Genomic DNA, 57,671 nt, shown 5'->3' on the forward strand with positions numbered 1-57,671 from the left:
CGATGTATTGAAAGTAACTGCTGCTAACGGTAAGTCGGTAGAGCTGCCGCTATTGATACAGCCAGGCCAGGCAAAAGGCACTATCGCTATTGCAATTGGCTATGGCCGTAAGCAGACCGGCAAAGTAGGCGATGGGGTAGGGGCGAACGTGTTGCCATTAGCCACAATGGCTGGCAACAGCATCGTATATGCCACCACTGCTAAGCTAGACAAAACCGGCGCTAACGAGACAATTGCTCAGACCCAAACGCACCACACCATCATGGACCGCAAGGCCGTGGTGCAGGAAGCGACGCTGGCGAAGTACATTGAGAATCCGAAAGAGGTAACCGAGTACGAGAAAATTGCTACCCCTGATGGGCTAGAAGCTCCCGCGCGTGTATCGTTGTGGCAAGACTACGAGTATAAGAACCACCACTGGGGTATGGCCATCGACCTCAACTCATGCATCGGCTGCGGCTCGTGCGTGATTGGGTGCCAGGCTGAAAACAACGTAGCGGTAGTAGGTAAGCAGGAGGTAATCAACCGTCGTGAGATGCATTGGATGCGCATCGACCGTTACTACAGCTCCGACCACCACCGCGATGAGTTCGAGACGGAAGGTAAGTTGGCTACGTACGCTGCGATGGAAAATCCGGCCGAAAATCCAAAAGTGATTTTCCAGCCGCTGATGTGCCAGCACTGCAACCACGCTCCCTGCGAAACGGTATGCCCCGTACTAGCTACTACCCATAGCTCGGAAGGTCTCAACCAAATGACCTATAACCGTTGCGTAGGCACGCGTTATTGCGCCAATAACTGCCCATATAAAGTGCGTCGTTTCAACTGGTTCTCGTACTACACCAACGAGAAGTTTGAAAACGTGAACGGCCATATGTTCACTGATCTTGGCCGCATGGTCCTCAACCCCGACGTAACGGTTCGGGCCCGCGGTGTAATGGAGAAATGCTCGCTCTGCGTGCAACGTATTCAGCTTGGTAAGCTGGAAGCGAAGAAGCAGAAGCGTCGTCCGAAGGATGGTGAAATTGTGTCGGCTTGCGCTCAGTCTTGCCCCACTGAAGCCATCGTATTCGGTGATATGCGTGACCCGGAGTCGCGGATTTCGAAGCTACTACGTCGTGAAGACGGTGAGCGGGCTTTCCACGTCCTCGACCAAATCAACGTGCAGCCGAATATCACGTACCTGACTAAAATCCGGAACGTGGAGAACGGAAATGAATTTGTGATCTAGCCATTGAGAATAGGAGTGGGCCGTTCGATACTACGTGTTACGATCAGCCTGCTTCCTGCCACTTCCTTTAAATAAACCACTATGCAGCACGTATCGCCTGTACGGGAGCCGCTCGTAACCGGGGGGAAAACGTACCACGACATCACGCAGGACGTGTGCCGGCAGGTAGAAGCCAAGCCGAATATTCGGTGGATGGCGGCCCTGGCCGTTGCCCTATTCTTCCTTGGCGTATTTCTCTATTCTGTATACCGTACCCTATGGTATGGTATCGGGGAATGGGGCCTCAATAAAACCGTTGGCTGGGCCTGGGATATCACCAACTTCGTGTGGTGGGTAGGGATTGGCCACGCCGGCACTCTGATTTCTGCCGTACTGTTGCTGTTCCGCCAAAAATGGCGTTCGTCCATCAACCGTGCAGCCGAAGCCATGACGATTTTCGCCGTAATCTGCGCGGCTATGTTCCCAGTATTGCACATGGGCCGCCCATGGCAGGCTTATTGGGTATTTCCGCTACAGAATACGTTTGGTTCGTTATGGGCAAACTTTAACTCACCGCTGCTGTGGGACGTATTCGCCATCTCAACTTACTTCTCGGTTTCGTTGGTTTTCTGGTACATCGGTCTGATTCCTGACTTTGCTACCATCCGCGACCGAGCTAAGGGTCCGATTGCTAAAGTAGCATACTCCATGCTGAGCATGAACTGGAAAGGTTCAGCTAAAGCTTGGTCACGTTATGAAACAGTCTCGCTGATTCTGGCAGGTGTATCGACTCCGCTGGTACTATCGGTACACACCATTGTATCGATGGACTTTGCAACCTCCGTAGTACCGGGCTGGCATACTACGATCTTCCCGCCCTACTTCGTAGCTGGAGCTATTTTTTCGGGCTTCGCTATGGTACTGACGTTGATGCTCATTACGCGGGTAGTGTTTAAGTTGGAAGACTACATCACGCTCGAGCACATCGCGCTGATGAATAAGATCATGATGATTACGGGCTCTATTGTAGGGGTAGCGTATATCACCGAGTTCTTCATTGCTTGGTACTCACAGGTAGAGTTCGAACAGTACGCATTTATCAACCGTGCAACGGGTCCTTACTGGTGGGCCTACGCGTCGATGATGACTTGCAACGTAATTACGCCCCAGTTGGTGTGGTTCCGCAAAGTGCGATACAGCATTCCGATGACGTTCGTACTGTCGATTATTGTAAACATCGGCATGTGGTTCGAGCGTTTTGTAATTATCGTGACCTCCCTGCACCGCGACTACCTACCTTCGAGCTGGGCTATGTTCTCTCCCTCGATTATCGACATCGGTATCTATGTAGGTACAATGGGTCTATTCTTCACCCTATTCCTGCTGTTCGCCAAATTCTTCCCGGTTATCAACATGGCAGAGGTGAAAACAATCCTGAAATATGGTGTAGACAACGGTCCTACCTATACGGGCCACGACCCACATCACGCTCCTACGCATCACCACACTACCCCTGGCGTACCGGCTTCCGCTCCCATAACTTATACCAAACATGACTAAGCGTTTCGCCCTCGGCGTTTTCGATGACGAAGACGTACTCCTGCACGCCATTGAGAACGTGCGCGCAGCGGGAGTGAAGATTTACGATGTATTCACGCCTTTCCCTATCCACGGCATTGATGACGCCCTGGGTATTGAGCGAAGCCGTCTACCTATTGCCGCCTTCTTCTACGGCTTATGCGGTTTGTCTTTCGCCCTGTGGATGCAGATCTACATGCTAGGTTTCGACTGGCCCATGATTATCGGTGGCAAGCCGCACATTTCGTTGCCAGCATTCATCCCGGTTTCATTCGAATTGACGGTATTGTTTACTTGCCATGGTATGGCCATTACCTTCTTTATCATTACAAGCATGTATCCCAAGCCAAAAGTGCAGGTGATGGATGTGCGTTCGACGGATGATAAATTTGTGATGGCTATCGAACTGAAGGACGATACAAGCAATCTAGGCCAGTTGACTCAACTGTTGCGTGATAATGGCGCTTCAGAAGTCAACGAAAAAGAAATGACTAAGAACTAATGGCGCATTCGCTGAAAATAGGTCTGCAAGCGTCGTTGATGGCATTTGGAGCAATCTGTACGACTGCTTGCCACGACGCCAATGACACCGGCATCGAATATGCGCCGGAGATGTACGAATCTATTCCGTATGAGCCTCTGCGGCAAATCACGGCTAACACAATCAACCCAATGGGTATCAACCAGCGTACACCGCCGGTAGGTACTGTTCCACTGGGTAAGCTCGACTACTACGATCATATTCCAAAAGATAGTGTTGAGCAGGCTTCGCGTCGTTTGACGAACCCGCTGGCTTACACGCAGGAAAATTTAGTAGAAGGACAAACCCTTTATGCTCGCAACTGCCAGCATTGCCATGGTGAACAAGGCGATGGGCAAGGTCCAGTTGGCCAGAAGTTCAAAGGTGTGCCGAACTACTCTGCCGGAGCTTATAAGACAATGAACGATGGTCATATTTACCACGTCATTGAATGGGGCAAGGGTCGCATGATGCCACATGGTTCGCAGGTTAATCCAGAAGAACGGTGGAAAATTGCTATGTACGTTCGGGCGCTGCAACTAGGTGAAGGACCTGATGGCCTAGCCAAAATGGTGAAGGCAGGACCAAAGAGTTCCGCTGCAGATTCAACCGAAACTTCTGATTCATCTAATCAGTCTGCGGTAGGAGAAGCACAAGCTGGAACTGGTTCGGCTACTCCCGGACAGGGTAATACAAAAGCAACTAACGGAACGGCGAACTAAGGAACTATGGCAACACTGACGCACCACGAAAGCGCCACGGCTGAACACCTGGTACTTTCGTCTGAAACCCGTAAAAAGTTTATTTGGCTAATTCTGGCCGGCGTTGTTTTATTTGTCATTGGCGTAGCTATGGCCCTTTTGGGGGTAGGCGCTGAGCACGCTGCTGGACACGAGGCTGCTGGTCATGCTGGGGCTCACCATGGTAGCCCACTGTGGATTAAGCGCATCATCGTGAGCGTGTGGCACAGCAACATTTTCTTTCTTGGCTTATCGGTTGTAGGTACTGTTTGGGTCGCAATCAATACGGTTGCCTACGCTGGTTGGTCAGCTGCAATTCGGCGTGTGCCAGAAGCAACTAGCGCTTGGATTCTACCCGGCGGTGTCATTCTGGTTATTGTGTTCCTGTTGAACCTATGGCACAGTGACATCTTCCACTGGACAACACCAGGGATTATGACGCCCGGAAGTGAGAATTACGACGCTATCATCGCTGGTAAGAGTGGTTTCCTTAGCGTACCTTTTTACCTGATTCGCACTGTATCTTACCTCGTAATTTGGTGGGTATTCACGGAGCGCCTACGTAAACTGTCACTAGAAGAAGACTTGAATGGTGGTACGTATTACTTCCATCAAAGCATCAAAACAGCTGCACTGTTTCTCGTACTGTTCGCCGTTACAGAATCGATGTCGGCCTGGGATTGGGTAATGTCAATAGACACGCACTGGTACAGCACGATGTTCGGCTGGTATGTCTTCGCTAGCTGGTGGGTATCGGGCATTGCTGCCATTACGCTTTGCACCATCTTCCTGAAGCAAGCGGGTTACTTACGATTTGTTAATTCCAGCCACTTGCACGATCTAGGCAAGTTTATGTTTGGTTTCAGCATCTTCTGGACCTACGTGTGGTTCTCACAGTTCATGCTGATTTGGTATGCTAACATTCCTGAAGAGTCAGTATACTTCAACCAACGTCTTGGCGGTTTTGATAATGCCTATACTGGGCTGTTCTTCTTCAACCTAGTTATCAACTTTGCATTCCCTTTCTTGGTGTTGATGACCCGCGATGCCAAGCGCCAAATGATCATGCTGAAGATTGTAAGCATTGCCATTCTGGTAGGCCACTGGTTTGACTTTTATTTAATGATCATGCCTGCAACTATGCGGGGAAATAATGGGTTTATCATTGAAATAGGCACTGCGTTGGTATTCTTAGGTAGCTTTTTGTTGCTACTCACGAAGCGCTTATCACAGGCTTCTTTGGTTCCCGTCAATCATCCTTTCCTCGACGAGAGCATCCATCACACGACTTAAATTTTAGACGCTGGAAATTGAAAGCTGACAGGTAGAAGTTTGTTCTTTCTTCGCTTTTCGATTTCCAGCTGCTAGCTTCTAACTTCTTCACAAATGATTGCTCTTGGTATTCTGCTGGTTCTGGTGTTGCTGCTGGTCGTGTTTGGCCTGCTGTTTCGCCTCCAGATTCTGACGTCCATTTTCTCAGGTAGCTCTAACCGTGAAATCGGTACCAGCAACCGTGTAAATGCGGTTTTATTCCTGGTTTTTCTAGTTGTTGGCGGTGCGGCTTTCGCATGGTCGTTCGCAGACAGCTTTGATGCCATGAATCCTCCTATCGCTTCCGTACACGGCCATGCGTTGGAGAAGATGTTCTGGACCACCATGGTTATTCTGGGTATCGCTTTTGTATTGACCCAGGTACTTTTGTTTGGGTACTCCTATAAATACCAGCATCGTGAGGGTCGTCGTGCGTTTTTCTTTGCGCACAACAATAAAATCGAAATCATCTGGACGTTGATTCCTGCTGTTGTCATGGCAGCTTTGGTTTTCGCTGGTTGGAAGGAATGGACGCGTATTACTGGTCCTGCTCCTAAGGATTCGGTAGTTATCGAAGTAATGGGCAAGCAGTTTGGCTGGTTGGCTCGCTACCCCGGTCGTGACCAGAAGCTTGGAGTAGTGAATTATCGTCTGATTGATGCTTCTAATGATTTTGGTCTTGACTTGAGCGACCAGAGTTCTTTGGATGACATCACCTTCTCCTCGGGTGCTTTGCATATTCCTAAAGGCCACCCTATTATGTTCAAGATTCGTTCGCGCGATGTCCTGCATGCTGTGTACATGCCTCACTTCCGGGTGCAGATGTACGCCGTACCTGGTATGCCTACTAAGTTTTGGTTCACGCCTACCCTGACGACTGAGGAAATGCGTGCTAAGACTGGTAACCCTAAATTCACTTATGAATTGGCTTGCAACCAAATATGCGGTCGGGGCCACTTTGCCATGCGAATGGAAGTGATTGTGGAGGAACCAGAAGATTACATTGCTTGGTTGTCGCAACAGAAATCCTTCTCGTCGCAGAATCCTGAAATTCTGGCTAACTTGAAGAAAAAAGCACAGGGTCAGAAAACGATTGGAGCAACTGCTCCAGTAGGTCCGGCTGCTACAGCCGCTGTACAATCGGCTACTCCAGCTTCGTTGTAATTACATTTTAACGCACGCTTCTCTATGGCTGCTAATATTCCTACTAACGCACAGGCGCAGGGTGGTATTGGTGTATCGGTTCCGCATACCGAGCACGAAGATCATCTGCACCATGATGAGCACCACGAGCAAAGCTTTATTTCGAAGTACGTCTTTAGTACGGACCATAAAGTAATTGCCAAGCAGTTCCTCATCACAGGTATTTTCTGGGCCATTCTAGGCGGCACATTGTCTAGCTTGTTCCGTTTGCAACTCGGCTGGCCTGAGGCAACTCTGGAATGGCTGACACCAGTATTAGGTAAATGGGTAGAGGCTGGTAAGCTGAACCCCGAGTTTTACCTCGCTTTAGTGACGATGCACGGTACCATCATGGTATTCTTCGTGCTGACAGCAGGTTTGAGCGGTACTTTCTCAAACTTCCTGATTCCGTTGCAGATTGGCGCTCGTGACATGGCTTCGGGCTTTATGAACATGCTGTCCTACTGGTTCTTCTTTATTTCCAGTGTGATTATGTTCTCGTCGCTGTTTATTGAGACGGGTCCAGCTGCTGCTGGATGGACAATCTATCCTCCGCTGAGCGCTCTGCCGCAGGCTATTCCTGGTTCAGGTGCTGGTATGACTCTTTGGTTGGTGTCGATGGCTCTGTTCATTGTCTCGCAGCTGCTTGGTGGTGTTAACTATATCACGACTATCATCAACCTGCGTACCCGCGGTATGTCGATGTCGAAGCTGCCACTCACTATTTGGTCGTTTTTCTTGACGGCCGTACTGGGTCTGTTGGCTTTCCCCGTACTTTTCTCGGCAGCATTGCTCCTGATCTTTGACCGTTCGTTCGGTACAAGCTTCTTCTTGTCAGACATTTATATTGCTGGTCAGGCTCTACCGAACACAGGCGGTAGCCCCATTCTGTTCCAGCACTTGTTCTGGTTCTTGGGTCACCCTGAGGTATACATCGTGATTATGCCGGCCATGGGTATGGTATCGGAAATCATGGCCACCAACGCTCGTAAGCCCATCTTCGGCTACCGTGCTATGATTGGTTCGCTTCTCGGTATCTCATTACTTTCCTTCGTTGTATGGGCTCACCACATGTTCGTGACAGGTATGAACCCTTTCTTGGGTTCAGTCTTCATGTTCTTGACGCTCATTATTGCGGTGCCTTCAGCTGTGAAAACGTTTAACTGGCTGGCTACCCTGTGGCGTGGTAATATCCGATTCACTACGGCCATGCTATTCTCGATTGGCTTTGTATCCTTGTTCGTTTCGGGTGGTCTGACGGGTATCATACTAGGTAACGCTGCGCTGGATATTCAGATGCACAATACCTACTTCGTAGTAGCTCACTTCCACTTGGTAATGGGTAGCTCGGCATTCTTCGGCTTGTTTGCTGGTGTGTATCACTGGTTCCCGAAAATGTTCGGCCGCATGATGGACGAGAAGCTTGGCTATATCCACTTCTGGTTGACTTTCCTCGGTGTGTATTTGGTTTTCTTACCCATGCACTATGTAGGTATTGCCGGTTTCCCCCGCCGTTATTACTCGTGGACTGGCTTCGATACATTCAGCCAGTTCGCTGACCTGAACAAGTTCATCTCGGTGGCTGCCATCCTGGCTTTCTTCGCGCAATTTGTTTTCATCTTCAACTTCTTCTACAGCATCTTCCGCGGCCGTCGGGCTACGGAGAATCCTTGGCAGTCGAACACGTTGGAGTGGACTACGCCAGTTGTTCCTGGTCACGGTAACTGGCCTGGTGCCATCCCTGCTGTGTACCGTTGGCCTTACGACTACAGTAAGCCTGGTGCTGAGACGGATTTCATTCCGCAGAACGTACCCTTCTCGCAAACGCAGTCGTCGAATATGCCTTACGAGCGAGAAATGGCTGACTAGATTTTGCCTGAGTGTTTTTTCAAACGGGCCGCTGTATTTACGGCGGCCCGTTGCTATTTATTCGGATGAAGAACATGCCCAAATAAATTTGGCATTTAATCAATTTTTTGGAGCAACACGCTAGTGAACTTTGTTTCACTAAGAAGAAGATTTATCAGCTATGCGCGCACCTGCTTTCGTCCGCCGGTTTCGGTTTTTCGGTGTACTCACTGTTGTATCAGTTTACTTATTGATTTTAGTAGGAGGTATTGTGCGTAGCACAGGCTCTGGTATGGGTTGCCCAGACTGGCCGAAATGCTTTGGAACGTGGGTGCCGCCTATCAATATCAGTCAGCTTCCGGCTGATTACAAGGAAGTATATACAGCGCAACGCGTGGCTAAAAACAAGCGATTGGCGACAACGCTTGAGCGTTTCGGTTTTAGGCAGGTAGCAAGCAATATTTTTGCTCACCCAACGCAGTACATAGAAACTGATTTCAATCCGGTAAAAACCTGGATCGAATATGTAAACCGCCTGGTAGGGGCCTTGATTGGTGTATTTGTCTTCCTGACGGCTGTATTAGCGTGGCCCTACTGGCGCCGCGACCGAACAGTGTTCTGGCTGGCCTTTTCAGCCTTCATCCTAACAGGAGTACAAGGTTGGTTAGGTTCATTGGTTGTTTCTACCAATTTGCTGCCCATCATGATAACCATTCATATGGGATTGGCGCTACTTATTGTAGCCATACTGATTTACGCGGTAGAGCGCTCACAACGGGAGACGGTAGAGGTCGAAAGAAGTAGTGAAGCACCCATAGCTGCTGGAATGTCGGGCTGGCTATGGCTACTTGTGTTGCTGACGTTCGCACAGATAGTGTTAGGTACCCAGGTACGTGAACAGGTTGATTTAGTAGCTACTGCAAACGGCTACCTACAGCGACAAACTTGGATTGACCAGCTAGGAAGCGTTTTCCCGGTACACCGTACGTTTTCAGCGGTGCTGTTACTGCTGAATGCTTATGTGGTGTATCAGTTGTATAGGCAGCCTAATAGGCGCTTGCAGCGCTTAGCAACTGTAGTAATAGGTGTAATCGTAGTAGAGATTCTAGCTGGGATTACGTTAGCTTATTTTAGTCTGCCAGCAGCGGTTCAGCCAGTGCACCTTTTGCTAGGGACTTTGTTGTTTGGGGCGCAGTTCGTCTTATTGTTGGCCTATCGGCACACTCGGAAAACAGTAGGGCAGGCGGCGTTTCCGCGGGTTGTTGCGTAACTTTGCGCCCCGCATTTGGCCGAGTCTAAGGGCCAATTATCAGTTTAATCTCTCGGATGTCTAAAGCCAGAGCGTTTTTTCAGCTACTCAAGTTTCGTCTGGCTCTCACGGTAGCCTTTTCCAGTGCCATTGGCTACCTATTAGGGGCTCGTGAGCTTGATTTGAGTAGGGCACTGCTGGTACTGGTGGGTGGCTTATTGGTAACGGGCTCAGCTAATACCATCAATCAAATTTTTGAGAAGGATCTTGATAAGCTAATGAAGCGCACCGCTAAGCGCCCTATTCCTACAGGGGTAGTGAGCGTGACGGAAGGTTGGACATTTGTTTTTGTAACGGGTATCCTAGGTCTCGGAATCCTAGCATACTTCTTCAATCCACTAACAGCAGCGTTGTCATTGCTTTCGCTGATTTTGTACGGGTTCATCTATACGCCGCTTAAAACAATTTCACCCGTGTGCGTGGCCGTTGGCGCTATTCCGGGTGGGATGCCGCCTATGATTGGTTGGGTGGCTGCTACCGGCGTGTTAGGGGTAGAGGCTTGGATTCTGTTCGGCATTCAGTTTATGTGGCAGTTCCCGCACTTCTGGGCTATTGCCTGGGTGCTGGACGATGATTACAAGAAAGCTGGTTTCAAAATGCTGCCTACCCCAGGTGGTAAAGACCTGCGCACAGCCATCCAGATCATGACCTACACGCTGGTGCTGATTCCGCTGAGCCTGTTACCAACTGTTTTCCATATGACGGGCACTACATATGGAATAATTGCTGTGGTATGTGGAGTTTTATTCCTGGGGCAAACGTTCTATCTCATGCGTACCTGTTCCAAGAAAGCGGCGATGAGCATCATGTTTGGCTCGTTTCTCTACCTGCCTATTGTTCAGATTGCGTTGGTATTCGATAAACTGTAACCTACCCGAGTATGCATACCTCTGAAGTTTTAACCGCCAAAGAACCCGGTACCGGCCAACACCCGTACCGCTTGCAACTGATTCTGCTGATGATCAGCAGTTCGATGATTTTTGCTGCTTACACCAGCGCCTATATTGTGCGGCGCGATGAAGGCAACTGGCTGGAGTTTGCCCTACCCATAGCGCTAGCCATCAACAGTGCTATCATTCTACTAAGCTCTGGTACCATGCAGTGGGCCTATCTGGCTGCCCGACGCAACAGTATTAAACAAGTACGCATTGCGTTGATTCTAACCTTTATCTTAGGGTTAGCCTTTCTGGTGGGGCAGTGGAATGTATGGGGTGATTTAGTAGCCAGCCGAATTTTCTTCGGTGGTACCGACGCCAATCCTTCGGGTTCGTTCGTATACGTGCTCATGGGCGTGCACGCCTTCCACCTCGTTACAGGCCTGATTTTTCTGTGGATTGTGCTCCGCAAAAGCTTGCGCTATGAAGTACATTCCAAGCAAATGCTCTCGATAGGCAATGCGACTATCTACTGGCACTTCCTCGGTGGGCTTTGGTTGTACCTGTATTTGTTCCTACTTTTGAACCACTAGTATTGTCTTACCCCGCATAGTATGTCCACTTCTTCCTCAACGCTGGCCCCCACGACGAATTCGGTCGAACTCGAACAGCCACGTTCCGGCACTTGGGATGGCGGTAACGAACCCTTTAAGGCGAGCTACGGCAAGCTGATGATGTGGTTCTTTCTGCTGTCGGATGCCTTCACGTTTGCTGCGTTCCTGACCACCTACGGTATGATCCGTCACCGCAATCCGGTGTATGTAGGTGATGTAAAAGATTTTGAGTTCTCAACTGCCTACTGGCCTATTCCTGAGAAGGTCTTTAATGCTTTCCCTGGTTTTCACGGCGTAGATCTACCGCTAGCCTTCGTGGCGTTGATGACGATGATTCTCATCTTCAGTTCCGTGACAATGGTATTAGCCGTAGAGGCTGGTCACCGCATGGATAAGAATGATGTGCAGAAATGGCTTTTGTGGACTATTCTATTTGGAGCTACTTTCCTGAGCTCTCAGGCGTGGGAGTGGAGTCACTTTATTGGCGGTCATGAAGAAGGTACGCTAATGAGCGACGGAACCATGTTCCACGGCGCCAATTTGGCCATGAACCAATATGGCCCGGTGCTATTTGGCGACTTGTTCTTCTTTATCACTGGTTTCCATGGCACGCACGTATTCTCAGGTGTTTGCCTACTGGTATGGGCTTTCATTGCTACCACTAATGGTACCTTCGAGAAGCGTGGCCATTATGAGATGGTAGAGAAAATTGGTCTCTACTGGCACTTTGTAGACTTAGTATGGGTGTTTGTATTCACCTTCTTCTACCTTGTTTAATCGTAAAATTTAAATGGCTGGTCGCTCCACAATGCGTTGGAACGACCAGCCATTTACCCATTCAGTAATTCAACCATTTAGTTATAATGGCACATCACGTCGAAGTTCAACACAACGAGATACGGGAAATTCCGAAGCCCAACACCGGTTGGATCTGGAAGACTTTCTGGGTATTAGTGGGCATCACGGCCGTTGAGTTTGTTATTGCCTTTACGATGCCATCCAGCACCTTGCGGAACAGCATCTATATTGTGCTAACCATTTTCAAGGCGTTCTTCATTGTAGCAGAATTTATGCACTTGAAGCACGAGACGAAAGGCTTGATCTGGAGTATTCTTATTCCAGTTGCGCTACTCATTTGGTTACTGGTAGCATTGGTAACCGAAGGCTCTTACGCTGGCGAGTTGCTTCAGCATACATTTAGCAGCTAATACATGCGGCCCCGGCAAACCCTGTTGTTGGGCCTTATGCTGCTTGTGCCCGTCCTGGCTTTTCTATTTCTGAAAAGCTTTGGCACCAATCATTACGCGCTGCCAACTTTCTTTCCCGAACGTGTTGACTCAACACAAGTAGGCGGAAAGTGGCAGCGCGATACTGTTTATCACCACCTGAGCAGCTTCGGATTAGTCTCTCAATCTGGGCACCCGGAGGCTGTAACAGAAATAGCAGGTAGTGGGCTCTACGTAGCAGGATTCTTATGTGCTAATTGTCCCGGTGCCTCGCCCGAGCCCATTGCGCAACTGGCCCGTGTGCAGGAACTATACCGTCAAGATCCGCAAGTGAAGCTGGTTACGTATCTAACCGCTGGCATTACGCCCGAAAAAGCGGCTGAACAGTACGGTGCTATTGCCGGCAAATGGTGGTTTCTGGCGGGCGATAGCACAGTATTGCGTCGTGTAGCTGATGATTATCATTTACCGGCGGTTAAAAACAGCACGATTCAGACCCCAAACCTGTTTTTAATAGACCGCGAGCAGCAAATACGAGGCATTTACGACGGCACCAAGCATAAAGAGATTGATCGGCTATTGACCGAGATAGGCGTTCTATTGTACATCTATGAGCACGACGACGCAGGCCGCTAATCCTGGCGGTACTACCAAATACAAAATTTTAGCCGGTGTACTGGGCGCAGTGATACCATTGGCCGTTGCTGTACTGTACTTCTTTCCAGGAATTCTGAAGGTAGAAGGCCTCGACGTGAAGATGTTGCCTGCTGTGAATGCTGGGCTAAATTCACTAACGGCTGTTTTTCTAATACTCGGGTATTATTTTATCCGGAGAAAGAATGTAGCGCGTCATCGTGCTATGATGGGCATGGCCTTTCTGCTTGGGTCGCTGTTCTTGGTATCGTATGTGGCCTATCACTCGCAGGGCATCGTCACAAAGTTTGGCGGGGTAGGGACCATTCGGGGGGTGTATTATTTTTTGCTGCTGACGCATATCGTGCTGGCAGCCGTGACGGTAGCATTGGTGCTGTTTACGCTGTATTACGCACTGACGCAGCAATTTGCTAAGCATCGCCGGATAGCTCGCTGGACGTTTCCTATCTGGCTATATGTGTCCGTTACAGGGGTTATCGTGTACTTCATGATTGCGCCCTACTATACGTAGCAACCTCAACGTAAAACCTTTGTCCAAGTTGAAACTTAACGCCTGTTTGGGTGTTCAAATCATATGAAAAAGGCCCTCACATCCAGTGTATTTCTGTTGCTGCTGAGCACGTTGCTAAGCTTATTACCTCTAGCCACGCAGGCCCAGTGTGTACTATGTAAGTCGCAGGTAGAGTCGTCGCGTACGGAGAAAGACGGTTACGACGTAACAGGTCTGAATAAAGGTATCGTATACCTCATGACGGTTCCTTATCTTTTGATGGGCACCGTAGGGTACTTTTGGTACCGCAACGTGCAAAAGAAGAAAGCTACACAGCAGTAGCAGTAGTATAGTCTAGATTGCATTCTTCGTGCAACTGTTGTACTAAGCAGTGAATGCCGCCAAATGGCGGCATTTTTGTTAGCTTCCAGGTAGGTTTGCGCTGTAGTGTTTGGTGTTTGTTAGCCTTCTGCCTTGTTTAAATCAACTCGTTTTTCCCCGTTGTTTTTGCTGCTGGCGGCCGTTCTGTGCTTTGCCGGGGCCTACGTCAGCAACCAATATGCGCAACGCTCTGGCTCCTTGTTTCGGGCCGATGCACTGCGGCTACAGAACCTATTAACGGAGGCCGAACTGACAGCACGCTACGAGGCAGAATCAGTAGTAGACAACCTGCGCAAGTATAAGCCGACTTTTGGAGAGTTGGTAAGCCGTACTACCTACCCTTGCTTTGTATATGAAGGCGAAGAACTGGTAAGCTGGTCGGATCATACCATTGAGCCAGACCAGGCGTTGGTAGATGAGGAGTTTCGGGAGAAAATGGTGGAAATGCGCTTTGGGCATTACTTGGTGCTGCGCCAGGTGCTGGGGCCATATACCGTTATCACCTATGTGCCGCTGGAGCAGCACTATGGCATCAGTAACCGCTACCTGCGCAATGGGGCTGGGCAGGCGCTGTTCCGTGGCATGAATATCCAGCTGGTGCCTACTAGTACCAACCAGCGCTTACCTCGCCTGTATACCGATGCGGGAGAATACCTGTTCTCAGTCGAAAGTCTTCAGCCCAACCCAATTACGGGTAAATATCTACCGTGCTTTTTACTGTTGCTGGGCCTCAGCTGCTACTTGCTGTGCTGGTGGCAAATGGCGCGGCGCCGCTTTCGAGCAGGCAAGGCTCTTAGCGGCGCCATCGTGGTAATTCTGTCGCTGGTAGTGCTGCGGGCAGCTTTGCTCTTTGCAGGCCTACCTTTTTCGCTGATTGAATTACCCTTATTCGACCCACGCGTCTACGCAGCTTCCTGGCTCTCTCCCTCGCTGGGCGATTTGCTAATCAATGCGCTCTTGTTGTTGGTAGGGTCTTACTACGCATTATTGCTGTTCCGGCGCTACCGGATAGTGCGGCGGGTGCGGCAAGTGCGCAATCAATTGGTGCGGCTGCTGCTGGGGGTGGTAGCCGTACTGGGCTATTTTGGGCTGATGGTATTGCTATACCAGTTCTTCTCCAACAGCTTCAACAACTCCCAACTGGTGCTCGATATCACCCAGAGCATTCAGGTAAGCGGCTTTAAGGTGTTGCTGTGCCTGGCGCTGGTGTTGCACGGCGGAGCATATATGGTAGGCTTCTTCTTGCTGTCGCAGCTATTTACGGCGGCGGTACGGCCTACCTCCAAGGTATCGGATGTGGTGCTGCTGAGCTTCTTTATGTTGCTATTTCTACCAACCGGCCTTATTCTTAATCAGCCCTACCTTACGCTATTGGGGCTAGCGTTGCTGTTTTTCGCGGTGCTGCGCCTGACGGGGTTGAAGCAATTGGTGAACGTGGTTCCCTATCAGATCTACCTGTTCATTTTCCTGATGTTGGCCGTAATATCGGCTGTGGGGGCACTGGCTTTGTATGAGTTTGCCGATCAGCAACTTATTTTGAGTAAACAGAAAGTAGCTGGAAATTTGTTGATCGACAACGATTTGCAAGGAGAATACCTGTTGGCGGAGCGCACGCGTCAAATGGCCGCCGACTCGCGTATTCAGAAAGTATTGGCTAATCCGTTTGCCAACCAGGAAGTAGTCCGGCAGAAAATAGACAAGTATTACCTGCGCGACTATTTCGACAAATACGAGGTGGTGGTGACCCTATTTGGCCCCTCGGGCACTACAGCCGACAGTAGCGTGGCCTTACCCGACCTGCGCCACCGCTTGCTTGCCAACGCCACGCTCACCGACCAAAAAGGTATTTACCTGATTCGGGGTAGCAACTCCTTCAGCACACGGCGCTATGTGGCCCTGGTGCCTGTGCCGGCTGATAGCAGCCGAGAAAGTACTATTGTATTGGAGCTGTCGCTTAAGAAGCTGACGGCCTATAGCGTAGTGCCCGAGCTATTGATCGACCAAAAGTTTTTTCAGCCAGGGCTAGGACCGGAGCTAAGCTACGCTGGCTATGAAAACAACCAACTAGTATACAGTGAGGGAGATTTCGATTATGTAAATCAGTTGACTAACAGTGTGTTGAATGATAGTAGGCTCTATACAACGGGCTTAGCTATCAACGGCTTTCACCACCTGGGCGTGCGGGGGCCGCAGCAACGGTTGGTGATTGTGACCACACCTACGTATTCGTTTGGTAATTGGCTGGCCAACTTCTCTTTCCTGTTTCTGCTGCACACGTTCTTCTGGCTGGTGTGCATTGGCGTCTACACCTTGGCGCAGGGACAGTCGTTGGAAGTATTTCGGACCAATTTCAGCACCAAGATTCAGCTGTTTCTGAACTTCGGTATTCTGGTGCCGCTGCTAATTGTGAGCGTGGCAACGGCCAGTCAGGTGACCAGCTCGTACAAACGCGACCTGCTGCGCGCCTATGAGCGACGCGGCAAGGCGGTGCAGGAAAGCCTACTCCGCAACCGCTCCGCCCTCACCGATTCTGCCAACCACAGCGCCATCATCGACCTGGCCGACAACGTAGCCAGCATCACCGATACCGACCTGAACCTGTACGACGCCCACGGCATGTTGCAGGTGAGCAGCCAGCCGCTCATTTTTGAAGCGGGTTTGCTGAGTCCGTTGATGAACCCGCAGGCTATGGCGGCACTAGCTGAGCATGGGCAGCCGCGTAAGCTGCTGACGGAGCACGCCGGTACACTATCGTTCAATGCGCTTTACCTACCCCTACGCGCGGGCACGGTGCGCGCTGGTAAACCGGCGCCGGTGATTGGCTACGTGGGCATCCCATTCTTCGACTCCGAGAAAGACTTGGACGGCAAGCTAATTGAGCTGATATCTACCAGCCTGAACATCTTCACGGTGATGTTTATTCTGTTCCTAATTCTGACGTTTGTGGCGTCGCGCATCCTCACGGCCCCACTTAAGCTCATCACGGCCAAGCTGAAACAGACTACCCTCACGGACCGCAACGAACTGCTGGAGTATAATTCGGCCGATGAGATTGGGCTGCTGGTGCGCGAATACAACGGCATGCTGATGAAGTTGGAAGCCAGTAAGTTGGAGTTGGCCGCGCAGGAAAAAGAAGCCGCCTGGCGCGAAATGGCCCGACAAGTGGCCCACGAAATCAAGAATCCGCTCACGCCCATGAAGCTTTCGTTGCAATACTTGCAGAAAGCCATTGCTGAGCACCGGCCCAACGTGCAGGAGCTGATTGGGAAGATTTCGCAGACGCTCATCACCCAGATTGACGTGCTCTCCGACATTGCTACCTCGTTCAGCACCTTCACCAACCTACCCGCCATGCGCCCCGAGCGCCTGGACATCATCCCGATTTTGCGGCGTTGCGTGAGTTTGCACCAAAGCAATGCCATTGGCGGCCACCTCTACCTATTGCTGCCGGATGATGCGGATAGCGGCAACTACGAAGTGTTTGCCGACGAAAACCTGTTGGTCCGTACATTCAATAACTTGCTGATTAACGCCCTACAGGCGGTACCCTTGGGTCAGCACCCCGATGTGGGCCTGTGGCTGGAATACCAGCCTGATGGCCAGCACCTATTGATATGTGTGCAAGACAACGGCGCCGGCATCCCGCTAGAGGTGCAGGACAAGATTTTCAAGCCGAATTTCACCACCAAAGAACAGGGCTCGGGCATTGGCCTGGCCGTAGCACGCCGCGGCATCGAAAGCGCGGGCGGGCGCATCTGGTTCGAAACGGAAGAGGAGGTGGGCACCACGTTCTTCGTAGAACTCCCCCTGGCGCCGAGTGGTGAGATGGTGAGATAGTGAAATGGTGAGTTTGCTGTTCTGGCCGCGCAATCGGAGCCGCTTGCGCAGGTGGCGCTGTTAGAACAGCAAACTCACCATTTCACCATCTCACCATTTCACCGCTCGGCACGAATCGTGGGTAGTTGTGCGTTAGGTAGCAAATAGATACGGGCGAAACTGAATGGCATGAGGAAAAGCTTTACGCGTCAATTTATGCGCTGGGGCTGCTTGTTGTTGCTATTCTTGGCGGCGCGGGGGCCGTTGCTGGCCCAGGAGGCCGGGCCGCCCAGCACCCGCCGGTGCCGCTGGGTGCAGTTGTCGCCTACCCGCGATACGGCCACGTTTCAGCTGCCCGACTCGCTGACGGTGGTGCCTACCTCCGTGACGGTGCCGGGGCATACGGTGGCCTACGATGTTCGCACTGACACCTACCAGTTTCTGCGCCAGCGTACGCGCTACCCTTCGCCCGAGCCAGGAGAGCCCGATCTGGTATTTCCTCGCCAGGAAGCCGATTCGGTGCTGGTGTGCTACCGGGTGCTGCCGCTGGCGCTGGCGGCGCCGCGCTTTCGGCGCCCGCGCAGCCTGCTGGATAGCGTGGCGTTTCGGGAGAAGCCGGTGAGTTACGAGGATTTTGCGGTGAAGGAGCAGATTCTGAGTACGCCAGGCATCAACAAAACAGGGAATCTGTCGCGGGGCGTGTCGTTTGGCAACACGCAGAACGTGTTTGTGAACTCGGCCCTGAACTTGCAACTGGAAGGCAAGCTCACGGATAAAATCAACCTGACAGCGGCCATTTCTGACCAGAATGTGCCGTTTCAGCCGGAGGGGAATACGCAGCAGTTGCAGGAGTTCGACCGGATTTACGTGACGCTCACGCACCCCAACTGGAGCCTGACGGCCGGCGACGTGGTGCTGCGCAACAAGCCCGATTACTTTCTGCGCTATTACAAGAATATTCAGGGGGCGGCCATTGAGGCCAACTTCAAGCAAGGGCCGCGGGCACGCAGTAGCACGGTGGTGGCGGCGGGCGTGGCTAAGGGCAAGTTTGCCTCTATCGACGTGCTACCCATCGACAACGTGCAGGGACCTTACCGGATGCGCGGCCCGAACGGCGAACAGTTCATCATTCTGCTCGCCAATTCTGAGCGCGTGTACCTGGATGGCCGCCTGCTGACGCGGGGCTTCGACTTCGACTACATTGTAGACTACAACCAGGCGGAAATCACCTTCACGCCCAACCACCTTATTACCAGCAACTCGCGCATCAAGGTAGAGTTTGAGTATTCCGATTTCAACTATTCCCGCTCGCTCACTACCCTCAGCCACTACCAGCAACTGGGCAAGTTGCAAGTGCGGGCCAACTACTACCGCGAGGCCGACAACCCCGACAACTCGCCCAACCTGACGCTGAGCGAGGCAGACCGCGCCCGCCTGCGCAGCATCGGCGACAACGTGAGCCTGGCCACTACCTCCGGTGTCGATTCGGCAGGGTATAACCGCAATCAGGTCCAATACAACCGCAACGTCATCACGGACGATAACGGCAACCGGCGCGTAGTGTACCAGTTTGCTACCGGCGCCGATACGTTGCGGGGCGTCTACAACGTACGCTTCACCAACCTGGGGCCTAACCGGGGCGATTATATCGTGAGTACCGTCAACGCCGGTGCCAACGGGCAGGTGTACCGCTATGTGGCGCCCCTGAATGGCGTACCGCAGGGCAGCTACGCGCCGGTGCGCCTGCTGCCTACCCCGCTGCTCAAGCAAATGGCCACGGCCGGAGCTACGTATCAGGTCGATTCGACGGCCAGCGTGTTTGTGGATGTGGCTTCGTCGCAGCTGGATGTGAACCGCTTTTCGCCGGAGGCGGCGCAGGGGCAGGCCATGCGGGTGGGCTACGCGGTGCAAAACCGCCGCATCAACCTGCCGGGCCTGCGCGACTACCGCTTGCAGAGTGACCTCACGTTTGAGTACACCAGCCACCGCTTTTCGCCGATTGACCGGTACCGCGACATCGAATTTGACCGCAACTGGAGCAACAACATCAACGGCTCGGTAGCCGCCCAGACCAACACTACCAGTCAGACGCCCCGCGAGGATAATATTCTGAATTTTTCGGTGGGCGCAGTGAAGGATATCAACAACAGCATCAGCTACCGCCTGAGCCGCCGCTACCGGGCCACGGAGGTAGACGGCACCCAGCATTGGCTGGAGGCGGCCCACCAGCTAGGCGACGTGCAGCTGCGCGGCAACCTGTTTTTGCTGAATGCGCAGGTAGGTAGGCGAGAGTCGCAGTGGGCGCGGGGCGAGGCCACGGCGCGCTACGTGGCCGGCCCGGTGGTGCCCGGCTACGCCTACCGCTTCGACAAAAACCGCGTGGCCCTACCCAACGGCGATTCGCTTTTTACGGCCAACTACTATGATGAGCACCAGGTGTTTGTGCAGAGCCGCGACTCGGCCCGCACCCGCTTCCGCCTCGACTACACCTACCGCCGCGACCAGACGCCCCTCAACAACGAGCTGCAAACCCGCGGCCGCGCCCAAACCTGGCAGGGCTCCTTGGCCAGCCGCATCGGCCGCAACCAGGATATTGCGCTGGTGGCCACCTACCGCGACCTGATAGCCCGCGACAGCGCCCGCCAGCGCACGGTATTGGGTAAGGTAGACTGGAACGCGACGTTCCTCGACAATGTATTTCGCTCGGAGCTGAATTACAGCGTGGCCACCGGCCGCGAGCTGCGGCGGGATTACTCCTTCCTACCCGTCACCAACGGCCAGGGCACGCACTACTACGGCGGCGACGCCAACGGCAACGGCCGCCAGGACAAGGACGAGTTCTTTGAGGCGCCTACCTCAGATGCCCAGTACCGCACCTATATCAAAGTGTATCTGCCCACCGATCAGTACATTACGGCCTACACCAACCGCCTAAGCTACCGCCTGAGCACCACCGCGCCCCGCGGCTGGCGCGAGGCGGGCAAGCTGCTGAGCTTCGTGGCGCGGTTCTCGGCCATCACTACCGTCACGCTCGACAGCCGCACCACCGACAACAGCCTGCGCGCCCGCCTGAATCCGTTTTCCTACCAGGTAGAGGACAACCAGCTGCTGGGCATGAACAAGCTGCTGCGCAATACGCTGTACTTCAACCGCTCCAACCCAATATTCGGTGCGGAGCTGACGGCCCAGCAAACCCAGCAAAAGGTATTGCTCACGCAGGGCTTCGATATTCGGAACCTGGCTTCGCAAAGCTTGCTACTGCGCCGCACGCTGGCCCAACAGTTTACGGGGCGTTTCACGGTATCGAGGAGCGTACGCGGCAACGAGTCGAGCTACCTGGACACGCGCAACTACCGGCTGCGACTCTACGAGGTAGCCCCCGAAATCAGCTACCAGCCCAGCAGCACCTTGCGCTTCACGGGCACTTACTTGCGCACCGTGAAGCAGAACACCTTCAAGGATGGCACCGACGCCGACGCTCGCGGCGCCTTCGACCAGCTGGGCCTCGAAACCCGCGTGAGCCAGGTAAGCAAGCGCACCATCACGGCCGCCACGCGCTACGTGCGGGTAGGGTTCGACGGCGACGTGGCCTCCGTAGTGGGTCTGGAAATCCTGCAAGCCCTGCGCCCCGGCAACAACATCACCTGGAACCTGAACCTGGAACAGCGGCTCAGCAATGGCCTCAATATCACTGTGGCCTACGACGGCCGCAAGCCCAACGGCCTGCAAGCCGTGCACACAGGTAGGATGCAGGTATCAGTGTTGTTTTGATTTATTCTTTTCTGTCATCCTGAGCGCAGCGAAGGACCTTATCACGCGTGAACGACCATCGTAACAACGACTCGTTCACGCGTGATAAGGTCCTTCGCTGCGCTCAGGATGATAGGGGCTCAGGATGACGGATAAGAGCAAGCCTACGGCAACCCATTCAGCAACCGCTGCAAAGCCGGCAGCACGGCCAGCTCCGTTTGCCCAGCCGGTGCTTTAGCGGCTTCCAATTGCTGCTGAGCATTGGTTTTCCAGGCAGCGGTAGGCGTCTGCCCTTGCTCCAGCAATTGCAGCCGCTCCAACGCCAGCGTCGAAAGAGCACTCAGGCGGGCCGAAAGTGGGCCGTACTCGCGCAGGCTGGCGGAGGTGTTGAACAGCGGCTGCAACTTCACGTCGTTGGCCTGCCACTGAATAAGGGGTGCCCGCACTGCCGCCAGCGCCGGCAAGGCTTCGGCGGGTAGGGGAGAGGTAGGCGCAGTGCCTAGTTGCGCCAATAAAGCATCCACCGCCTCGCCAAACTCCCGCGCCGCATCCGACTCAGCCGGGGCGGCGTCCACCAGGCGGTTCAGGAGCGTTTGCGTGGTGTATTTCATGCCCTGAAAGTGACGCTTGTACTCCTTCACGGGCTCCAGTACGCTGGCAAACGTGCGCAGCGGCGCCACCGGCTGCCCGGCGGCCAACTGGCGCAACAGCAGTTCCGGCGCGCTGCGGTGCTGCACGCCCAGCCGCTCCAGCTGCGCCGAAACGATAGCGAGGCGGCGGTACATATCCGGCACGTTGGTAACGGTAGCCGGCGACCAAAACCGCTCCGCTATGGCCGCGGTGCGGGGCCAGATGCGGCTATCCACGATGACGCTATCCGCAAATTCGGCCCACATGGTGGCCTCGCCGCCTAGTACCAGTTTTTTCTGGGCGTCGGTGAGGGGGGCGTCGGCGGGGAGCGGGTCTACGGCGTAGTGGTTGGCGGCCGAGTAGTTCAGGTCGATGTAGTAGCCGTTGGAGAGGATGGCCGGGTGGTTGGCTTTCACGGCGTCGTATAAGCCTTTTTTGCCCCGCCAGCTCTGAATCACGGCCGACTCAGGTAGGCCCGGCCTCAGGATTTCGTCCCAGCCGATCATCTTCTTATTGTACTTGGTGAGCATGGCCAGGATGCGGCGGTTGAAGTAGGTTTGCAGGGCGTGCTTATCGGGCTGCCCATTGCTTTTCACCAATTTCTGCTCTTTTATAAACTGCACAATGCGCGGATTGCGCAGCCACTGCCGCCCGTCGTTTTCGTCGCCACCGATATGAAAATACGGGTCGGAGAATAGCTGCGTCATCTCACCCAATAGCGTGTCTATCAGCGTGTAGGTGGTTTCTCGGGTAGGATCCATGGCGATGTTGAGCACGCCCCAGCGCGGGGCCACGCCGTAGGTGGAGTCGTTGGAGGCCAGCTCGGGGTAGGCGGCCAGCCAGGCGGTGGCGTGGCCGGGCATGTCGAACTCCGGCACCACTCGGATGCCCCGCGCCGCCGCGTAGCGCTGCACCTCCCGCACCTGGGCCTGGGTGTAGAACTGCCCCTCGCCGCCTACCTGCGCCAAGCGCGGCAGCCGCTGACTTTCCACCCGAAAGCCCTGATCATCTGACAGATGCCAGTGCAGCACGTTCAGCTTCACGGCGGCCATGGCATCCAGGTTGCGCTTGATGACGGGCACGGGCATGAAGTGCCGGGCCGCGTCAATCAGCAGCCCCCGCCACCCAAACCGCGGCTGGTCCTGAATATCAACTTCGGGAAAATATAGTGCGTTTTTCTCCTTGGCCACGAGCTGCTCCACGGTAGCCAACCCGCGCAGGACACCCAGGCTAGTAGGGGCGGTGAGCGAAATGCCCATAGGCGTTACGCGCAGGGCATAGCGTTCTTCGTCGCCGTTGTCCATGCGCCCCGGTTTGCCGTAGCGGATGCTGAGGGTAGGGGCTGCTTTGCTAGGCGTGGTTTTGGCGGCTGGTCGCGCCGGGCCGAGCCGCCGGAGCAGGCGCCCTTGCAGGCGCCGTGCTGCCGCTGCCACGACGGTATCCGGTTGGGTATCAGCGGTGATGATATAGGTGAAAGTGCTGCGCAGTGGCAGCCGTGCCGCGCCCCAGTTAGCCGTGGTGGGTACCGGCATTAAGTGATGCGTGGGAGAGGTAGGAGCCTGCTGGGCCTGAACAGCTACCGCAAACAATAGTGATGCGAAGAGCAGCCCACAACGAAGAGAAGAAAGCATAGGCAATTGGAATGGGAGAGCCGCAAGGTACTTCTACCCACGCAAACAGCCTTCGGGTGCGGCTACCAGCATTGCTCGCAGAGGTTTGCAAAGCGCGGATTTTGGCGCTCTGAGAACCTCTTAAATCAACCCCCGCGCCTTAAACTCCAGGTAGCGGTTCAGTGTGTTTACCGTGAGTTGCTCGGGAGCTGTGAGCAGCGCATGCATGCCATGGCGCTGCAATTCCAGTACGATTTGCCGTTTTTCCTGGGCAAATTTCTCGGCAATGGTCTGGTTGTATACTTCCTCTGTTGTTTGAGCGGGCGTATTCAGAAATTGGTGCAGCTCCGTATTCTCGAAAAACACAACCAGCAGCAGGTGGTCTTTGGCCAGGCGGCGCAGGTAGGGCAGCTGGCGCTGCATCCCGCTCAGCGTCTCAAAATTGGTAAACAGAATGAGCAAGCTGCGCTGCCGAATATTGGTTTTGACGGCCGTGTAAAGTGTTTCGAAGCTGGTTTCGAGGTATTTGGTGCGCTGGCGGTACAGCACTTCCAACAGCTTGCGTAGGTGGCCGCTGCGGCGCTCGGCCGGTACCAGAGCGCTCAGCTTGTTGGCAAACGTCAGGAGCCCGGCCTTGTCGTGCTTGAGCAGGGCAATGTTGCTGACGACGAGGGTAGCGTTGATGGCGTAGTCGAGTAGGCTGAGGCCGTGGAAAGGCATCCGCATCACCCGGCCTTTGTCAATCAGGCAATACACCTGCTGGGCACGCTCATCTTGAAAGTGGTTGACTACCAACGTATCGCCACCCGTGCCGGCGCGGCGCGCAGTGGCTTTCCAGTTGATGTTGCGCGGGTCGTCGCCGGCCACATAGGGCCGGATTTGCTCAAACTCCATGCTCTGGCCTACCCGCCGGATACGCTTCACGCCCACCTCCGTGAGGCGGTTGCTGATGGCCAGCAGCTCGTACTGGCGCATCTGCAAAAACGACGGGTACACGGGCACCAGCTGGCCCTGGTCGTAGCGGAAGCGCCGCCGCACCAGGCCCAGCGGCGAGGCCACCAGCACATTCACAGCTCCAAAGGAGTATTCGCCGCGCTTGGTAGGCCGCAGCTGGTAGCGAATCACCTGCGTTTCACCCGCCTTCAGCGCTGCCCGAAACAGCACGTCGCGCCGCTGAAACTGGTGCGGAATCTCATCAATGGTTTCGGTGTGGACGGCGAAGCGGTAACGGTTTTCGAGGTAGATGGCAATGTCGTTATCGGAGCCGTTGGCGAGCTTCTCGCCCATCACGCGCCGCCCAAATACCTGCCCACCACCGTTGGCACCGGGGGCATACAACAGCAGCACATCCAGGGCAGCCAGTACCACCAGCAACCCCAGCGCTACCTGCATCGGCCCTAATAGCGAGGGTAGGAAAAATGCCACCACGAAGCCGGTTATCAGTGCCGCAAGCAGCAGGAAAAAGCGGGTGGTGAGGAAGAGGGATTTCATGGAATTTCGGGGCTGGCGAGTAAGAAAAAGTCTGTCATCCTGAGCGCAGCGAAGGACCTTCTCACGTCAGAACTATAAGCGTAACAACGACTCGTTCTGCTGTGAGAAGGTCCTTCGCTCTGCTCAGGATGACAGATGCTTTTGCGGTCTTCATCGCCCTACCGCGGTACTTCAATCTGCTGCACAATCTGCTTGATAATCTCATCCGCCGTGAGGCCTTCCATTTCACGTTCGGGCGTGAGCAGGATGCGGTGGCGCAGCACGGCGGGGGCCAGAAACTGTACGTCGTCGGGCGTTACAAAGTCGCGGCCGCGGAGGGCGGCCAGGGCTTTGGCGCCGTTGAGCAGGGCCAGCGACGCCCGCGGCGATGCCCCCAGGTACAGTCCTTTGTGTGCACGCGTCTGCCCTACGATGCGAGCAATATATTCCAGAAGCTTCGGCTCCACGCGCTGCTGGCGCACCTGCCGGCGCAAGGCCGCAATATCCTCAGCCGACAGCACCTGGTTGACTACCTCCAGCGGCGTGCCGCCGAAGCCCGCATGGTGGCCCTGCAAAATAGCCACTTCTTCCTCCAAGGTAGGGTAGCCTACATTCAGCTTAAACAAGAAACGGTCGAGCTGGGCCTCGGGCAGGCGGTAGGTGCCTTCCTGCTCCACTGGGTTTTGGGTAGCCAGCACCACAAAGGGCTCTGGCATAGGGTAGGTGGTGCCGTCTTGCGTGGTGTGGCGCTCTTCCATCACCTCAAATAGCGCCGACTGCGTTTTGGCCGGCGCCCGGTTGATTTCGTCAATCAGCACCACGCTGGCGAAAATGGGGCCGGGCCGAAACTCAAAATCGGCGGTGGTAGGCCGAAAAACCGACGTGCCCAGCACGTCGGAGGGCATGAGGTCGGGTGTGAACTGAAGGCGGCTGAAGGGCACCGCCAGCGTACGGGCGAGCAGCTTGGCGGTGAGGGTTTTGGCTACCCCTGGCACGCCTTCCAGCAGCACGTGCCCATCGGCTAGAATGGCGGTGAGCAGCATTTCCAACAAATCATGCTGACCTACGATAACTTTTCCCAACTCCTGCCGGATGGCGGCCACGCGCGTGGTCAGCTGGCTGAAATCGGTGCGGGTACCAAAAGGCGCGTCAGCTGATGGCGTGGTATCAGATGGCCGGGGCGTGGTGGTATCGTCCTGGGTATTATCAGCTGGGGGGACAAATTCTTGCATCAGAAATTCAAAAAGACTAATTGGAATAATTTAAAAACGCTCAATCTATCTAAAGCTAAATAGTTACTTTATTTATGTTATATCGGAATTTATAGGAATAATACAAAATACAAATAGTACAATAAATTTACATAGTGCTATTAAATAAAAGCTTGCTTTCTAAACTCGTTGAGAGCTTTGCTGAGTTGAAGTAATTGCTGATCAGAAACCGTGGGCGCCGTGCGAATAAAGTGAATCAGGCGGATAAGTTCGTCAACCTGAGAGCGGGCGACGCCGGTTTTTTGGGCCACTCGTTCCCGGAAGGCGTCGTCGTTGAGGTTGGTAGTAGGCTCCTGCAAGCGGGTGCGAATGGTCTCCAGAAACAATTCGATGCGCTTTTCGGCAATGAGCGCGTGGTTGCTACCCTGCCGGTAGAGCGAGGCCACCGTGCGCGTGAATAGCAACGTGGTATTGGGTAGGGCCTTGATAACGGGAATAACACGCTGGCGCCGCCGAGCCTCGAAAAAAGCAAACAGCAGCGTGCCTATCAGCATCAGCCAGCCAGCTTGCCGCAGCGCCGGGTGCTGCCGCACCACCCGAAATAGCGATTGGTCGCCCACTGGTCCCTGCTTCTGGTACTCATCCCAAAACACCGGCCGCACTGGTAGGTAGGACAGCGCCGCGAAAGCAAAGCGGCTGGTACCAGGGCGCAGCACGAAGTAATTGGTGAAGGCAATGGGCGTGCTGCTCAGATAAATAGCGCCGCGCCCCACGGGCACGCGCACCAGCACGGGCTGGTGCTGCTCGTTCTCGGCCAGCACCTGGGCCACGCAGCCGCTGTCGGCTACAAAGTGCCAGGCGGCCAGTGGCTGCGGCAGGCGCAAGGAGCGCGGAGCACCAGCCGGAGCCCGCAGCCAAGTGATGGTAGTAGTATCGGGCGGGGGTGCAGAACCAGGCTTCCACGACTGCTGTACGTTCGCCGGGTATTCCGGCTCGGTAGCCAGGCGCAGCGTGTCGGAAAGGCGGCCCAACTGCTCCGCGGCAATAAAGACAGCGTTGCCGCGGGCCACATAGCGCAGCAGCACTTCCTCATCCAGTCGGCCGGCCCGGAAGCGCGGCGCTACGAATACGTAGTTGGCGTTGGTGGCAATCAGGCGTGGCGTGGCGGTGCTGTCGTGGCGGGCCGTGTCGCCGAGGTTGCGCAGGAGCTGGTTGGCAATGGGCTGGCGCACCGTGCGCACAGGCTTTCGGCCAAAGAGGTCGGGCAAGACCTGGTGCAGCACGTAGGTGCCGTAGGGGATTTTGTCGCGGTTGAGGTAGGTAGGCGTCCAGTCGGTGGGGGTAGGGCGCAGGTACTCCACCAGCACGTAGGCTGCAAACAGCACCCCCAGGCCAATTAGATACGCACGGAAGGGAGTCAGCATCAGGCGGCGCGTTGGGTGAGGGTGCCCAGAAACTCCTGGCGCGTGGCGCGCAGCTGCTCGTAGAGGCGGGCCGTGAGCGGCTGCTCGCCATACCACACGTACTCAAACTGGCGCGTGAGGTCGGCAAACGGGGCCTGCCAGGGCGTATTGGTCAGCTCCAGCAGGTAGTGGTGGTTGGTTTTGTCGGGTTGCCAGTCGATGAGGTGGCGCTCCGACAGCGCGTGCAGGCTTTGCAGATAGCCCAGACGCACGGCCAGCCGGTAGTTGGCCTGGGCTTCGGCCTCGGCCAGTAGCTCCACGAAGTTCAGACCGTGAATGTCTTCCAGCAACGCATCGTACGGCAGCGCCACCGTGCGTGCCTTGCGGCCTAGCACCACTGTCAGGTCCAGCTGCAACACGCGCAATAACAAGTACAGAAAAGCCAGCCCAAACAGACCGTACACCACGTAGCGCCCTTGATTCTGGTAGCCTTTGCTGTCGAACAGCGCACGAATCCACTGCATCAGGCGCCACCAAAATAAGTCCCAGGCGGTGGTGCGCTTGGGCTCCGGCTGCACGTATTGAAAGGCGCGCTGCTCCCGAAACCGCGCCAGCCTGCCTGGCGCCGGCTGACGTAGGGTAGGGGCCGGCCGAGGGTAGGCGGGTAGCGTGACGGCGGGTGCATCGTCAGGAGCGGCGGTACTGGTCAGGGGTAGGGCTGTCAAAAAGAGCAGCAGAACCAGGACCATCAGGCCAGCACCACGACAACCGCGAAACATAAACTGTATCAGTAGCACAGGCAATAATAGATACTTGGGGTATAAGTCTGGTTTAATACTCGCCCTCGTCTTCTGGCAGGGTAGGGGCGAGGCGGCCGTATCCGGCGGGGGCGGGGCCACCAATCTGGTCCACTAAGGCATGCAGGCTCTGGCCTTCTTTGCGCTCTACCAGGTTGAAATACTGGAAGGCAATGGCCAGCAGCAACAGCGGATACAAGAGCAGCAAGGCCGTGGAGTTGATGGTGCCCGCCACTGCCGCCAGCAGGCGGTTGGGCTCTACTTCGGGCGAAGAGATAAGGGAAAACGGTGAGCTGATCAGGGAGGAAAGCAGATAAACCAGAATGGCCAGCACACCCACAATCAGCCCCATCACTACCACCAGCCCGAAGGTAGACCACCACTTGCCCCAGATCAGCGAAAAGCACCGCTTGATGGTGGCGAAAAAACCGAGCCGCTCCCGCACCCAGATAATAAAGAACAGGCTGAGCGTGGTCATCACGTAGAACATGGCGGCATACAGACCCAGCACGGATATAACGCCAACTACTGCGCCTGCGCCTGTGCCCAGACCACTTATCAAAACGGTCATCACAACGCCTACCAGCATCCCTACCCCTAACAGGGTCCCAAACACGCACAGCGCCAGCCCAAAAAACGCCCCGATGGTACCCAGAAACCGCCGCCGCACCAGCTGCCATACCTCCGGCACGGTCACTTCTTCGTTCGGATCGGCTTTTTCCATGCGCAGCACCACGTAGCCGTATACCGTGAGCACCAGCAGTGCAAACACTAGTAGGCCGGCCAGTACAGCCAGCAGGTACTCGGGGCTACCAATCAGGCCCAGCATCTCGTTGTTGGTGCTGGCAGTGGCTGTCGGATCGAGGCGGCCCATGCGCCCGCGCTGCATTATGCCACTAAACATGCCCATCATTCTGCTCATCATCAGGCCCTGCGCAATGCCCTGTACCAGCGTCAGGGGTAGCACAATGTAGAGCAAGGCCTTGCCCAGTGGCCGGAAATGGGCCTTAAAGAAATCAATGGCGGCCTCAATCTTTTGCCCAAAGTCCCGCTCGCGCAGAAAGTCGGTAGGATAAGTAAACGGTACACGCATACGCTATAGAGTTGAATTAAGAAGAGAGCATATCCAATGAGAGCCCACGGCGCTTTGCCTGACGGCGCAGGTGCAGGGGGTAGAGAATGAAATAGCCAATAATAAAGCTGGCCGACGTGCCGATAATCAGCAAACTAGCCGCAAGCGGCATCTCGGTGTGGCGCGTCACGAAGCCTTCCAGGAAGCCTGCTACCACAAAAATGGGTACCAGCCCAATGGCCAGGCGCATGCCGTCGCGGGCGCCCCGCCGAAACGACTCGGCCCGCGAGTAAGTCCCCGGAAACAAAATGCTGTTGCCGACCACAAAGCCCGCGCCCCCGGCCAGCACAATGGCCGAAATTTCCAGCGTGCCGTGAATCCAGATAGTAAGCACCGAGGGGAGCAATACCCCGTGCTGGTAGAAGAAGTACTGAAACGAGCCCAGCATCATGCCATTAAAGAACAGCATGTACCCCGTGCCTACCCAGGGCACAATGCCGGCGGCAAACGCCTTGAGGGCCACCAGCACGTTGTTGAGGGTGATGCGCACAAACATGAACGTTTCGCCGCCGCCTTTGTAAATGGCCATCGGGTCGCCGCGCTCGATGTTGCGCAGGGTTTCGTTCACGTAGTCGTCGCCGAGGATAACGCGCACAAACGTATCGTCCAGCGCGGCCGATAGCGCCCCCAGCGCCGTGGCCAGCAGAAAAAAGCCGAGCGCCCAGGCCAGCGTGCGGTGGTGGCGGGCCACCAGCAACGGCAGCTCCAACCGCCAGAAACGCCAAAAACGGCCGGTGTCCTCGCGGTTGTTTTTATATAGCGTCTGGTGTAGCTTGCCGGTCAGCTCGTTGAGGTAGTTCGCCGTAGCCGAATTAGGATAAAAGGTGCGGGCGTACGACAAGTCATCGGTTAGCTCAATAAAACGGGCCGCCAGCTCGTCGGGGCCAGCGGCCGGCTCCAATTCGTACTGCTGCCACTTGGCCTTGTTCTGCCGCAGGAAAACCGCTTCGCGCATAGGGGGTAGAGAAGCCCGGCAACTAGCGTGGCACGGTGCTGGTCAAATATACATATTTCAGGAATGCCCACTGGGGCTAATATATAATTAATCAGATGAGCACAATTTATATCCAAACCACCCAGAATGTAGCGGTAGAGTACGAAACGGCTGGGGTAGGCGACCGGATTGTGGCGCGCCTGCTCGACTGGCTGGTGCTGCTGCTGTATTCGATTGTGGTCGGGTTTCTGATAGAGACCGGTACTCATTTAGGCGACGACCAGCAAATACTTATGGTGCTGTTGATTGGAATTCCAGTACTGCTGTACAATCCGCTGTTCGAAATCTTCTTTAATGGTCAGAGCCTGGGCAAGCGGGCGCGCCACTTGCGCGTGGTGCGCCTGGATGGCACCCGCCCCCGCGTGGGCGACTACCTGCTGCGCTGGCTGCTGGGGCTGATTGAAATTGATATCTGTTTCGGGCTCATTGCGCTCATCACGCGCCTAGCCAGCAGCCGCGGCCAGCGCTTAGGCGACCTGGCCGCCGGCACTACCGTGGTGAACCTGCGCGCCCGCGCCGACCAGGACCTGCTGGCTCTTGCCGACCTCGACCCCAATTATCAGGTGGTATTTCCGCAGGCCGCCCAACTCACCGACCACGACGCGGCGTTGGTGCGTCGGCTGCTGCAACAGGGCTTGCGCCGCCACAACCCACAGCTGCTGCGCGAGGTAGCCGCCAAAGTGCAGGCACTAACCGGCATCCAGACAGATCTGGCAGATGAGGTTTTTCTTCAAACGATCCTGCGCGACCATCTCCAACTGGTGAGCGGAGAAATGGCGTAGTGATAAGGTAGGGCGGCAAGCCACGGCCTAAGAAAACAGCCGCCCGAAAGATCCGGGCGGCTGTTTGTAATAGTGCACACAATAAGAGATACGGAATACTCCGCTAAAACGGTTTTGCTGAGGCTGTAAGTAGGCGCGGCCTACTCAGTGGCGGCTTTGCGGCGGCTGGTTTTAGGAGCACGTTCGGCGCCCATTTCCAGCAGCTCATCGGCACGCTCCGACTTGCCTACCCAGCTCACCGAGTAGAGGTCCCGGCGCCGGTCGCGGAGGTTGCGCACGGCACCGCTGGTGTTCAGGTCCTTCAACAGGTCCAGGTCCAGGTCGGCTATTAGGGTCATTTCGGTGTTGGGTGTGGCCTCGGCCACAATGGCATCGTGGGGAAAGGCGAAGTCGGAGGGGCTGAACACGGCGCTCTGCGAATACTGAATGTCCATGTTCTCGACGCGCGGCAGGTTGCCCACCGAGCCGGTAATGGCCACGTAGCACTCGTTTTCGATGGCGCGGGCCTGGGCACAGAGGCGCACGCGCTGGTAGGCGTTCTTGGTATCGGTCCAGAAAGGCACAAACAGGATTTTCATGCCTTCGTCGCTCAGCATGCGGGCCAGTTCGGGGAATTCCGCATCGTAGCAAATCAGAATGCCAATTTTGCCGAAATCCGTATCAAAGCATTTCAGCTTGTCGCCGCCGCGCATGCCCCAGTAGCTGGCCTCGTCGGGGGTTACGTGCAGCTTGTACTGCTCGTCTACGGTACCGTCGCGTCGGCATAAGTAGCTGACGTTGTATAGCTTGCCGTCTTCATAGAGCGGCATGGAGCCGGCAATGACGTTGATGTTGTAGCTCACAGCCAGCTCCATCATCTTGGTTTTGATGGGCTCGGTGTAGGCCGACATCGAACGGATAGCCACCGACGGCGACTCTTCGTTGGTAAGGGCCATCATGGGCGCGTTGAAGAACTCCGGGAACAGCACGCAGTCGGCCTTGTAGCCCGATACGGTGTCCACGAAAAACTCCATCTGCTGGAAAAAATCTTCCAGATTCTGCGTGGCGCGCATCTGCCACTGCACAATGCCAATGCGCACGTTCGACTTCTGGTTACCAATCAGCTTATCGGTTTCCTCATCGTAGTACACGTTAATCCACTCCAGCAGGGTAGCGTAGGCTTTCGACTCGGAGTCGTAGGGGAGGTAGCCCCGGATGAGCTTGCGTACATAGAAGTCGTTGGCCAGCTGGAAGGTGAGGATAGGGTCGGTGAGTTCCTTGTTGCGCACCATCTCCACGTACTTGGCCGGGGTCATCTCGTTGGCGTAGGCCGCGTAGCCAGGAATCCGACCGCCAGCCACCATGGCGCGTAGGTTCAGGTTTTCGCATAGCTCCTTGCGGGCATCGTAGAGGCGGCGGCCCAGGCGGAGCGAACGGTACTCGGGATCCACAAATACATCCACGCCGTAGAGCGTGTCGCCGTTGGCATCGTGGGTGTCGAACTTGCCGTTGCCCGTAATTTTGGCGTAGGTGTGTTTGTCGCCAAACTTGCTGTATTCCACGATGATAGCCAGTGCAGCGGCTACCACCTGGCCGTTGTCTTCGATGCAGATCTGGCCTTCCGGAAATTTCTTCAGCAGGTTGTTGTACTCGTCTTGGGCCCAGGCGCCTTCCATGTTGGAGTACACCTTGTCCATGATTTCCTTCACGGCCTTAAAGTCGCCGCGCTTCAGGGTGCGCAGGACCAGCTTGTGGGCCGGAATTGCGGTAGGCGTCATCAGCTCGGGGGCGGCGGGCATGCCAGGTAGAGTTTGTTTTTTGGCGTGGCCGCCGTTGGTTTTCGTGTTAGGACTTGTTGCGGGCATATCAAGAAGATTGAATTTCAGTAATATAGAGCAGTCTGAATACTGCTTGCTTGGGTACGCCTACGTAGAAACAAGCGCAGTTGATACTAAAACTACGGATGTGACAGAGCAGAAGGCAACTAGTGGGCGCACAGTATTCTATAACCTCCTACCCTGCGGATTCGTTTCGATAAACATACTCCTTACCCTAATCCTTGCTTCCAATGTCTACTCTTCGCCTTGCCTTCCTGGGGCTACTGGCCGCCGCGGCCAGCCTCAGCGCCTGTAACTCTACGCCCTCCGATTCAGCCACTACTTCCGACGCCGCTGTGGTAGTACGCCAGGATTCCACCCAGCGTGATTCCGTACCAACTATGCCCGCGGCCGTGCCCTCCACTGAGTACACGTCGCCCAATACCGTCGTGACTGAATCGGCCGACAGCCTACACAAAGAGTAAGTAGGCAACAAACCAATAAAAAGCCGTTCGCCATTTCTTTAATTGAAGAAGAGGCGAACGGCTTTTTTGTGCCTGTTGGAAGGCGAATAGAGCGGGTAGAGTTGTATGTAAGGCTTTGTATATCATATGGTTAAATCTTTTAACATAGCACTGCATGCTACATCATGTGCCAGTTCTGTAACTTACTGCCTCACGGATATAGAGAGTAGTGTATACTAACGCTTCATGGAATTAGAATTACGGAGCCTTACCAAATCATTTGGGGCCAAAATAGTGCTGCGCGACTTGAGTTTGCGTGCTGAAACCGGGTATTGTGTGGGCGTTGTGGGCCGCAATGGTGCTGGAAAAAGCACACTGTTCAACTTGTTGGTGAACGTGCTGCTACCCTCCTCAGGCGCTATTGTGCTGGATGGGGAGCTGCTGGGCGAGACGTTTCCGGTGGCTGTGAAGCGGCGCATGGGCGCGCTCATCAATCAAGGCCATTTAGTGGAGCAGCTCACTGCCGTGGAATACCTACGGTTCGTGGCCCGGGTATACGACCTGCCCAACGCCACCAGCCGCATTGAAAGCCTGCTGGGGCATTTGCTGGAAGAGTTTGAGCAGGTGCGCACTAAGCGGCTTAGCTCCTTTTCGACGGGCATGAAGCAGAAGGTGGCCGTGGCCGCCTGCCTGCTGCACCGCCCCGAGCTACTGATTCTGGACGAGCCTCTCAACGGCCTCGACGTGTTTTCGGCCGAGCGGGTGCTGACGCTGCTGGGCAGCTACCGGAATCAGGCCCTCACGTTCATTTCGTCGCACAATCTGGCGCACATCGAAAAAGTAGCAACTCACCTACTCATTATCGACGAGGCCGAGGTGAAGTTCTGGGGTACGATGCAGGAGTTCACGCAAGACCGCGACGCCTACCTTTCCGATGCGCTGCTGCAACTGCTGCAACCCACTGTTTCCACCCACGACCTCACATGGCTCACCAACCAGGCCGTTTAGGTCACTTCCTACCCTATCTGCTGGGCCGGCAACTGCTGGCGGTGTTCTGGCCCGCTGGCGAGCGTCGGGTAGCCACACTCTTAATCGGCATCACAGTAGGTTTGTATAGCTTGGGATTGGGCTATTTGCTCAATCACGCTGATACAATACCAGGCGTCGCGCTTCCTAAGCTGTTGGCAGCCATCAACACCACGCTTTTTGCTACGGTATTGATGGCTGATTTCCTACCCACGTACCGCACTGTAGAGCGGCCACTGCCCGAGCCGCTACCCGTGTCGGCCCGCTTGAATGCGGTGACGGCCTTCGTGCTCGATCTGGTGTCGGTGCGGCGGGCAATGAGCCTGCTGTTCCTGCTGCTGGTAATGGCGGTGGCCCCAACGTTTTGGCAGCCGTTGGGCCTGAGCTTGCTGGTGTGGCTGAGCGCAGCTGCTCTAAGCTTCACTATGCGACTGCTGCTGTCGGTAGGGCGCTGGCGGCACCCGTTGTTTTGGCTGAATTTGCTGTGTCTGCTAGCAGCGGTGTTCTGGCTGGGCGGCGGCCTGGGGTGGCACCTGCCCATTTCTACAAACTGGCTGCGGGCGCTGGCCGTGGCCGGGCCGCTGCTGCTGTGGGTAACGGCGCTCAAGTTGGTAGCGCCCCGTTTCAGCGCCCGTTATATGGTAGAGCGCACGACCGAGCCAACCGAGAGCCGGTGGCAAAACCGACTCTCGCCGGAGTGGAAATTGTATTTGCGCAAAACCTGGCCGGTATTGCTAATGGGCGTCAGCTTCAAGCTTATTATGCTGGTGGCGACGGGCATCCTGCTCCGCAAGGGCGACGCAGGCTTTATGAAGTCTCTGTTTTATTTCTCGTTCCTGCCGGTCATCAGCTTCACGTACGTCAACAACAACCTGCTGGGCTACTGCTGGGTGGCTACCACCAACGAACTGGAGCGCTTAGGCCTGACGCCGCGCTTGCTGACCAGCTACCTGCGGCTGGTGCTGCCAGTAGTGGTGGTTGATTGCCTGTTGTCGGCTGGGGTGCTGCTGGCCTTGTTTCCGCAGGACCAGTGGCAGCAGCTACCACTGCTGCCGCTGGCCTCGCTGCCGCTGCTGGCCTTGGGCTTGTGGGGAAGTCTTTACAAAGCGAAGCCAATCCGTAAAAATGTAGATTTCAGCAACATGCGCAACAACGCCTCTACCCTGATGAATCTATTGAGCATTGGGCTGGCCGCCGCGCTGTACCTGATGCCGTGGTGGTGGGCACGGGTAGCGCTGGCGCTGGTGGTGACGCTCACGGCCGTGGTACCAGTGCGTCGTATTCTCTCCAACCATGGTCCTACCCGCCGCCAGCTCTGGCACAAGCTTATGCAGGCGCAATAAGCCGTTCGAATTGAATATGAACGGTGTAGAGACGCATACTTGCGTCTCGTCGTTGAACAACCATCATCAGCAACGACGAGACGCAAATAGGCGTCTCTGCACCATGCAACCAGCAATGATGATTGGCTGCTGATAGCCTACCTTCCTCACAGCTGCATTTCCGGCACCTCGCCCTGTGGCACCACCAGACGGCCGGCGGTGGCGGCTTGTATTTGCGCTACCGATACGCCCGGTGCCCGCTCGCGCAGCACAAAGCCGTCGGGCGTCACGTCGAGCACGGCCAGCTCCGTCACGATTTTCTTCACGCAGCGTACGCCCGTGAGGGGTAGGGTGCAGGCGGGTAACAGCTTGCTGCTACCATCGCGGGCTGTGTGCTGCATGGCCACGATGATGTTGCGGGCCGAGGCCACCAGGTCCATGGCGCCGCCCATGCCCTTCACCATCTTGCCCGGAATCTTCCAGTTGGCAATGTCGCCGGTTTCGGATACCTCCATAGCGCCCAGAATCGTCAGGTCTACGTGCTCCCCCCGGATCATGCCGAAGGAATCGGCGGAGCTGAAGATGCTGGAACCGGGTAGGGTAGTCACGGTTTGCTTGCCGGCGTTGATGAGGTCGGGGTCTACCTCGGCTTCCGTCGGAAACGGTCCCATGCCCAGCAGCCCGTTCTCGGATTGTAGCTCTACACTGATGCCTTCGGGAATGTAGTTGGCCACCAGGGTAGGAATGCCAATACCGAGGTTGACGTAGTACCCGTCGCGTAGCTCCTGGGCAATGCGTTGGGCTATTTGATTTTTGTTCAACATAGTTTTTTCGCGCAGAGCGCGCAGAGTTTCGCAGAGCCAGATTAGAGGCCATTTACCAGGCGGGAAATCTGGTCGCGAAGAAGATTAGTATTGAAATTGAGGAGCAGTCCTAACTTATAGTTGGCCAACTTAAGATAGGTAAGCAGCTGTTTGTGATGCACGGGTAGCAGCAATGGACTTGAGCTCAACGACTACTTTATTTTCTACCAGTAGGTCGAGTCGAAAGCCCAAATCCAGTTTTACGTCGTCATAGATTACGGGAATAGGTTTCTGTATTTCTACATGCAGTCCCATTTTGCGAAGCTCGTATGCCAGCACGGCCTCATATACTGATTCCAGCAGCCCCGGCCCTAAAGCAGTGTGTACTGTAAAAGCAGCTTTTAAAATGCGCTCAGAAATTTGATTTTCATGCATAAACAAAAAGGCTCAAAATTTCCGGCTCTGCGAAACTCTGCGTACTCTGCGCGAAAAAATCAACCCCGCACCGTGCGCTGCTCAATCCGCTTCTCGTAGCTCTTCCCCTCGAAAATGCGCTGCACAAAGATGCCGGGCGTGTGAATGTGGTTGGGGTCTAGCTCGCCGGCCGGCACCAATTCCTCCACTTCAGCCACCGTTATTTTGCCGGCCGTGGCCATCATGGGATTAAAGTTGCGGGCCGTGCCTTTGTAAATGAGGTTACCGGCTGTGTCGCCGCGCCAAGCTTTCACGAGGGCAAAATCGGCGTGCAGGGCGGTTTCCAGCAGGTACATTTTGCCGTTGAACTCCCGACTTTCCTTGCCTTCGCCTACCTCTGTGCCATAGCCGGCGGGCGTGTAGAAGGCCGGAATGCCCGCGCCGCCCGCCCGCACACGCTCGGCCAGCGTGCCCTGCGGAATCAGCTCGACCTCCAGCTCACCGCTCAACAGCTGGCGCTCAAACTCAGCGTTTTCGCCCACGTAGCTGGAAATCATTTTGCGCACCTGCCGGGTTTGCAGCAGCAGCCCAATGCCAAAGTCATCGACGCCGGCGTTGTTGCTGATGCACGTGAGCTCCCGCACACCTAGGCGCAGGATTTCCTGAATGGCGTTTTCGGGGATGCCGCACAGGCCGAAACCGCCCAGCATCAGGGTCATGCCATCGGTGAGGCCCGCCAGTGCCGCCTGGGCATTGGGTACTACTTTGTTGATCATGGGTAGGGTGGGTAGAGGGGTAAGTTAGCGTTTCCTACGCAACTCCGGCGCCGGGGGCTGGTAGTCCTGGGGCAGCAGCTCGCCTACCCGCTCGAAGCCCCAATAGCCTTCCGTCACTACCGCGCCCAGGGTTCGGATTACGCCGGCAGCCGTTACCTCCGCTTCGGGTGTGCGCAGCTGCACCACCGAGCGTTGCGCACGAATATCGGCCCTGGAACCCGGAAACAGCCGCTGATATGCCGGGTCTTTCTCTTCGCCTTCATACGTTACAGCCAGCAGACCCCGGAACCGCAGCCACGTTTGGGGTGGTGCATATCGTCGCAGGCTGTCATTGGGTAGCGCATCGGGGCTAAGGGCCGACGTGATGGGCGGCTCGCGCAGGGCGTGTACCACGGCCATGGGTAGGCCACGGCTTTGCACGCCCAACGTGCTGCGCGTTAGCATGTAGTTGACGGCCCAGGTGCGGCGTTGGTTTTCCTCGCGCTGCAAGCGCTGCACCCGAAAGCCGGCTTCAGCTACCTCATCGTGGTACACACTGCGCAGGAAATGCATGAATGAGCCCTGATACGCGCGCTGGCGGTTTTCGGCCCACCGCCGACGCTGCCGCTCGTTGCGCGGCGTCAGGTCCTGAAAGCTGACCTGGCTATCGGTATAGGTGGTTTGCTGCCCATAGTTCACCCAAAAATCCAGGTCGTAAAACGTGATGCGGTAGCCCAGGGCCTCATTGTCGACTTGAAGCTGGTAGGGTGTGTACGCCGTGAGGACATCTTTTTTGTCGTCGTATTCTACCACCACGCCATCCGGGTTGCGGATTTTACACTGCTTCGAGAAAGACGAGCTGCCCAGGAAACGTTGCGCAAACCGGGCGTAGTCGGCGGGGCGGTTGCGGTGGGGGCGCACCACCACTTCGCTCAGCTGATTGGTGGTGGGCGCCAGTTGAATGATAAAGGTCTGCGGGGCGTCGGCTACTGTGATAATCTGTTTGTAGAGCTGGTAGCCCAGGTAGGAAACCACCAGCGTGTAAGAGCCCGGTTTCAGGGTAGGAAAAGCGAATTTTCCTTGTGCATCCGTAGCGTTGCCTACGGTGGTATTAGCAAAAAAAACGTTAGCCATTTCCAGCGGCTTGCTGGTTTGGGCGTCAAGCACTTGGCCGCTTAGTGTGCTTTGTGCCGATGCGTGTGTATGCACCAGCGCAAATAGAATCAATAACCCAAGTTGGTAGATATAACGCATTTTATAAAACACTATAAGTTACCTAAACAGACGTATAGACGCATCGTTGCGTCTCGTCGTTGCAGTCGTTGCACGCTACGTGGCGCCGCCGAAAAGACGCGTCTTCGCGTCTTTTCGGCGTCCTGTTAAAGGATTTTAGCGCTACTGCTTCGGCGGAATATAGTCATAGGGCAGCATTTCGCCCATTTTCTCGAAGCCCCAGTAGCCATCGTTGTAAATGGCCAGCGGATGCGCCAGACGGCCGTTCGGAAAAATCTGCACGGCGGGCATCTGCAGGTACAGCGTCGATACCTCCTCGGTGGGGGCGGGGCCAGGTTGCAGCTGACCGGGTACTTCGGGCCGGTAGCGCGGGTCGGGCTTTTCGGGGAGGTAGGTGATTTGCAGCAGATCGTGGAAGCGCAGCTGGCAGGTATCGGCTACCAGTTGGCGCAGGCTATCGATGGGTAGAGGGCGGGTATAGAGGTAGCCGTAGCTGCGCGGCTCCTGCCGTTGGCGCTGCAACGAGTCGGGCAGTACCAACGATTGGCCGGGTGGCAAGGTAGCCAGCAGATGCTGCATGAGGCTATCGGCGCGGGCCCGGCGCGGGTTGTCCACAATGCGCAGCTTCTGCACCCGAAAGCCCTGATCCTCTACCTGGTTTTCGTACACGCTGCGCAAGAAATGAATCTGCGAACCGTGGTAGGCTTGCTGGCGGTTGCTGGCCCAGCGGCGCTGCTGCCGGGTGTTGCGGGCGCGCATTTCCTCAAATACCGGCGAGCCGTAGAATTGCACAAACTGTCGCTTAAAATTGACCGAGAAGTGTAGGCCGTAGTATTTCACACGGTAGCCCAGCGCCCGATTTTCTACCAGCACAAACTCCCGGCTAGTGGCCGTCAGCTCATTGGCCTGTGGGTCGTAGTCCACCAGCACGTCGTCGGGGTTGCGGATGCGGCACTGCTGCGAGAACGTGGTGGAGCCCAGAAAAAGCTCCTCAAATTTGCGGTAGTCATCGGGGTTGTTCTTGTGCGGGCGCACCACCACTTCGGCCAGTTGCTGCGCAGTAGGCAGTAGTTGTGGGTTGATAGTCAGGCTCTTGTCTTGCACCAGAATAGCCTTGCGGTAGAGCTGGTAGCCGAGGTAGGAAACCAGCAGCTCATACGGCCCTGGCGCCACGCCGCGTAGCTCAAACTTACCTTGTGCATCAGTGGTAGCACCGTAGGTAGTATTGGCCAGAAACACGCTGGCAAACCCCAGCGGCTCGTGCGTAAGCGAGTCGCGCGCCACGCCGCGCACGGTGATTTGGGCGTTGATTGCCGTAATTGAGCCGAAGAAAAGCAGAAGCAGGAAACCAACGCGTTGCATAGCCAGGGAATGAGTTTGGCTATACTACGAAAGTTTCGTAGAAGTTTCGATACAGGTAATGTGGCACCTATGGCACGGGGCACAGCCCCGCGCCATGCGCTCAAGAGTACCTTAGCTGCTGTCGGGCAGCCTCTGCATCCACCGCCAGTTGTGCCTTCAGGGCATCCAACCCATTGAATTTCTGCTCGTCGCGCAAGCGGGCCACAAACTCCACGGTAAGCGGTTGGTCGTATAGGTCACCATCGAAGTCAAGCAGGTGAGCTTCTACGGTTTCGGCTAGATTGCCGCCTACGGTAGGACGCACACCAATGTTGAGCATAGCCGGGTAAGCAGCGCCGGCAGCCGTAGTAGCGCGCACGGCGTATACGCCGCGGGCGGGCACCAGCTTCAGAGGCTCCGGGCACCAAATGTTGGCGGTAGGGTAGCCGATGGTGCGACCCAGCTGCTGGCCTTTCACTACGGTGCCGGTGAAGGGGTAGGCGTAGCCGAGGTAGCGGTTGGCAGTGGCCACGTCGCCGCTTTCCAGGGCGCGGCGGATGCGGGTGCTGCTCACGCCCACGGCGTCTACATCCTCGCGCGGAATTTCTTCTACGCGCATCCCGTAGCGGTCGGCGTGCTGGTGCAAGTAGTCGAAGCCGCCCTCACGGTTCTTGCCAAAGCGGTGGTCGTAGCCAATCACCAGCCGCTGCGTACCCACCGTATCGAGTAAGATGCGTTGGATAAATTCTTCCGAGGTCCAGCTCGCAAACTCCTTGGTGAAGGGAATAATCAGCAGATAATCAATGCCGAAGTCCCGCAGCTTGGCCTCGCGCTCGGCTAGCGTGTTCAACAGGCGCAGCTCCAGCAGTTCGGGGTGGGAGGGTGGCGGCCCCAGCACCAGGCGCGGGTGCGGCCAGAAGGTAATGACCACCGTGGGGCCGCCGTGCTGCCGGCCTACCGTCAGCAGCCGATGCAGAATTTTCTGGTGGCCCAGGTGCACGCCATCGAACGTGCCGCTGGTGACCACGGCATTGCCGAGGTAGGGAAACTGCGCCGGGTCCCGAACGACGTGCATCTGTTTAATTAGAAATTAAGAATTAGGAATTATGAATGAGCGGTGGGAGCCGGCAACTATCTGGGTGATGGGTGCAAAGGTAAATGTCAATTGTCATCCTGAGCTTGCGAAGGACCTTATGCCCGCAGAACGAGTCGTTGTTATATCAGTCGTTCTCGCGTGATAAGGTCCTTCGCAAGCTCAGGATGACAAGTTGTTTTCTTTCGGCTGCTCTAAGTTACTGCCAGCGTTATTCTCATAGAACTCGATGCCGGCGCGGCGTTCGGGGCGGGGCTTGCGGGGGCGCTCGGGGCGCGGCTCACTACCCTCGGGGCGAGGCGGGCGCAAGGCCTGAATGGCTTCCAGTGTAAACGCGTCTTCCAGCCGGTACTCGCCAATGCGCGTGCGCACCAGCTTGGTGAGGTGGGCGCCGCAACCCAGGGCCACGCCAAAGTCGCGGGCTAGGCTACGAATGTAGGTGCCTTTGCTGCACACCACCCGGAAGTCTACCTCGGGCAGGTCCACGCGCGTCAGCTCGAAAGCTTTAATGGTAATTTCCTTGCTTTTGATTTCGGCCTCGCCGCCCCGGCGGGCCACCTCGTAGGCTCGCTCGCCGTTCACCTTCACCGCCGAAAACAGCGGCGGCGTTTGCTGAATGGCGCCCACAAACTGCTGGGCGGCGGCCAGCAACTCGGCCTCGGTGAGGTGTTGGTAGGGTGCCTCGTGGTCCACGGGCGTTTCCAGGTCGAAGCTGGGCGTGGTCTGGCCCAGGCGGAAGGTGCCGGTGTACTCTTTTTCCTGGGCCTGAATCTGGTCGATTTGCTTGGTGAGCTTGCCGGTGCACAAGATCAGCAGGCCGGTAGCCAGCGGGTCCAGCGTGCCGGCGTGCCCAATCTTGCGCGGGCGCAGGGTATTCTTCACTTTGCGCACCACGTCAAAGGAGCTCCAGGTCAAGGGCTTATCTACTAGGAGCACTTCGCCCGCTTCGAAATCAAACTCAGCTAAGGTTCTCGTGTTCATGCTTATACGAGTTGCAGGTTGATTTTCAGGCCAATCAGCAAGAGCAGAATACCGCCTACGATGATACGGTAGACACCAAAGGCGCGGAAGCCGTACTTGGCCACAAAATTCACGAATAGCCGAATAGCCAGCAACGCCACCACAAAGGCTACTACGTTGCCTACCAGCAGCTGCATCACTTCATCGTGCGAAAACAGGTCGCCTAGCTGGATGCCCTGCTCGGTGGCTTCCTGGTAGTAGTCGAGGAGGTCTTTGGCGGCGGCGGCGGCCATGGTGGGCATGGCTAGAAAGAAGGCAAACTCGGCGGCGGCGCGGCGAGTAAGCTTCTGAGTAAGACCCCCAATGATGGTAGCGGCCGAGCGGCTCACGCCTGGCACCACGGCCAAGCACTGAAACAAGCCAATCATAAAAGCCTCGCGGTAGCTGGGCGTGGTTACGGGGTGGCCGCCGCGTTCCTGCTGCTCTTGCGGAAACCACTTATCCACAAACAGCAGCACTATGCCGCCCACCACGAGCATCAGGGCTACCACCGTTACCGATTCCAGCAGTGCGTCAATGTGCTTTTTCAGCAGCAATCCTACCACTACAATGGGCAGAAAAGCCACTAATAGTTTTAAATAGAAGTCGAAGCTTTGAAAAAACCGGCGCCAGTATACCACCAGCACCGACAGGATAGCGCCCAGTTGAATGACGACGAGGTAGAGCTTGGTGAACGGGGTAGCCGTAATGCCCAGCAGGGCCGAAGTGATAATCATGTGCCCGGTACTGGACACGGGCAAAAACTCGGTAAGTCCCTCCACAATCGCCAGGAGGATGGCTTGCCAATACGTCATGGTGCGTAAACTGATAGCCAATAGCGGTTAGCTATTGGCTTTGGTTCTGACTAGCAGAAATGTAAGAAGGTGCCTGCGCTTTTACGAGCGAGGCTTGTTGTAGGTAGGGCGTGCTGTGGGGGCGGGCGGAGCCACAGGCGTGGTAGGTGGCGTGGCTAAGGGCGTGGGCATGGTATCGGTGGTAGGCTTGGGGGTTTCTACCGGTCCGCCGGGTTTAGCCATAATAGCCCAGAACTCAATCAGAAACCCGATAACCAGCAGAATAGGGCCGAGCGTAATGCCCAGGAATCCTTCGCCGTAATCGGTCGAGTCGAGGGTCATCGTAATAAAACCGGCCGCCAGCACCGCTAGCCCAATGAACATCAGGCGGTAGTTGCGAGGGCCAAAAGCAAAACGTTGATTCATGGGGGGTAGGGTCTTGGGGGCTTAGGGGCTTGGGGTCTTGGTTGGATGTCTGGCAAATAACCAAGACCCTAAGACCCCAAGACCCCAGTTAATACAAATCATCCAGCGACAGGCGCAGGTATTTTTTAACGGCACGATAGGAGCTGAAAAAGCCGATGCCGGCTCCCAGCGCTACCATCACCACAAACAGGACCAAAAGCAGGCGCTGATCCAGAAACAGTTGAATTTCGGGTACGTTGAGGGCCGCGTATTGCAGCAAGCCCCACAGCAGCAGCCCACTTAGTACGCCGCTGGCCACGCCCTGCCAGGTAGCGCGCCTCAGAAACGGCCACTGAATAAAGGCTGAGGTAGCGCCTACCAGCTGCATACTCCGAATGAGAAAGCGCTGCGAGAACAGGGCCAGCTTGATGGTATTGTTGATCAGAATAACGACCACCACCGTGAGCACCACCGCAAAGCCCAGCAGCACCAAGCTAAAGCGGCGCAGGTTTTGGTTGATGGAATCGATGAGGCTCTGCACGTACTGCACCTCAAATACACCATCCTGCTTTTTCAGCTCCTGCACAATACGCCCGAGTTGCAACGAGTCGGCGTACTCCGCGTTGATGCGCAGGATATAGGCATCGCGCAGGGGGTTGTCGCCCAAAAACTGCTGAAAATCCTCGCCAGTTTGGTCAATCAGCTCCTTGGCACCTTCTTCCTTTGATAGAAACCGCACCTGCGGCTGGCTGCCCTTGTAGGCAATGTAGGGCTTGCTGGCAAAGTCCTGCTGCAAGCGCAGAAGCTGGGTTTCGGGTAGGCCGCGCTCCAGGTATACCTGCATTTCGATGCTCTCCTTCACGAGGTTGGAGATTTTGTAGCCCGAAATCAGCAAGGTGCCAAACAGCCCCACTACCAGCAGCGCCAGCGTGATGCTGAACACCACCATAGTATGCGGATAGCTACCGAGAGTCTTTTTACGAATGGAGCGCGCCTGGGCCATACCGACAAAAGTAACGTGAAGTTTTTGAAGTGTTGCTTTTTAAGGGTCTTGGGGTCTTGGGGTCTGGGGGTCTGGGTAGGGCCGTCATGTTGGGCGGAGCGCAGCGAAGTCGAAACATCTCTACCGCTTCGTTGCTGTTCGTTGGAATTACTATCAGTAGAGATGTTTCGACTCCGCTGCGCTCCGCTCAACATGACGGCCGTATTTCACTCACCATCTCACCATCTCACCATCTCACCGCAGGTAGGGCGCCAATAATTGGTAGGCACGCTCGGCTCTCCGAGTGTCGCCTACCCGTTGCGCGGCTAGGTAGAGCTGTTGCGCCGTGCCCATATGCTGGCTTAGCTCCCGGTCCATCAAGGGGTTGGGGTGACTATTATAATAGGCTAATGCCCGTTGGGTACGATCGAGGAGCACGTCCATCAACTGCTGGGCGCGCTTGGCTTCGCCTCCGGCCACCAACGCGGGCACCAGAGCCGGCGAGTAGTAATCGTACGAAATGGCCGCATCAGGGAGCACAGCCAGGCACTTGTCAGCTACTTTTCTGGCGGTAGCCGTATCGCCGACAGCAAGGTAGGCGTTGGCCAGGCGTACGAATTTATCGCGGTAGCTGGCCGGAAATATCAGGTTGGTTTCGTCGTGGTAAACGCTGGGATTGTTGAGGCCGCGGTAAGCGAAGCGCTGCATCATATTTTGATACAGAATATCTTTTGCTACGTAGCCCGTTTCGCCGCGTGGGTCGTAGGCGGGATTTTTGAGGGGCAATACCCGCCAAGCCAGCCCTTCCAGCTGAAAATATGGCTCCAGCCCCAAGTGGTCCTGCGATAGCGCCACGCTGGTAGCGAAGTACACGGGCCGTTTCCAGTTGTTGGTGGCGAGCATATCCAGAATAGCCAGGCTCTTTTTCTCCAACGCCCGTTTGCTCACATTAAACGTCATTTTGCTGACCAACTGGTCACGTCGCTCCTTCGGGATGATACCACTTTGCAGCACGGCCGCCGTATCGACGGGCAGATAGAAAGTAGGCGATGGAAAGGACAGTAGGGTAGGGCCGCCCTCGCCGTAGCTGACCTTCAGTAAGTCGCTGTCTTCCTGCACCAACTGCAGAAAATCTTTCAGATTGACTTCGTCTACACTCGGGTTTTCAACGAAGGGCAAGTAGTCGTTGGTGCCCTGGGCGTAGCGCGAGCTGTCCAACGAAAAGGTTACTGGTGCCGACTGGTAACTGCGCTGCCTCATCTGGTCGATGTGCCAGTCGGTGTTCATATAGGGTAGCACCGCAATACGTACATCAGTTCGGAAGCCTTCTACTTCCTGAGCGTACCACAAGGGGAAGGTGTCGTTGTCGCCGTTGGTGAACAAAATGGCGTTCGGGGCGCACGAGTTGAGCAGGTTCTTGGCCGAGTCCACGGAGTTGTAGCGGCCCGAGCGGTCGTGGTCGTCCCAGCCCTGGGCCAGCAAGAGGCCCGGGGCCAGCAGCCCGAGCAGCGTCACGGCGCCCGCGCGGGCCGTGTCGGCTTTCACGACTTTGCCCAGCAAGTCGGCCAGGGCCAGCACGCCCAGCCCGATCCAGATGGCAAAGGCATAGGTGGCCCCCGTGAAGGTGTAGTCCCGCTCGCGCGGCTCAATCGGGGGCTGGTTCAGGTACACGACGATGGCCAGGCCCGTGAAGACGAACAGCAGGCCCACGATCAGCGCATTCTTGCCGTCGCGGCGGGCCTGGTAGAACAGGCCCAGCAGGCCTAGGATGAGCGGGATGGCAAAGAACTGGTTGCGGGCTTTGCTCTCAGCCACGCGCTCGGGCAGGCCCTGGCTGGTCTCGGTGGGCCACACGGTGCCGGCCTGCTGCACGTCCGACTCGCGCCCGGCGTAGTTCCACAAAAAGTAGCGCCAGAACATGTGCCCCATCTGGTAGCGAAACAGAAACGATAGGTTCTGCCCCATCGTCGGCTTCACCCCCTCCCGAATGTCGACCCACTTCTGGTAGTAAGGCACGCGCTGGGCAACGCCAGCATCGGTATAGATACGGGGGAGGAGCATTTTGTCTTCCTCCCGATATACCAACTCCTGCTTCTGCTCGGCTACCACATATTTGTCGCCCTGGCGCACGTAGCGCGGCCCAGCATCTACCTGATCAATAGGCTGCGCAAACACATGGGGGCCATACAGCAACGGCCGCGACCCATACTGCTCGCGCTTGAGGTAGCTGACGAAGCTGAGCACGTCCTCGGGGTCGTTCTCGTTGATGGTGGGGTGGTAGGAGCTGCGAATCGGCACAATCAGGTAAGACGAGTAGCCGATCAGGATGAACACGAAGCACAGCATAAACGTGTTCAGCAGCTGTGAGCGGCGCTGAAAGCTCTGCCGAAAGCCTACCCAAATCAGCCCTATCAACATCGTCACAAACAAAAGCAAGCCGGTATTGAAGGGCAGCCCCACGCTATTGACAAAGAACACCTCGAAGTTGCCGGCCAGCGTGGGCAAGCCCGGAATAATGCCCACCAGAATGGCCCCGACAATACCCAGCCCTACCCCCAACGTCAGTACACCGCCCCAAAGGGTAGGCCGCGCCTGTCGGCGGAAATAGTAGAGAAAGCCCAGGGCTGGAATGGCCAGCAGGTTCAACAGGTGCACGCCGATGCTCAGGCCAATCACATACGCCAGCAGCACCAGCCACTTGTCAGAGTCGGCCTCGTCGGCGCGGTTCTCCCACTTCAGCATCAGCCACACCACCGCCGCCGTGCCCAAGGCCGACATGGCATACACCTCCGCCTCCTCGGCGTTGAACCAGAACGAGTCGGAGAAGGCAAATGAGAGGGCACCCACCACGCCGGCCCCCACAATCAGCAGGCTTTGGCCTAGGGTAGGGACCAGGCCCCGGTCGTCGTGCAGGCCGGGGCGGCGCAGCACGAGCTTTTTCGCGAGCAGCGTGATGCTCCAGAACAGAAACAAGACGGTGAAAGCGCTGCTCACAGCCGAGAGGCCGTTGACGAGCACGGCCACTTTCGTCACGTCGCCGAAGCTAAGCAGCGAGACCAGGCGGCCGAGCAAGAGGAAGGTGGGGGCGCCGGGCGGGTGGGGCACAAGCAGCTTATAGGAGCAGGCGATGAACTCGCCGCAGTCCCAGAACGAGGCCGTGGGCTCCAACGTGAGCAAATACACCAGCAGGCTCAGGGCAAACACGGCCCAGCCGGCTATAGTATTCAAGCGGGAATATGAACGCATATATACAGTTATATACAGTGGTCGGTAGCTAGTAATCAAACACCACCTGTCATCCTGAGCGGCGCGAAGGACCTTATCACGTCAGAAAAGTCGTTCGTGCAGTTGTGCAAACGTGATAAAGTCCTTCGCGCTGCTCAGGATGACAGGTGGTGTAAAGGACCGCCACGCGCACGTAAACGACTGTTATTTTGTGTTAAAGAATGTTAACGGCTTGATTCCCTATCCGCATCGGCCGTACTTGCAGGTACTGTCCCCTCAGCCATGCCGCCCATGAAAAATCGCCTGCGCATTATCTTCTGGCTGATCAGCCTATGCATGCTGGGAATCAATGGGTTTCAGGCCTATTGGCTCTACTCTACCTACCAGCTGAACACGGCGCAGTTTGCCCGCACGGCCCACGAGGCGCTGCTGGCCGTAGTGCAGCAGGAACAGTTGGCGGCCGTGCAAACGCTGCTGCAACCAGCCACGGCGGGTAGCCGCTACGGCCGCGTGGCCCTACCCATCCGGCAGCTCGATGCAGCTGACCGCACACAGCTGCAACAGCTCTGGCAAGCGGGCAGCCAACGGCCGACTGGCGCCCTGGCCGCCCGCCGGCAAGACGACAGCGTGGCCCAGGCGTTTCTGCAACTGTTGCTGCGCCACGCCGCCACGCCTACCCTCAACCTCAGCCAACTAGCCGAGGCATACCAGGCCGAACTGCGCCAGCGCCAGGCCGAAACGGCCTTTCTATTTGATACGCTGGCCACGGCCACCAACCGACGCGCCCAACAGGTGGCCGCGCCCGCGGGCTACCCCGTGCAAACGCCCGCCGTGGCCCTACCCCACCTGCCGGGTGTAGCCGTGCGGGCTTCGTTCCGGCCGCCGGTGCCCTACCTGTTGCGGCAGATGGGCGGCTTGCTGGCGGGCTCTGTGGGGCTATTAGTGCTGACCACGGCTTGCTTTGGGCTGATGCTAAGCACCATCCTGCGCCAGAAAAAGCTATCAGAGATTCGGGAAGACTTCATCAACAACATGACCCACGAGCTAAAAACGCCCATTGCTACGGTAGCGGCGGCGGTGGAGGCATTGCAGCACTTCGGGGCCATGCAGCATCCGCAGCGGGCCGAAGTCTACCTCGCTATTTCGCAGCAGGAGCTGGCGCGGCTGTCGGGGTTGGTGGAGCACGTGCTGCACATGGCCGTGGCCGAGCGCGAGCCGCTGCAACTGACACCCGAAACCGTACGGCCCGCCGAGCTGGTGGCCGAGCTGGTGCAGCAGCACCAGCTTACTAGCCCCAAGCCCGTGCAGTTTGAGGTGGATGTGGCCGCCACCGCAGTGCATTGCGACCGGCTGCACCTGCGCAACGTCATCAGCAACCTCATCGACAACGCCATTAAATACTCCCGCGAGCAGGTCACCATCCGCATTCAGGGCCAGCCCGAGTCCAGCGGCTGGCGCCTCACTGTGGCCGACGATGGTCTGGGCATTGCGGCTGATTATCAGCCCGCTGTGTTCGACCGGTTCTTTCGGGTGCCTACTGGTAACCTGCACCCGGTCAAGGGCTTTGGATTGGGATTGTACTATGTGCGGCAGGTAGTAGAGCGGCACGGCGGCCACCTGCATTTGCGCAGCGAGCAGGGGAGGGGCAGCGCGTTTTCGGTGTGGCTGCCGTAGGGGCGCGTAAAGTCAGAGCGTCATTTCGAATGCAGTGAGAAATCTCGCGTGCAACACTAATTCAATCGTTAAAAAATTACCGGAAGCACGCGAGATTTCTCACTGCGTTCGAAATGACGTTCTGCATTGCCTATGCCTACCATCCTGCTCATCGAAGACGAAGCCTCGCTGGCCTTGATTGTTAAGGATAGCTTGGAGGTGCGCGGCTTTGCAGTAGAGCACGCCGCCGATGGGGAAGAAGGGCTACGCCTGTTTCGCCAAACCACGCCCGATATTGTGGTGGCTGATGTGATGCTGCCGCGCTTGGACGGCTTTTCGCTGGCCGAGCAGCTACGGCGCGAAAATACCACGGTGCCCATCATCTTTCTCACGGCCCGCTCCCAACCCGCCGACGTAGTGCGCGGCTTCGAACTAGGCGGCAACGACTACCTCAAGAAGCCTTTCAGTATGGACGAGCTAGTGGTACGCATTCGGGCGCTATTACAACGTACCGTGCCTACCACGGATACCACGCCTCAACAACCCTTGCAGATAGGCCGCTACGTATTCGCGCCTACCCAGCAAAAGCTGCGGCTGGCCGACACCGAAATCGAGCTGACGCACCGCGAATCGGAGCTGCTGCTGCGCCTCTACGACCACCGCAACCACGTGTTGGAGCGCTCCACCGTGCTGCTCGACCTTTGGGGGCAAGACCATTTTTTCAACGGCCGCAGCCTCGACGTGTTCATCACCCGCCTGCGCCGCTACCTCCGCGCCGACCCGCAGGTGCAAATCCTAAATGTGCGCGGCATTGGCTATAAGTTGGTGCTGTAGGGGCGCCTTGCAGGCGCCCGTCGTTGCTGAGGTTGTTTTACTATCCGACGATTCGTGCAACGAGGGGCACCTGCAAGGCGCCCCTACTTGATGTTCGTGCGCGGGTCGTCGTCGATGTTCAGCTCTTTGCGGGCGGCATCGCGGCGGCGCACGCGCTTGCGGGCAAATAACTCCCGGAACGAGTTAAACTGCTCGGTGTGCAGCAAGCTGAGGCCAGCGCGCTGCTGGTTTTGTAGGTTGGCAATAGACGAGTAGTCGCGCGGCGTCGTCTCATAGCGTAGGCGCGCCCGGAACTTGCCGTCGGGGCGCAGGTAGTACTCCAGGCTCAAGTCGCCGAGCAGGGAGCCTTGCACCGGCACGGTGCTGCCCGGCGCAGTATTGGCCGCGTTGTAGTTGTTGGTGAAGCCACCCTCGCGCGTGATGCGCAGACGCCCGTTCAGGAAAGAATAGCTCAGGCGCACCTGCAAGGCCTGTAACTGCTCGGCGCTCAAGCCGTTCAGGTTGAAGCTAATCTCCAGGTTGGGGTCGATTTGGGAGGTGAGCACGCTGAGCTGGGTACTCAGCACTTGCCCCACGCTGTTACCAAAAGCGTTATCCGACCCCCGAAACGACACCGACGACAACGTACCTGGCGAGGTGAGCTGCCGGAATACAATCAGGCTGAATACCTGCCGGTTCAGCTCCTGCTCATCGTTGCGCAGGGCCGACAGGAACGGCGCCAAATCCCCTTCCAGCGACGACGGAATATCGTTGAACTCCAGGTTCAGATTGATCTGGGGTAGGAGCAGGGGGCCGCTCAGGTTCATCACCGCCGTCACGGGCACTACCGAGGAGTTGCCGGCCAGCAGCGGCGCCACCGAAGTACGCTGTGTGTAGGCAGCCGTCAGGTTCATCTGGCCTTGCAGCGGGTCGCCGTTCCAGGCAATGGTACCGCCCGGCCGCACGATAAACTCTTTATTAACAAGGCCTTGCAGGGTGAAGTTGTAGGCGCCGCGCACAATCTCAATCTGCCCATACATATTGAAGTCGCCGCGGGTATCAATGTTCAGGCGAAGCTGCCCGCTGGCCGTGCCCCGGATGATGTCGCCGGTGCTTTCATCCAGCAAAATCTCCACGTAGGCGTCGGGCGTCACGTCCAGGTTCATGTTCAGCCGCAGCCCCGAGAGGTCTACCTTGGCCGTATCGGTGGCTACCCGCACGGTGGTGGTGTCCCGAATGTTGTGGTTGACAAACCGGATGTAATTGGCCTGCTGGGCCTTGGCCGCGTTGTCGAAGGGTAGGAACACCCGTGTGCCCGCCTCGCTCCGCGCCGATACGTTCACCAACAGATCATCCGTTGGCCCCGATACGCGCGCTGTACCGGTGGCGTAGGCCGTCCCGAAGTACAGGTCGTTGTCTTTGCGGATGGTATTCAGGGCTTGCAGCTTGCGGAAGTTGGCCCGCAAATCCAGCCGCATATTCTGGAAGCCGTCGTGGTAAATATTGCCGTCTACGGTGCCAAAGTTGCCCAGCGGGTCCGACAGCCGGATGTTGTTCAGGGCAATGCGGTCGTCGGTGAAGGTGATGCGGTCGGAGAACGTGTAGGTGGTGCCCAGGTAGATAAACGTGAGCTTGCCATCGGCCACGTCCAGCGTGCCTACCAGATGAGGTGCGGCCAGCCTGCCCGTCAGCTGCAACCTACCCACTGCTGTGCCGCTCAGGTCCTTGAACAGGGTGTTCAGAATGGGCTCGGCCAGCTTCACGGGGGCCTCGTCGAGCACGCCTACCAGGTTCAGCTGGTTGGGGCCGTCCTGCGGGGCAAAGGTGCCCGTCACGTTCAGCACGCGGCGGTTGTCGCGCTCCACGTCCAGGTTCACGGCCATGCGGGCGTTGGGCGCGTCCCAGGTGCCTTTGCCCTCCACATCGCCCAGCAATACGTCGTCGAGGCGCAACGAATCCACCTTCAGATCGGCATCAATGGCTAGTTGATTGAACACACCGCTTACAGTGCCTTGCATGTTCACGCGGCCCTTCAGGCGGTTGTCGGTGAAGTCGCCCAGCGTTTGCAGCGCAAAGTTCTGTACGCTGATAGCCAGCTCCTTGGCCGGGTCGCGCGAGATGGCGCCCTGGGCGCTGATGCTCTGCGCGCCGTTGGAAATAATAAAGTTTTTGATGTCGATTTCCTTGCCGCCACTGGAAATCACCACCGCGTTATCGGCCGCAATGGTCCACTGCTTGTCTAGCAGGTTCACACCCGATTGCCGGAACACCACCTGTACGGCGTCGGGTAGGAAGGCCAGCGAGCCGTTAATCTGGGCGCGGTTGGTGGTGTTGGTCTGCGCCAGCGCCGTCGAAAAGTTGATTTTTTCCTGGTCCCATACGCCCTCCACGTAGAAGTTCTCCGTAGCGCCCAGGCCCGGCAAGTGCTGCTTGGCCGACGTGATGCTGGCCTGGGCCAGTACCTCGGGCTGGTTGGGCAGCTTGGAGGTTGTCACACTGAAATCGGTATCCTGCACCCGCACCGAGTCGTAGCGAATCTCATCGAAATGCCCACCCAGCGTGAAAATCGACGTGTTGCCGTTACGGAACGACCCATCCACCCGCGAGTAATCCGACACCGTGAGCTGGGGCATAAACAAATGCAGTACCGGGTTGATCTGCTTGATATACAGGTCTAAATCAATCTGATACTCGGGGGTAGGACGCAGACGCTTGCGGCGGTAATAGTCGGCAATGGCCGCGTCGTTGCTTTCAAAGTTGAGGCGGTATTCCTCTACCAGCCGCTGCACGTCGTCTAGCACGCGGGTGTAGTCGAAATTGCCCTTGGCGCGCACGTCCAGCACTTCCGAGCGCAAGGTGGTGAGGCGCTGGCCGTCCTGGCGCGTGCTCACCACATCAAAGGTGTCGATGGGCACGGTGTTGCCCTTATAGCCCAGGCGAGAGTTGCGCAGCAGCACCCTACCCTCCAGCTCGTCGAGGCGCAGACCCTGAAACTGCACATCGGCCGTGGTGGCCAGCGTCACGTTCTGGTTGGTGAGGCCCAGAGCGCGCAGGTTGGCGCGGTCCACATCGGCGCGCAGGTCGAAGGCCTCGGCGCCGGTACGTAGGTTCACGGTGCCATTGGCCGCCAGCTTCACGTTGGGGTCATTCACCGACACCTTGCCCTGGAACGCCTGCTGGCGGAAATTCCCGTTGATGGCAATGTTGTGGTAGCGGTAGCCATTCAGCCAAATGCGCTGCACGGTGGCATTGGCCTGCACCCGTGCCGCCTCCTTGGTAAAGCCTACCCCCTGCACGCGCCCATTCATGGTCACGTCCCGAATCACGCTCTGGTCGCCCAGCAGGCGGCCCAGCTGGAAATCGGTGGTCTTGATCTGGCCCTCGTAGCTGGAGTAGCGCGGGTCGGTTTTGAACTTTAGGTTGACGTCGGACACTACCTTGCCCAGCGGCGTATCAAACGAGCCGTTGGCCACAAAGTCGTTGTAGTAGCCCAGGAAGTGCCCGTTCATCTTCACCGCGCCCAGGCGGTCTACGTAGCCACGCCCACTGGCCGGAATGTAGCGGCGCAAGTCGCGCCCATCTACCACCGAGTTGCGCAGGCGGGCCTCAATAAAGCTCTCCGTGAAGTTGGGTAGGCCATCCACGCTGATGTCGCCCACCACGTGGGTGTTGCGGCCGTAGCGAATGTCGAGGTTTTTGGTGTCGAAGCGCCGCACGTAGCCCTTGGCCTGCCCCGAGATGAGCACGGTTTCGTTCAGGTCTTCTATCTGCGGGGCAAACTTGGCGATGTCATCAGAGTACAGGCGTGAGGGTTGCAGGCGCGCCGTCACCTGCACCGAATCGTTGAAATCGGCAAAATTCAGGAAGTGGTCGTAGTCGAAGCGGATGTAGTTGCTGATGCGGCTGTTCTCCACACGCAGCATCAGATCGGCAAACTCCCAAAACTTGGGCGCATACACCATATCCGCCGACAGCTCCCGCACGCGGGTATCGGAGTTGCTTTCGATGGTACGCAGCCCTTGGATGCGCGCCGCCACCGTGTCGCCTACCAGCCGGATATGGCTGAAATCGGCGTAAATGCTGTCGGCGCGCATGTGGGCGTAGTCCACGGCCTGGCCGTAGGTAGGGGCGCGGGGCTCGTCGCGACGGTCCAGGATAAAGCGGCCGTTGCGCAACCCAATTTTCTCAATCTGAAAATCAAACGGCTTGCTGACTTTGGTGGTATCACTCGGCCCCACCAGCCGCTGCACCGCGCTGATAAACTGCGACAGGTTAGTAGAATCAGGCTCGTTGGCGTAAGTAATTAGTGCAAACCGCGGCTCCTCCAGCGTGAGCTGTCCCACGTGCAGGTGGCTCGGGTCGAAAACCGAAAATAGGCTGATGTCGGCATCGGCGCGACCAATGTTGAACAGTTCATTGCCACGCCTATCCAGCACCTGCACGCCCTCCAGCAGCACCCTGGAAAACGGCCGAATGTCTACCCGGTCGATGCGAACGGGTTGGCCCAGCTTCTCGGTGAGTACCGTGGCGGCGCGTTGCACCAGCCGCGTTTGCACCGTGGGGATGCGCAGCGCAATCAGCAACCCAATCACCAACAACAGCACCAGCCCAACCAGGCCCAGCAGTGCTTTGAGAATGACGGAGAGAAAACGAGGCACAGAGTACAGTGAAAAACGCGGATTGAAGAAACGAAGATGCGGATTTTAACGCGGGATAGGGTAAGAAAGAACGTCATTTCGAACGCAGTGAGAAATCTCGCGTGCCACGGTAATTCCAATCGTCAGGAAATTACCGTGGCACGCGAGATTTCTCACTGCGTTCGAAATGACGGGCTATCATCAGCATGACGGTCAGGAAAGGCCGATGCCCTACCCAACCGGGCACCCAAGCCATACACGAATTGTTCAGGTAAAAGTTTGACGATTGTCCTGCTTTAGGGTTTAACGTTTTCCGCGACCTTTGCAGTCTGTACCGCTGGTTGTTTTGCCGATTAAGTATGCCACCGGTGCTGCTTTTATTTTTTGCTTATGAATGCTCCTCTTATTCTGGCCATTGAGTCGTCGTGCGATGATACCTCGGCGGCTGTAATGGCCAACGGCGAAATCCTGTCTAACGTGGTGGCTACCCAGCAGGTGCACGAGCAGTACGGCGGGGTAGTGCCCGAGCTGGCCTCGCGCGCCCACCAGCAACACCTGATTCCGGTGGTGCAGGAGGCGTTGCGCCGCGCAAAGGTAGCGAAAACCGACCTCGACGCGGTAGCGTTTACGCAGGGGCCGGGTCTGCTGGGGTCGTTGCTGGTGGGTAGCATGTTTGCCAAGACGTTTGCCCTGGCGCTGGATAAACCGCTGCTGGCCGTCAACCACATGCGGGCGCACATTCTGGCCCATTTCATCCGGGACCCCAAGCCTGCCTTTCCGTTTCTGTGCCTCACCGTGAGCGGCGGCCACACCCAGCTGGTGGTGGTGCGCAGCGCCATGGAAATGGAAATCATCGGCCAGACCATCGACGACGCAGCCGGCGAGGCCTTCGATAAAACCGCCAAGCTGCTGGGCTTGCCCTACCCCGGCGGCCCCCACCTCGACAAGCTGGCCCGCCAGGGCAACCCTACCCGCTTTGCGTTTCCGGTGGGCGCCATGCCCGGCTACGATTTCTCGTTTAGTGGCCTGAAAACCTCGGTGCTGTATTTCCTGCGCCAACAAACTCAGCAAAACGCTGACTTCGTGCAGGAAAACCTGGCCGACCTCTGCGCCAGCATTCAGCATACCATCATCCAAACCCTGCTGCGCCAGCTGCGCCGCGCTGCCCACGACCAGCAGCTCCGGCAAGTGGCCCTGGCGGGAGGGGTAGCCGCCAACTCGGGCCTGCGCACGGCCTTGCAGGAGCTAGCCGCCGAGGAAGGCTGGCAGGTGTTCATCCCCGACTTTGAGTTCTGCACCGACAACGCCGCCATGGTAGCCATGACCGGCCACTTCCAATACCAGGCCGGCCAGTTCACCAACCAGCTCATCAGCCCCGACCCTCGGTTGAAGTTGTGAGTAGGGGAGGGGTAGGGTAAGACTAAAGGAACGTCATTCCGAGCGCAGCGAGGAATCTCGCGTGCTGACTTCAGATAGCAATTACTATCAAGCAAGATTTCTCACTGCGTTCGAAATGACGTTCTGATGCAGCACGCGAGATTTCTCCTGCTGGTCAAAATGACAGCCATTGACTAACAGCTATATTTGACTCGCTGTGCGGTAGTCTCCCGCCAACCACGGCGCTTGCGTCAGCCCCGGCTGAAACGAGCGAAGCCCGTGGTCGGCAAACCACGGGCTTCGAAGTGGGTGATTTGTTCGCCTCTAAACTTGGAAACCATGAGGAACGAACCAAACAGCGGCGATGATTACGTGGTAATCGTCGTCAGGCTCCCGGTTAAGCTGCTACTGCGGCTTGGTCGGTGGCTGCTGATGTTTGCCAGCGCGTACGCGCTGCTGCATCAATAGGCCAACGCCGGGCGAGGAGGGTGCAAGTCCTTTCCGTTTAGATGGTTAACTTAAGCCAGCCACCGGAAGTTGCGTAAACATACAAACTAGTTTACAACTAGATGGCGCAACTATACCCGCAGCGCCTTGCAACGAAGTAGTACAAAACCAGCGTATAGCGCCTCTACTACGTCGGCCCAGCCGACCCACCCCGCGAAGACCCTACCCGGCCCGCCGCGAAATCCCGAGAATCTGCAACATCTGCAATGAAGAAAGAAGAGAAACCCAAGCGCATCAATATCCTCAACCGCCGCGCCAGCCACGAATACGCATTCCTGGTGAAGTACGACGCCGGGATGATGCTGCAAGGAACTGAGATAAAAAGCATCCGCGAGGGCAACGTAAACTTGCAGGACGGCTTCTGCACCTTCCACGGCGACGGTAGCCTGTGGGTGCACAACCTACGCATTGCCCAATACACCGAGGGCACCTACAACAACCACGAGCCCACCCGCGAACGGAAGCTGTTGCTCAACAAAAAAGAGCTGCGCCAGTTGGC

Annotated in this window: 45 protein-coding genes and 1 pseudogene (2 of these 46 cut by a window edge); 25 read left to right on the forward strand and 21 right to left on the reverse strand. The window is 56.5% G+C overall.

The genetic code is table 11. From position 1 onward, the window contains the following. The 17 genes from H8B15_RS07500 to H8B15_RS07580 form a co-directional block, all read left to right on the forward strand. Positions 1 to 1,231, forward strand: the final stretch of a protein-coding gene (locus H8B15_RS07500; protein WP_187319047.1) for a TAT-variant-translocated molybdopterin oxidoreductase. It extends 1,805 nt beyond the left edge of the window; the window shows 1,231 of its 3,036 coding nt (coding positions 1,806–3,036); its start codon lies off the left edge, out of view; the stop codon is at positions 1,229 to 1,231. 81 nt (positions 1,232 to 1,312) lie between these two features. After that, positions 1,313 to 2,770 carry an NrfD/PsrC family molybdoenzyme membrane anchor subunit gene (gene nrfD / locus H8B15_RS07505; RefSeq protein ID WP_246455346.1) on the forward strand — a complete coding sequence of 486 codons (1,458 nt, stop codon included), beginning with the start codon at positions 1,313 to 1,315 and terminating at the stop codon, positions 2,768 to 2,770. After that, a complete protein-coding gene (locus tag H8B15_RS07510; protein WP_185281017.1) occupies positions 2,763 to 3,290 on the forward strand; it encodes a DUF3341 domain-containing protein in 528 nt (175 codons plus the stop codon). The genes nrfD and H8B15_RS07510 overlap by 8 nt, the downstream gene beginning before the upstream one ends. After that, the gene (locus tag H8B15_RS07515) at positions 3,290 to 4,030 is read left to right on the forward strand and encodes a c-type cytochrome (protein ID WP_187319048.1); all 741 of its coding nucleotides are present in this window, start codon (positions 3,290 to 3,292) and stop codon (positions 4,028 to 4,030) included. The genes H8B15_RS07510 and H8B15_RS07515 overlap by 1 nt, the downstream gene beginning before the upstream one ends. Positions 4,031 to 4,036: 6 nt before the next feature. Beyond that, complete coding sequence (locus H8B15_RS07520) at positions 4,037 to 5,341, forward strand: quinol:cytochrome C oxidoreductase (RefSeq protein WP_187319049.1); 1,305 nt, start codon at positions 4,037 to 4,039, stop codon at positions 5,339 to 5,341. A gap of 93 nt (positions 5,342 to 5,434) precedes the next feature. Then, a complete protein-coding gene (locus H8B15_RS07525) occupies positions 5,435 to 6,523 on the forward strand; it encodes a cytochrome c oxidase subunit II (protein ID WP_187319050.1) in 1,089 nt (362 codons plus the stop codon). Positions 6,524 to 6,547: 24 nt separating this feature from the next. Continuing rightward, a complete protein-coding gene (locus tag H8B15_RS07530) occupies positions 6,548 to 8,410 on the forward strand; it encodes a cytochrome c oxidase subunit I (RefSeq protein ID WP_246455347.1) in 1,863 nt (620 codons plus the stop codon). Between the two features lie 160 nt (positions 8,411 to 8,570). After that, entirely contained in the window at positions 8,571 to 9,659 is a 1,089-nt protein-coding gene (locus H8B15_RS07535) for a COX15/CtaA family protein (RefSeq protein ID WP_187319051.1), read from the forward strand. A gap of 56 nt (positions 9,660 to 9,715) precedes the next feature. Beyond that, on the forward strand, positions 9,716 to 10,567 hold the full coding sequence (gene cyoE, locus H8B15_RS07540; RefSeq protein WP_187319052.1) for a heme o synthase: 852 nt from the start codon (positions 9,716 to 9,718) through the stop codon (positions 10,565 to 10,567). An 11-nt stretch (positions 10,568 to 10,578) separates the two neighbouring features. Beyond that, positions 10,579 to 11,166: a cytochrome c oxidase subunit 3 gene (locus H8B15_RS07545; protein ID WP_187319053.1), complete on the forward strand. Its 588-nt coding sequence runs from the start codon at positions 10,579 to 10,581 to the stop codon at positions 11,164 to 11,166. Between the two features lie 21 nt (positions 11,167 to 11,187). Continuing rightward, complete coding sequence (locus tag H8B15_RS07550) at positions 11,188 to 11,964, forward strand: cytochrome c oxidase subunit 3 (protein WP_187319054.1); 777 nt, start codon at positions 11,188 to 11,190, stop codon at positions 11,962 to 11,964. Positions 11,965 to 12,050: 86 nt separating this feature from the next. After that, positions 12,051 to 12,395 carry a cytochrome C oxidase subunit IV family protein gene (locus H8B15_RS07555; protein WP_185281010.1) on the forward strand — a complete coding sequence of 115 codons (345 nt, stop codon included), beginning with the start codon at positions 12,051 to 12,053 and terminating at the stop codon, positions 12,393 to 12,395. Between the two features lie 36 nt (positions 12,396 to 12,431). Continuing rightward, on the forward strand, positions 12,432 to 13,049 hold the full coding sequence (locus H8B15_RS07560) for an SCO family protein (protein WP_187319055.1): 618 nt from the start codon (positions 12,432 to 12,434) through the stop codon (positions 13,047 to 13,049). Then, the gene (locus H8B15_RS07565; RefSeq protein WP_187319056.1) at positions 13,024 to 13,578 is read left to right on the forward strand and encodes a DUF420 domain-containing protein; all 555 of its coding nucleotides are present in this window, start codon (positions 13,024 to 13,026) and stop codon (positions 13,576 to 13,578) included. The genes H8B15_RS07560 and H8B15_RS07565 overlap by 26 nt, the downstream gene beginning before the upstream one ends. Before the next feature lie 63 nt (positions 13,579 to 13,641). Further along, a complete protein-coding gene (locus tag H8B15_RS07570) occupies positions 13,642 to 13,899 on the forward strand; it encodes a hypothetical protein (RefSeq protein ID WP_187319057.1) in 258 nt (85 codons plus the stop codon). A gap of 132 nt (positions 13,900 to 14,031) precedes the next feature. Then, the gene (locus H8B15_RS07575; protein ID WP_187319058.1) at positions 14,032 to 17,775 is read left to right on the forward strand and encodes a sensor histidine kinase; all 3,744 of its coding nucleotides are present in this window, start codon (positions 14,032 to 14,034) and stop codon (positions 17,773 to 17,775) included. Positions 17,776 to 17,943: 168 nt separating this feature from the next. Then, entirely contained in the window at positions 17,944 to 21,525 is a 3,582-nt protein-coding gene (locus H8B15_RS07580) for a hypothetical protein (protein ID WP_187319059.1), read from the forward strand. A 143-nt stretch (positions 21,526 to 21,668) separates the two neighbouring features. Here the strand turns inward: H8B15_RS07580 and H8B15_RS07585 are convergent, their stop codons facing one another. The 7 genes from H8B15_RS07585 to H8B15_RS07615 all read right to left on the reverse strand — a co-directional run bounded on the left by H8B15_RS07585 (position 21,669) and on the right by H8B15_RS07615 (position 30,712). Then, positions 21,669 to 23,765: a beta-N-acetylhexosaminidase gene (locus H8B15_RS07585; protein ID WP_187319060.1), complete on the reverse strand. Its 2,097-nt coding sequence runs from the start codon at positions 23,763 to 23,765 to the stop codon at positions 21,669 to 21,671. A gap of 120 nt (positions 23,766 to 23,885) precedes the next feature. Continuing rightward, positions 23,886 to 25,235, reverse strand: coding sequence for a DUF58 domain-containing protein (locus tag H8B15_RS07590; RefSeq protein WP_187319061.1), 1,350 nt, complete (start codon positions 25,233 to 25,235; stop codon positions 23,886 to 23,888). 158 nt (positions 25,236 to 25,393) lie between these two features. Beyond that, complete coding sequence (locus tag H8B15_RS07595; RefSeq protein ID WP_187319062.1) at positions 25,394 to 26,446, reverse strand: AAA family ATPase; 1,053 nt, start codon at positions 26,444 to 26,446, stop codon at positions 25,394 to 25,396. Between the two features lie 140 nt (positions 26,447 to 26,586). Next, positions 26,587 to 27,849, reverse strand: a complete 1,263-nt coding sequence (locus H8B15_RS07600) for a DUF4350 domain-containing protein (protein ID WP_187319063.1) — start codon at positions 27,847 to 27,849, stop codon at positions 26,587 to 26,589. After that, positions 27,849 to 28,607, reverse strand: coding sequence for a DUF4129 domain-containing protein (locus tag H8B15_RS07605; RefSeq protein WP_187319064.1), 759 nt, complete (start codon positions 28,605 to 28,607; stop codon positions 27,849 to 27,851). The genes H8B15_RS07600 and H8B15_RS07605 overlap by 1 nt, the downstream gene beginning before the upstream one ends. A gap of 52 nt (positions 28,608 to 28,659) precedes the next feature. Next, on the reverse strand, positions 28,660 to 29,718 hold the full coding sequence (locus H8B15_RS07610) for a hypothetical protein (RefSeq protein ID WP_187319065.1): 1,059 nt from the start codon (positions 29,716 to 29,718) through the stop codon (positions 28,660 to 28,662). A gap of 16 nt (positions 29,719 to 29,734) precedes the next feature. Then, positions 29,735 to 30,712, reverse strand: a complete 978-nt coding sequence (locus tag H8B15_RS07615) for a stage II sporulation protein M (RefSeq protein WP_187319066.1) — start codon at positions 30,710 to 30,712, stop codon at positions 29,735 to 29,737. 95 nt (positions 30,713 to 30,807) lie between these two features. Between H8B15_RS07615 and H8B15_RS07620 the strand changes: the two genes are divergently transcribed. Next, complete coding sequence (locus H8B15_RS07620) at positions 30,808 to 31,533, forward strand: RDD family protein (RefSeq protein ID WP_187319067.1); 726 nt, start codon at positions 30,808 to 30,810, stop codon at positions 31,531 to 31,533. Positions 31,534 to 31,673: 140 nt separating this feature from the next. Here H8B15_RS07620 and H8B15_RS07625 read toward each other — a convergent pair whose 3' ends face one another. Next, the gene (locus H8B15_RS07625; protein ID WP_246455359.1) at positions 31,674 to 33,290 is read right to left on the reverse strand and encodes a bifunctional GNAT family N-acetyltransferase/carbon-nitrogen hydrolase family protein; all 1,617 of its coding nucleotides are present in this window, start codon (positions 33,288 to 33,290) and stop codon (positions 31,674 to 31,676) included. A 290-nt stretch (positions 33,291 to 33,580) separates the two neighbouring features. On the opposite strand from H8B15_RS07625, the gene H8B15_RS07630 reads away from it, so the two are divergent. The 3 genes from H8B15_RS07630 to H8B15_RS07640 all read left to right on the forward strand — a co-directional run bounded on the left by H8B15_RS07630 (position 33,581) and on the right by H8B15_RS07640 (position 36,162). Next, on the forward strand, positions 33,581 to 33,814 hold the full coding sequence (locus tag H8B15_RS07630; RefSeq protein WP_187319069.1) for a hypothetical protein: 234 nt from the start codon (positions 33,581 to 33,583) through the stop codon (positions 33,812 to 33,814). Between the two features lie 225 nt (positions 33,815 to 34,039). Then, positions 34,040 to 34,801 (forward strand): ABC transporter ATP-binding protein, encoded by a 762-nt coding sequence (locus tag H8B15_RS07635; protein ID WP_187319070.1) that lies wholly within the window; start codon positions 34,040 to 34,042, stop codon positions 34,799 to 34,801. Beyond that, positions 34,777 to 36,162, forward strand: coding sequence for a hypothetical protein (locus tag H8B15_RS07640; RefSeq protein WP_187319071.1), 1,386 nt, complete (start codon positions 34,777 to 34,779; stop codon positions 36,160 to 36,162). The genes H8B15_RS07635 and H8B15_RS07640 overlap by 25 nt, the downstream gene beginning before the upstream one ends. A gap of 146 nt (positions 36,163 to 36,308) precedes the next feature. Here the strand turns inward: H8B15_RS07640 and H8B15_RS07645 are convergent, their stop codons facing one another. The 12 genes and pseudogenes from H8B15_RS07645 to H8B15_RS07695 all read right to left on the reverse strand — a co-directional run bounded on the left by H8B15_RS07645 (position 36,309) and on the right by H8B15_RS07695 (position 48,206). Then, positions 36,309 to 36,965, reverse strand: a complete 657-nt coding sequence (locus H8B15_RS07645) for a CoA transferase subunit B (protein ID WP_187319072.1) — start codon at positions 36,963 to 36,965, stop codon at positions 36,309 to 36,311. Between the two features lie 41 nt (positions 36,966 to 37,006). Further along, a complete protein-coding gene (locus H8B15_RS21245) occupies positions 37,007 to 37,093 on the reverse strand; it encodes a hypothetical protein (RefSeq protein ID WP_425489792.1) in 87 nt (28 codons plus the stop codon). Then, positions 37,082 to 37,379, reverse strand: a pseudogene (locus tag H8B15_RS07650) (GxxExxY protein); the annotation flags it as partial. The gene H8B15_RS21245 and the pseudogene H8B15_RS07650, both read right to left, overlap by 12 nt. Before the next feature lie 59 nt (positions 37,380 to 37,438). After that, entirely contained in the window at positions 37,439 to 38,134 is a 696-nt protein-coding gene (locus tag H8B15_RS07655; protein WP_187319073.1) for a CoA transferase subunit A, read from the reverse strand. Between the two features lie 24 nt (positions 38,135 to 38,158). Then, positions 38,159 to 39,367, reverse strand: coding sequence for a carboxypeptidase-like regulatory domain-containing protein (locus H8B15_RS07660; RefSeq protein ID WP_187319074.1), 1,209 nt, complete (start codon positions 39,365 to 39,367; stop codon positions 38,159 to 38,161). Between the two features lie 141 nt (positions 39,368 to 39,508). Continuing rightward, positions 39,509 to 40,708, reverse strand: coding sequence for a carboxypeptidase-like regulatory domain-containing protein (locus H8B15_RS07665; protein ID WP_187319075.1), 1,200 nt, complete (start codon positions 40,706 to 40,708; stop codon positions 39,509 to 39,511). Between the two features lie 100 nt (positions 40,709 to 40,808). Beyond that, positions 40,809 to 41,762: a bifunctional riboflavin kinase/FAD synthetase gene (locus H8B15_RS07670; protein ID WP_187319076.1), complete on the reverse strand. Its 954-nt coding sequence runs from the start codon at positions 41,760 to 41,762 to the stop codon at positions 40,809 to 40,811. A gap of 180 nt (positions 41,763 to 41,942) precedes the next feature. Continuing rightward, on the reverse strand, positions 41,943 to 42,761 hold the full coding sequence (truB, locus tag H8B15_RS07675) for a tRNA pseudouridine(55) synthase TruB (RefSeq protein ID WP_187319077.1): 819 nt from the start codon (positions 42,759 to 42,761) through the stop codon (positions 41,943 to 41,945). Positions 42,762 to 42,763: 2 nt separating this feature from the next. Beyond that, complete coding sequence (locus tag H8B15_RS07680) at positions 42,764 to 43,594, reverse strand: undecaprenyl-diphosphate phosphatase (RefSeq protein WP_187319078.1); 831 nt, start codon at positions 43,592 to 43,594, stop codon at positions 42,764 to 42,766. Between the two features lie 81 nt (positions 43,595 to 43,675). Beyond that, a complete protein-coding gene (locus tag H8B15_RS21250) occupies positions 43,676 to 43,999 on the reverse strand; it encodes a DUF3098 domain-containing protein (RefSeq protein WP_187319079.1) in 324 nt (107 codons plus the stop codon). A gap of 88 nt (positions 44,000 to 44,087) precedes the next feature. Continuing rightward, positions 44,088 to 44,981: a cell division protein FtsX gene (locus tag H8B15_RS07690; RefSeq protein WP_187319080.1), complete on the reverse strand. Its 894-nt coding sequence runs from the start codon at positions 44,979 to 44,981 to the stop codon at positions 44,088 to 44,090. 234 nt (positions 44,982 to 45,215) lie between these two features. Continuing rightward, on the reverse strand, positions 45,216 to 48,206 hold the full coding sequence (locus H8B15_RS07695) for a glycosyltransferase family 117 protein (protein WP_187319081.1): 2,991 nt from the start codon (positions 48,204 to 48,206) through the stop codon (positions 45,216 to 45,218). Between the two features lie 270 nt (positions 48,207 to 48,476). Here H8B15_RS07695 and H8B15_RS07700 point away from each other — a divergent pair, with 270 nt between their 5' ends. Beyond that, positions 48,477 to 49,859, forward strand: coding sequence for a sensor histidine kinase (locus H8B15_RS07700; protein WP_187319082.1), 1,383 nt, complete (start codon positions 48,477 to 48,479; stop codon positions 49,857 to 49,859). 132 nt (positions 49,860 to 49,991) lie between these two features. Further along, positions 49,992 to 50,672: a response regulator transcription factor gene (locus H8B15_RS07705; RefSeq protein WP_187319083.1), complete on the forward strand. Its 681-nt coding sequence runs from the start codon at positions 49,992 to 49,994 to the stop codon at positions 50,670 to 50,672. 83 nt (positions 50,673 to 50,755) lie between these two features. On the opposite strand, the gene H8B15_RS21255 is transcribed toward H8B15_RS07705, so the two are convergent. Further along, a complete protein-coding gene (locus tag H8B15_RS21255; protein ID WP_187319084.1) occupies positions 50,756 to 55,309 on the reverse strand; it encodes a translocation/assembly module TamB domain-containing protein in 4,554 nt (1,517 codons plus the stop codon). Between the two features lie 369 nt (positions 55,310 to 55,678). Between H8B15_RS21255 and tsaD the strand changes: the two genes are divergently transcribed. Both tsaD and smpB read left to right on the forward strand, forming a co-directional pair. Further along, entirely contained in the window at positions 55,679 to 56,686 is a 1,008-nt protein-coding gene (gene tsaD / locus H8B15_RS07715) for a tRNA (adenosine(37)-N6)-threonylcarbamoyltransferase complex transferase subunit TsaD (protein WP_187319085.1), read from the forward strand. Between the two features lie 692 nt (positions 56,687 to 57,378). Further along, positions 57,379 to 57,671, forward strand: the 5' portion of a protein-coding gene (smpB, locus tag H8B15_RS07720) for an SsrA-binding protein SmpB (RefSeq protein ID WP_185280981.1). It continues 175 nt past the right edge of the window; 293 of the gene's 468 nt are visible here — the first part of the coding sequence; its start codon is at positions 57,379 to 57,381; the stop codon falls past the right edge of the window.

The organism is Hymenobacter citatus, assembly GCF_014333615.1.
In the GTDB taxonomy this organism is placed as follows: domain Bacteria; phylum Bacteroidota; class Bacteroidia; order Cytophagales; family Hymenobacteraceae; genus Hymenobacter; species Hymenobacter citatus.

Excerpts from the sequence above, each read along its gene's own strand:
- H8B15_RS07555 (WP_185281010.1), top strand. The coding sequence starts at position 12,051 with ATGGCACATCACGTCGAAGTTCAACACAACGAGATACGGGAAATTCCG.
- H8B15_RS07600 (WP_187319063.1), bottom strand. The coding sequence starts at position 27,849 with ATGCTGACTCCCTTCCGTGCGTATCTAATTGGCCTGGGGGTGCTGTTT.
- H8B15_RS07640 (WP_187319071.1), top strand. The coding sequence starts at position 34,777 with ATGGCTCACCAACCAGGCCGTTTAGGTCACTTCCTACCCTATCTGCTG.
- H8B15_RS07625 (WP_246455359.1), bottom strand. The coding sequence starts at position 33,290 with ATGACGCCTACCGCAATTCCGGCCCACAAGCTGGTCCTGCGCACCCTG.
- H8B15_RS07515 (WP_187319048.1), top strand. The coding sequence starts at position 3,290 with ATGGCGCATTCGCTGAAAATAGGTCTGCAAGCGTCGTTGATGGCATTT.
- H8B15_RS07605 (WP_187319064.1), bottom strand. The coding sequence starts at position 28,607 with ATGTTTCGCGGTTGTCGTGGTGCTGGCCTGATGGTCCTGGTTCTGCTG.
- H8B15_RS07510 (WP_185281017.1), top strand. The coding sequence starts at position 2,763 with ATGACTAAGCGTTTCGCCCTCGGCGTTTTCGATGACGAAGACGTACTC.
- tsaD (WP_187319085.1), top strand. The coding sequence starts at position 55,679 with ATGAATGCTCCTCTTATTCTGGCCATTGAGTCGTCGTGCGATGATACC.
- H8B15_RS07520 (WP_187319049.1), top strand. The coding sequence starts at position 4,037 with ATGGCAACACTGACGCACCACGAAAGCGCCACGGCTGAACACCTGGTA.
- H8B15_RS07610 (WP_187319065.1), bottom strand. The coding sequence starts at position 29,718 with ATGCGTGTACCGTTTACTTATCCTACCGACTTTCTGCGCGAGCGGGAC.
- cyoE (WP_187319052.1), top strand. The coding sequence starts at position 9,716 with ATGTCTAAAGCCAGAGCGTTTTTTCAGCTACTCAAGTTTCGTCTGGCT.
- H8B15_RS07545 (WP_187319053.1), top strand. The coding sequence starts at position 10,579 with ATGCATACCTCTGAAGTTTTAACCGCCAAAGAACCCGGTACCGGCCAA.
- H8B15_RS07595 (WP_187319062.1), bottom strand. The coding sequence starts at position 26,446 with ATGCAAGAATTTGTCCCCCCAGCTGATAATACCCAGGACGATACCACC.
- H8B15_RS07645 (WP_187319072.1), bottom strand. The coding sequence starts at position 36,965 with ATGTTGAACAAAAATCAAATAGCCCAACGCATTGCCCAGGAGCTACGC.
- truB (WP_187319077.1), bottom strand. The coding sequence starts at position 42,761 with ATGAACACGAGAACCTTAGCTGAGTTTGATTTCGAAGCGGGCGAAGTG.
- H8B15_RS07695 (WP_187319081.1), bottom strand. The coding sequence starts at position 48,206 with ATGCGTTCATATTCCCGCTTGAATACTATAGCCGGCTGGGCCGTGTTT.
- H8B15_RS07550 (WP_187319054.1), top strand. The coding sequence starts at position 11,188 with ATGTCCACTTCTTCCTCAACGCTGGCCCCCACGACGAATTCGGTCGAA.
- H8B15_RS07585 (WP_187319060.1), bottom strand. The coding sequence starts at position 23,765 with ATGCTTTCTTCTCTTCGTTGTGGGCTGCTCTTCGCATCACTATTGTTT.
- H8B15_RS07590 (WP_187319061.1), bottom strand. The coding sequence starts at position 25,235 with ATGAAATCCCTCTTCCTCACCACCCGCTTTTTCCTGCTGCTTGCGGCA.
- H8B15_RS07530 (WP_246455347.1), top strand. The coding sequence starts at position 6,548 with ATGGCTGCTAATATTCCTACTAACGCACAGGCGCAGGGTGGTATTGGT.
- H8B15_RS07660 (WP_187319074.1), bottom strand. The coding sequence starts at position 39,367 with ATGCGTTATATCTACCAACTTGGGTTATTGATTCTATTTGCGCTGGTG.
- H8B15_RS07525 (WP_187319050.1), top strand. The coding sequence starts at position 5,435 with ATGATTGCTCTTGGTATTCTGCTGGTTCTGGTGTTGCTGCTGGTCGTG.
- H8B15_RS21250 (WP_187319079.1), bottom strand. The coding sequence starts at position 43,999 with ATGAATCAACGTTTTGCTTTTGGCCCTCGCAACTACCGCCTGATGTTC.
- H8B15_RS07630 (WP_187319069.1), top strand. The coding sequence starts at position 33,581 with ATGTCTACTCTTCGCCTTGCCTTCCTGGGGCTACTGGCCGCCGCGGCC.
- H8B15_RS07580 (WP_187319059.1), top strand. The coding sequence starts at position 17,944 with ATGAGGAAAAGCTTTACGCGTCAATTTATGCGCTGGGGCTGCTTGTTG.
- H8B15_RS07670 (WP_187319076.1), bottom strand. The coding sequence starts at position 41,762 with ATGCACGTCGTTCGGGACCCGGCGCAGTTTCCCTACCTCGGCAATGCC.
- H8B15_RS07665 (WP_187319075.1), bottom strand. The coding sequence starts at position 40,708 with ATGCAACGCGTTGGTTTCCTGCTTCTGCTTTTCTTCGGCTCAATTACG.
- H8B15_RS07635 (WP_187319070.1), top strand. The coding sequence starts at position 34,040 with ATGGAATTAGAATTACGGAGCCTTACCAAATCATTTGGGGCCAAAATA.
- H8B15_RS07620 (WP_187319067.1), top strand. The coding sequence starts at position 30,808 with ATGAGCACAATTTATATCCAAACCACCCAGAATGTAGCGGTAGAGTAC.
- H8B15_RS07615 (WP_187319066.1), bottom strand. The coding sequence starts at position 30,712 with ATGCGCGAAGCGGTTTTCCTGCGGCAGAACAAGGCCAAGTGGCAGCAG.
- H8B15_RS07705 (WP_187319083.1), top strand. The coding sequence starts at position 49,992 with ATGCCTACCATCCTGCTCATCGAAGACGAAGCCTCGCTGGCCTTGATT.
- H8B15_RS07690 (WP_187319080.1), bottom strand. The coding sequence starts at position 44,981 with ATGGCCCAGGCGCGCTCCATTCGTAAAAAGACTCTCGGTAGCTATCCG.
- H8B15_RS07655 (WP_187319073.1), bottom strand. The coding sequence starts at position 38,134 with ATGATCAACAAAGTAGTACCCAATGCCCAGGCGGCACTGGCGGGCCTC.
- H8B15_RS07560 (WP_187319055.1), top strand. The coding sequence starts at position 12,432 with ATGCTGCTTGTGCCCGTCCTGGCTTTTCTATTTCTGAAAAGCTTTGGC.
- H8B15_RS07565 (WP_187319056.1), top strand. The coding sequence starts at position 13,024 with ATGAGCACGACGACGCAGGCCGCTAATCCTGGCGGTACTACCAAATAC.
- H8B15_RS07700 (WP_187319082.1), top strand. The coding sequence starts at position 48,477 with ATGAAAAATCGCCTGCGCATTATCTTCTGGCTGATCAGCCTATGCATG.
- nrfD (WP_246455346.1), top strand. The coding sequence starts at position 1,313 with ATGCAGCACGTATCGCCTGTACGGGAGCCGCTCGTAACCGGGGGGAAA.
- H8B15_RS07570 (WP_187319057.1), top strand. The coding sequence starts at position 13,642 with ATGAAAAAGGCCCTCACATCCAGTGTATTTCTGTTGCTGCTGAGCACG.
- H8B15_RS07680 (WP_187319078.1), bottom strand. The coding sequence starts at position 43,594 with ATGACGTATTGGCAAGCCATCCTCCTGGCGATTGTGGAGGGACTTACC.
- H8B15_RS07535 (WP_187319051.1), top strand. The coding sequence starts at position 8,571 with ATGCGCGCACCTGCTTTCGTCCGCCGGTTTCGGTTTTTCGGTGTACTC.